38 protein-coding genes, 2 pseudogenes, 1 CRISPR repeat array and 1 riboswitch (1 of these 42 only partly in view) are annotated in these 42,500 nt (G+C 61.9%); of the genes and pseudogenes, 25 read left to right on the forward strand and 15 right to left on the reverse strand.

All coding sequences use genetic code 11. The features are described from left to right. The 5 genes from SYN65AY6A5_RS05905 to SYN65AY6A5_RS05930 form a co-directional block, all read right to left on the reverse strand. Positions 1–191: helix-turn-helix domain-containing protein (locus SYN65AY6A5_RS05905; RefSeq protein WP_143597141.1), on the reverse strand; the 191-nt coding region annotated here is incomplete at its 3' end. A 628-nt stretch (positions 192–819) separates the two neighbouring features. Then, the gene (locus tag SYN65AY6A5_RS05915) at positions 820–1,164 is read right to left on the reverse strand and encodes a metalloregulator ArsR/SmtB family transcription factor (RefSeq protein ID WP_011429997.1); all 345 of its coding nucleotides are present in this window, start codon (positions 1,162–1,164) and stop codon (positions 820–822) included. Between the two features lie 131 nt (positions 1,165–1,295). Beyond that, the gene (locus SYN65AY6A5_RS05920; protein WP_099812213.1) at positions 1,296–1,607 is read right to left on the reverse strand and encodes an antibiotic biosynthesis monooxygenase; all 312 of its coding nucleotides are present in this window, start codon (positions 1,605–1,607) and stop codon (positions 1,296–1,298) included. A 3-nt stretch (positions 1,608–1,610) separates the two neighbouring features. Next, positions 1,611–2,357, reverse strand: coding sequence for a phosphoadenylyl-sulfate reductase (locus SYN65AY6A5_RS05925; RefSeq protein WP_011429995.1), 747 nt, complete (start codon positions 2,355–2,357; stop codon positions 1,611–1,613). 75 nt (positions 2,358–2,432) lie between these two features. After that, a complete protein-coding gene (locus SYN65AY6A5_RS05930; RefSeq protein WP_011429994.1) occupies positions 2,433–3,356 on the reverse strand; it encodes a metallophosphoesterase in 924 nt (307 codons plus the stop codon). A 263-nt stretch (positions 3,357–3,619) separates the two neighbouring features. On the opposite strand from SYN65AY6A5_RS05930, the gene SYN65AY6A5_RS05935 reads away from it, so the two are divergent. Further along, positions 3,620–3,787 carry a hypothetical protein gene (locus SYN65AY6A5_RS05935; RefSeq protein ID WP_083759159.1) on the forward strand — a complete coding sequence of 56 codons (168 nt, stop codon included), beginning with the start codon at positions 3,620–3,622 and terminating at the stop codon, positions 3,785–3,787. A gap of 113 nt (positions 3,788–3,900) precedes the next feature. Continuing rightward, a complete protein-coding gene (recJ, locus tag SYN65AY6A5_RS05940) occupies positions 3,901–6,129 on the forward strand; it encodes a single-stranded-DNA-specific exonuclease RecJ (RefSeq protein ID WP_099812214.1) in 2,229 nt (742 codons plus the stop codon). Between the two features lie 22 nt (positions 6,130–6,151). Here the strand turns inward: recJ and SYN65AY6A5_RS05945 are convergent, their stop codons facing one another. Next, positions 6,152–6,466, reverse strand: a complete 315-nt coding sequence (locus tag SYN65AY6A5_RS05945) for a hypothetical protein (RefSeq protein WP_041438224.1) — start codon at positions 6,464–6,466, stop codon at positions 6,152–6,154. Between the two features lie 512 nt (positions 6,467–6,978). Between SYN65AY6A5_RS05945 and SYN65AY6A5_RS05950 the strand changes: the two genes are divergently transcribed. Together SYN65AY6A5_RS05950 and SYN65AY6A5_RS05955 are read left to right on the forward strand one after the other, a co-directional pair. Then, entirely contained in the window at positions 6,979–7,470 is a 492-nt protein-coding gene (locus SYN65AY6A5_RS05950) for a cytochrome c oxidase assembly factor Coa1 family protein (protein WP_011429990.1), read from the forward strand. An 80-nt stretch (positions 7,471–7,550) separates the two neighbouring features. After that, on the forward strand, positions 7,551–9,071 hold the full coding sequence (locus SYN65AY6A5_RS05955) for a GTP-binding protein (RefSeq protein ID WP_099812216.1): 1,521 nt from the start codon (positions 7,551–7,553) through the stop codon (positions 9,069–9,071). On the opposite strand, the gene SYN65AY6A5_RS05960 is transcribed toward SYN65AY6A5_RS05955, so the two are convergent. Continuing rightward, the gene (locus SYN65AY6A5_RS05960) at positions 9,068–9,391 is read right to left on the reverse strand and encodes a hypothetical protein (RefSeq protein ID WP_011429988.1); all 324 of its coding nucleotides are present in this window, start codon (positions 9,389–9,391) and stop codon (positions 9,068–9,070) included. The two genes, SYN65AY6A5_RS05955 and SYN65AY6A5_RS05960, sit on opposite strands and share 4 nt — an antisense overlap. Positions 9,392–9,535: 144 nt before the next feature. Between SYN65AY6A5_RS05960 and rpsN the strand changes: the two genes are divergently transcribed. The 4 genes from rpsN to SYN65AY6A5_RS05980 all read left to right on the forward strand — a co-directional run bounded on the left by rpsN (position 9,536) and on the right by SYN65AY6A5_RS05980 (position 12,492). After that, positions 9,536–9,841 carry a 30S ribosomal protein S14 gene (gene rpsN, locus SYN65AY6A5_RS05965; RefSeq protein WP_011432985.1) on the forward strand — a complete coding sequence of 102 codons (306 nt, stop codon included), beginning with the start codon at positions 9,536–9,538 and terminating at the stop codon, positions 9,839–9,841. 57 nt (positions 9,842–9,898) lie between these two features. Next, entirely contained in the window at positions 9,899–10,531 is a 633-nt protein-coding gene (locus tag SYN65AY6A5_RS05970) for a ribonuclease D (RefSeq protein WP_099812217.1), read from the forward strand. Positions 10,532–10,805: 274 nt separating this feature from the next. Further along, positions 10,806–11,642: an ABC transporter ATP-binding protein gene (locus tag SYN65AY6A5_RS05975; protein ID WP_240527685.1), complete on the forward strand. Its 837-nt coding sequence runs from the start codon at positions 10,806–10,808 to the stop codon at positions 11,640–11,642. A 76-nt stretch (positions 11,643–11,718) separates the two neighbouring features. Continuing rightward, the gene (locus SYN65AY6A5_RS05980; RefSeq protein ID WP_099812219.1) at positions 11,719–12,492 is read left to right on the forward strand and encodes an ABC transporter permease; all 774 of its coding nucleotides are present in this window, start codon (positions 11,719–11,721) and stop codon (positions 12,490–12,492) included. A gap of 33 nt (positions 12,493–12,525) precedes the next feature. On the opposite strand, the gene ald is transcribed toward SYN65AY6A5_RS05980, so the two are convergent. Then, entirely contained in the window at positions 12,526–13,614 is a 1,089-nt protein-coding gene (ald, locus tag SYN65AY6A5_RS05985) for an alanine dehydrogenase (protein WP_099884063.1), read from the reverse strand. A 336-nt stretch (positions 13,615–13,950) separates the two neighbouring features. Continuing rightward, positions 13,951–14,381: direct repeats of the CRISPR family, unit length 36 nt; unit sequence TTGATCCCTACCTTTTCCCCGCAAGGGGACGGAAAC. 424 nt (positions 14,382–14,805) lie between these two features. Here ald and SYN65AY6A5_RS14375 point away from each other — a divergent pair. Beyond that, entirely contained in the window at positions 14,806–15,525 is a 720-nt protein-coding gene (locus SYN65AY6A5_RS14375) for a hypothetical protein (protein ID WP_240530994.1), read from the forward strand. A 146-nt stretch (positions 15,526–15,671) separates the two neighbouring features. Here the strand turns inward: SYN65AY6A5_RS14375 and SYN65AY6A5_RS05995 are convergent, their stop codons facing one another. After that, complete coding sequence (locus SYN65AY6A5_RS05995) at positions 15,672–16,889, reverse strand: pentapeptide repeat-containing protein (protein ID WP_099812221.1); 1,218 nt, start codon at positions 16,887–16,889, stop codon at positions 15,672–15,674. Between the two features lie 163 nt (positions 16,890–17,052). Here SYN65AY6A5_RS05995 and SYN65AY6A5_RS06000 point away from each other — a divergent pair, with 163 nt between their 5' ends. The 7 genes from SYN65AY6A5_RS06000 to SYN65AY6A5_RS06030 all read left to right on the forward strand — a co-directional run bounded on the left by SYN65AY6A5_RS06000 (position 17,053) and on the right by SYN65AY6A5_RS06030 (position 25,725). After that, positions 17,053–18,843, forward strand: a complete 1,791-nt coding sequence (locus SYN65AY6A5_RS06000) for a DUF1565 domain-containing protein (protein ID WP_228375463.1) — start codon at positions 17,053–17,055, stop codon at positions 18,841–18,843. 91 nt (positions 18,844–18,934) lie between these two features. Further along, positions 18,935–19,076: riboswitch (cobalamin riboswitch) on the forward strand. A gap of 39 nt (positions 19,077–19,115) precedes the next feature. After that, a complete protein-coding gene (locus SYN65AY6A5_RS06005; RefSeq protein WP_099812223.1) occupies positions 19,116–21,059 on the forward strand; it encodes a TonB-dependent receptor in 1,944 nt (647 codons plus the stop codon). 97 nt (positions 21,060–21,156) lie between these two features. Then, positions 21,157–21,573 (forward strand): DUF1636 domain-containing protein, encoded by a 417-nt coding sequence (locus SYN65AY6A5_RS06010; RefSeq protein WP_011429979.1) that lies wholly within the window; start codon positions 21,157–21,159, stop codon positions 21,571–21,573. Between the two features lie 9 nt (positions 21,574–21,582). Continuing rightward, positions 21,583–22,452, forward strand: coding sequence for a (2Fe-2S) ferredoxin domain-containing protein (locus tag SYN65AY6A5_RS06015; protein ID WP_099812224.1), 870 nt, complete (start codon positions 21,583–21,585; stop codon positions 22,450–22,452). 3 nt (positions 22,453–22,455) lie between these two features. Then, positions 22,456–23,109: a hypothetical protein gene (locus SYN65AY6A5_RS06020; protein ID WP_011429977.1), complete on the forward strand. Its 654-nt coding sequence runs from the start codon at positions 22,456–22,458 to the stop codon at positions 23,107–23,109. A 48-nt stretch (positions 23,110–23,157) separates the two neighbouring features. Next, positions 23,158–25,200, forward strand: coding sequence for an ArsA family ATPase (locus SYN65AY6A5_RS06025; RefSeq protein WP_240530475.1), 2,043 nt, complete (start codon positions 23,158–23,160; stop codon positions 25,198–25,200). A 66-nt stretch (positions 25,201–25,266) separates the two neighbouring features. Next, entirely contained in the window at positions 25,267–25,725 is a 459-nt protein-coding gene (locus SYN65AY6A5_RS06030) for an MAPEG family protein (RefSeq protein ID WP_099812226.1), read from the forward strand. On the opposite strand, the gene SYN65AY6A5_RS06035 is transcribed toward SYN65AY6A5_RS06030, so the two are convergent. From SYN65AY6A5_RS06035 to SYN65AY6A5_RS06045, 3 genes are read right to left on the reverse strand one after another with little or no spacing between them, the layout of a single operon-like run. Then, positions 25,722–26,750 carry a DUF3326 domain-containing protein gene (locus SYN65AY6A5_RS06035; protein ID WP_168174240.1) on the reverse strand — a complete coding sequence of 343 codons (1,029 nt, stop codon included), beginning with the start codon at positions 26,748–26,750 and terminating at the stop codon, positions 25,722–25,724. The genes SYN65AY6A5_RS06030 and SYN65AY6A5_RS06035 overlap by 4 nt on opposite strands. A gap of 16 nt (positions 26,751–26,766) precedes the next feature. Further along, complete coding sequence (gene hemG, locus SYN65AY6A5_RS06040; RefSeq protein ID WP_099884523.1) at positions 26,767–28,224, reverse strand: protoporphyrinogen oxidase; 1,458 nt, start codon at positions 28,222–28,224, stop codon at positions 26,767–26,769. Between the two features lie 51 nt (positions 28,225–28,275). Next, positions 28,276–29,571: a homoserine dehydrogenase gene (locus SYN65AY6A5_RS06045; protein WP_240527688.1), complete on the reverse strand. Its 1,296-nt coding sequence runs from the start codon at positions 29,569–29,571 to the stop codon at positions 28,276–28,278. A gap of 202 nt (positions 29,572–29,773) precedes the next feature. Between SYN65AY6A5_RS06045 and SYN65AY6A5_RS06050 the strand changes: the two genes are divergently transcribed. The 4 genes from SYN65AY6A5_RS06050 (at position 29,774) to SYN65AY6A5_RS06065 (ending at position 36,103) form a co-directional block, all read left to right on the forward strand. Further along, on the forward strand, positions 29,774–30,727 hold the full coding sequence (locus SYN65AY6A5_RS06050; protein ID WP_099813206.1) for a 6-carboxytetrahydropterin synthase: 954 nt from the start codon (positions 29,774–29,776) through the stop codon (positions 30,725–30,727). Continuing rightward, on the forward strand, positions 30,711–32,024 hold the full coding sequence (locus tag SYN65AY6A5_RS06055) for a DNA double-strand break repair nuclease NurA (protein WP_011429970.1): 1,314 nt from the start codon (positions 30,711–30,713) through the stop codon (positions 32,022–32,024). Before SYN65AY6A5_RS06050 ends, SYN65AY6A5_RS06055 begins: the two co-directional genes overlap by 17 nt. Before the next feature lie 244 nt (positions 32,025–32,268). Further along, a complete protein-coding gene (gene treS, locus SYN65AY6A5_RS06060; RefSeq protein ID WP_228375459.1) occupies positions 32,269–35,673 on the forward strand; it encodes a maltose alpha-D-glucosyltransferase in 3,405 nt (1,134 codons plus the stop codon). A 10-nt stretch (positions 35,674–35,683) separates the two neighbouring features. Beyond that, positions 35,684–36,103, forward strand: coding sequence for an SOS response-associated peptidase (locus SYN65AY6A5_RS06065; protein WP_240527689.1), 420 nt, complete (start codon positions 35,684–35,686; stop codon positions 36,101–36,103). 400 nt (positions 36,104–36,503) lie between these two features. Here SYN65AY6A5_RS06065 and SYN65AY6A5_RS14765 read toward each other — a convergent pair whose 3' ends face one another. Beyond that, positions 36,504–36,782 carry a transposase gene (locus tag SYN65AY6A5_RS14765; protein ID WP_206336963.1) on the reverse strand — a complete coding sequence of 93 codons (279 nt, stop codon included), beginning with the start codon at positions 36,780–36,782 and terminating at the stop codon, positions 36,504–36,506. 286 nt (positions 36,783–37,068) lie between these two features. Here SYN65AY6A5_RS14765 and SYN65AY6A5_RS06075 point away from each other — a divergent pair. The 3 genes and pseudogenes from SYN65AY6A5_RS06075 to SYN65AY6A5_RS06085 form a co-directional block, all read left to right on the forward strand. Continuing rightward, positions 37,069–37,200 (forward strand): annotated as a pseudogene (locus SYN65AY6A5_RS06075) (IS200/IS605 family transposase); the annotation flags it as partial. A 136-nt stretch (positions 37,201–37,336) separates the two neighbouring features. Continuing rightward, entirely contained in the window at positions 37,337–38,683 is a 1,347-nt protein-coding gene (locus SYN65AY6A5_RS06080) for a 16S rRNA (cytosine(967)-C(5))-methyltransferase (protein ID WP_011429967.1), read from the forward strand. 33 nt (positions 38,684–38,716) lie between these two features. Then, positions 38,717–39,529 carry an RNA methyltransferase gene (locus tag SYN65AY6A5_RS06085; RefSeq protein WP_011429966.1) on the forward strand — a complete coding sequence of 271 codons (813 nt, stop codon included), beginning with the start codon at positions 38,717–38,719 and terminating at the stop codon, positions 39,527–39,529. 15 nt (positions 39,530–39,544) lie between these two features. Here the strand turns inward: SYN65AY6A5_RS06085 and recA are convergent, their stop codons facing one another. After that, complete coding sequence (recA, locus tag SYN65AY6A5_RS06090) at positions 39,545–40,669, reverse strand: recombinase RecA (protein WP_099812230.1); 1,125 nt, start codon at positions 40,667–40,669, stop codon at positions 39,545–39,547. Positions 40,670–40,922: 253 nt separating this feature from the next. On the opposite strand from recA, the gene lgt reads away from it, so the two are divergent. Then, positions 40,923–41,777, forward strand: a complete 855-nt coding sequence (lgt, locus tag SYN65AY6A5_RS06095; protein ID WP_011429964.1) for a prolipoprotein diacylglyceryl transferase — start codon at positions 40,923–40,925, stop codon at positions 41,775–41,777. 3 nt (positions 41,778–41,780) lie between these two features. Then, positions 41,781–42,401 carry a tRNA (adenosine(37)-N6)-threonylcarbamoyltransferase complex ATPase subunit type 1 TsaE gene (gene tsaE, locus SYN65AY6A5_RS06100; RefSeq protein WP_099812231.1) on the forward strand — a complete coding sequence of 207 codons (621 nt, stop codon included), beginning with the start codon at positions 41,781–41,783 and terminating at the stop codon, positions 42,399–42,401. Positions 42,402–42,476: 75 nt separating this feature from the next. Here tsaE and SYN65AY6A5_RS14665 read toward each other — a convergent pair. After that, positions 42,477–42,500, reverse strand: a pseudogene (locus SYN65AY6A5_RS14665) (hypothetical protein) (its annotated part continues 108 nt past the right edge of the window); the annotation flags it as partial.

The raw sequence follows: 42,500 nt of genomic DNA on the forward strand, positions 1-42,500 counted from the left end.
TCCAAAATGCCCACTCGCTTGGTGCCTGCTTTCTTAGGGGCTAAATCTTGAGTTTGTTGGTACTGACGCACCCAGCGGTGTACTGTTCTTTTGGTCACCATGAAGCGTTTAGCTACCTGGCGGATGGAGGTGTTACCTGCCTGGTAGGCTGCTACAACTCTTTGCCGCAAATCCAAAGAATGAGTCGGCATTCCTTTCTCTCCTTCCTCTTGAATACCTGTACCCTATTTTAAATTAAAAGGCTGTAACCAAAACTTTGTTTTCATTCCAACAGGTCGGTTCAAGGAGCGTATTGCGCAATTATGTCGGCATTATGGCATGGAGTTTATTGAGGTAGAGGAGGCGTACAGCTCGCAGGCAAGCTTCCTAGATGGAGATGAGCTACCTAATTCCTAATTATGGTGAAAAACCCGACGGGTGGAGACCCTCTGGGCTGAGGCGAATGCTGCCGCCAACCTGCTTAAGAAAGTCAGCAGAACCTTGGGGCTTTGCGTTAAGGAACTGTCTAGAGGCGCTTTGACAACGCCGTTGCGGGTTCTTTTGTGGACTGCGTAAGAATCCCCCGCCTTTAGGCGGTGGGAGTGTCAAGGTAGCTGTTCGCCGAGAGTGTCGGCAGACGGCTTCTCAGATGCGGAAACTTCTGGTCAGGTTTCACCAAGACAGGGTGGGGGGTGAATCTGAGGAGGAAGTATCTGCTGAGGCAGTTTGAGATTCCTTCACGTCAGCGGGCCGTAGGCCCTGTAGCGGGGGTTGTGGCGTCCCCCCCCCAGGGCTAGGGCGGCAGGGCAAGCAACCTGCGCCTCAATCGAGGATAAATACCTAGGGATCCTCCGCACAGGGAACGGCAACCTCAGAGGGCGCAGCTTGTCCTAGGCTATCCAAAAAATGCTGCAAGAGCTGAAAGCGAGGTGGGTTGAGGCTGTAGTAGATCCAGCGCCCCTGCTGGCGAGCGTTGACCAACTGCGCATCTCGCAAGGTCTTTAAGTGAAACGAGAGCTTGGATTGGCTTACCTGCAGCTTTTCGCAGAGATCGCAAACGCACAGCTCCCGCCCACGCAACAGTTGCAGCGCGCGCAGGCGAATCGGATCGGAGAGAGCGTGAAATCCCTCCCGTACCTGCTCACACAGCAAATCCTCCTCTACCTTGGCCAACCACGAAACCATCCTTCGACTAGGGTAGCAAGAGCTTTGCGCTCCCGTCGGCAAGCACTCCCCCCACCCCAGTTGCTCCTGGACTGGGAAGGCCGCCATTGCTTTGCAGCACCAGCGCAACCCTAGGCTCGCGCTGCCTCTGATCAGGTCAACCCCGGCAGCAGTTGGTAATGCAACACCTGCGGTGGCCGAGCAAAGTAGGGCTCGAGGAGGGCGCGCCAGCGGACAAAGTTTTCCGATTGGCGGAAGTTAACCAAATGGGCCTCCAGGGATCCCCAGTGTACCAGCAACAGGTATTGCTGAGGGTGCTCTAAACAGCGCTGCAGTTGGTGCTGCCGATAGCCATCGGTCTGTTGTAGGTAGACAAAGGCTTGCGCGATGGCAGCCTCAAAAGCGGCTTCAGAGCCGGGGCTGACTTCAAACTGAGCCACCTCTAGGACAGGCGAAGGGTTCATAGGCTAGGTGTGCAGGCCGCACTCGGTTTTGGCTGTGCCCTTCCAGCGGCCAGAGCGGGGATCCGCTCCCGGCTCCACCGGCGCCGTGCAGTGGATGCAGCCGATGCTGGGATAGTTGCGGTCGTGGAGGGGGTTGTAAGGGATCCCGTGGTCGAGGATGTACTTCCAGACTTGGCCGTTTGTCCAGTCGGCGAGCGGGTTGAGCTTGAGGCGGTTGCGCTTGCCATCCCACTGCACCTTGCCGATATCGGCGCGGGTGGGGGATTGCTCGCGGCGCATCCCCGTAATCCAGGTGGTGCAGTTGGCCAGGGCGCGATTCAGGGGCTCTACCTTGCGGAGGCTGCAGCAGAGGTCAGGGTTGGTGCGGTACAGCTCCGGCTCATATTGCGCCGCCTGCTCTTCGGGGGTGAGCAGCGGTTTGAAGATCTCCAGCTGCAAATGGGGGTAACGGGCCAACACCTGCTGCTGCAGTTGCAGGGTTTCCGGGAAGTGAAAATCGGTATCCAGGAAAAAGGCGCGCACCTGGGGGCGAATGGCCGTGAGCAGATCGATGAGAACCAGATCTTCCGGTCCAAAGCTGCAGGCCAGCACCAGCCCGTCCCCAAACTCCGCAACGGCCCAGGCCAGCAGGTCGCTCGCCGACAAAGGCTCAAATCGCTCGCTCAGAGAAGCTACCTGCGGCTGATACTGCTCTCGTAACGCCTGAGCCGCCAGCTCCCAGTGGCCGGAGGAAGAAAGGGTTGCAGTCATAGGGGGAAGACATCGAATCCAAGGCTCTTTGCCTTTTTAATCTACACTAATTCGGTCAAGGTTTAGGATTTTTGGCTACTGGGCAACGGCGGGCAGGGATCGAGATCCTTTGGCCCGCAGGGGGATTTGTCCCCAGCGATCCCGCCGAACTCCCATGACCAGGCCATGCCAGAGAGGTCTGGGATCCGGCTCCGGCAGGTGAACCCAGTGGTAGCGCAACACCCCTCGCCGTGGGTTGACGTCCAACTCAAACACGCGCAGAGCGGAGACCGGCCCCACCAGAGGCGGCGCTGTCAGGTAGGGGATTCCGTCCTGCACATAGACCTTCGGCACGTGCAGATGTCCACTCAACACTGCCACCACCCGCCCGTGGTCGGCCAAGAGGGTATGCAGAGCTACAGCTTGCTCGCTGCGAAGCCGGTACTTGCGGAACAAAACCGCATCCATTTGGGTGGGGGAGATAAAGGGAGGCTGATGGATGAGCAGGATCAGCCATTCCTCCGGCACCGCTTGTAGATGTTCGCCTAGCCAGCGCAGTTGCGCGGGGCGCAGCACGCCCTGGGGCAGAGGGAACTGGCCCAGGCTGGCATCGAGGGCAATCAAGCGGATCCCAGGCAGGGGGGAAAGGCTGTAATCGACATAGCCTGTGGGGGCAAGGGGCAACGGAAATTGACGTTGGCACCAGCGGATAAATTGCTCCCGGTTGAAGCGCCCCTCCCTCCCCAAGGTGTCGATATCGTGGTTGCCGAGGCTGAGGTAGTAGGGCACCCGCAGTTGGGCGAGGATCTCCTGGAACACCTCAAAGCTCTCCGGATCGGCTTGATCCACCAAATCGCCGGTGAACACCACAAAGTCCAGATCCGGCACTTGGTTGAGATGGGCAACGGCAGCTTCCAACTGGCGGCGGGGGGAATCGGACATCCACCAGCAGCGGCACCCTGTCTCCGGCATTAGGTGAACATCTGAGACTTGGGCAAAGCAAATCCTTTGGGTGGCCATCACCTAGGTACTTATTCACACCTCACGCCCGCATCATAGTCAATAACCGGCTAGAGGGCTATGGGCTTCTCTTAACCTCAGCCAGGATACCCTCACCCCCAGCCCCTCTCCCTTTGGGAGAGGGGAGTTGTGGTTGCTGCGATTTGGAATCGTCACAAATGAGTCTGATTCTTGTTCCGGCGCCGCTGCCGAGCAACTGCTAGGGTATAGCAACACGGATCTTCGACAAGAGGATCCCTCAGTTCAAGCAAGGAGAAAAAATCATGTCTGCTACCACCCTTGTTCGTTGCGCCTGTGACCACTGCAACTGCAGCTTCGAAAGCAGCCAAGGCTATCGCTACGAAGGCCAACTCTACTGCAGCCAAGCCTGTGCCACCCATGACCACGCCCACCCCTCCCCTTGCTGCGTGGCCTCTCACTGCTGTCAATAGCAGGTTGGCAGGGATCGCTCACCCCCGCTTTTGCTTTCCGGGATCCCAAGCTGCTTTTCTCCCTGAGCAGTTTTTGATAGGCTCCCAGGGAGTTTTATTCCTGTCGAGCTTGCATGGAATACCGCTGGGAGCTGCTGCCCACCCCGCCTCAATTTGATCCGGAGCTGAGCCGAGAGTACGGCAAGTATGCGGCCAAGGTGCTGGCTCTGCGGGGGTTGCACAGCCGAGAACAGGCGCGGGCTTTTGTCGATCCTAATCAGTATTCTCCCACGCCAGCGGGATCCCTGCCGGATCTGGAGCGGGCGGTGGCGCGGCTGTTGCAGGCAAGAAAAAGAGGAGAAACCCTCTGCATTTGGGGAGACTTCGACTGCGATGGCGTTACCGCCACCAGCCTCTTGCTCTCGGCGCTACAAACCTTGGGCTTCCGAGTCCAGTTCACTCTACCGCTGCGCAGCACCGAAGGGCATGGCTTGAACCCTCAGCGGCTGCAGCAGGTGCTGGATCAAGGCTGCCAGGTGCTCCTGACGGTGGATTGCGGCATAGGCAATGCTGCCGAGATTGCTCTGGCCCAAGCCCAAGGGGTGGACGTGATCGTGACGGATCACCACGCCCTGCCGGATCCCTTGCCCCCTGCCTATGCGGTGGTCAACCCGCTGCGCCTGCCAGAGGAACACCCGCTGCGCTTTCTGCCGGGGGTGGGGGTGGCCTACAAGCTGGCGGAGGCCCTCTACCAAGCGCTGGGGATCCCTGGTGTAGAAGAGTACCTGGATCTGGTGGCGGTGGGGATCGTGGCCGATGTGGCGGTGTTGCAGCGGGAGTGCCGCTACCTGGTGCAGCGGGGCCTGCCCGTGCTGGCCAACACCCAGCGTCCGGGGCTGCGGGCTCTTTTGGATTGGGTGAGCAACAGCCAATCCTCAGGAACGCCGACAGCCCAGGACATCGCCTTTCGCCTTGCCCCCAAGCTGAACGCCATTGGTCGCTGGGACGATGCCAGCCTAGCGGTGGAGCTGTTGACCACCTCGGATCCGCAGCGGGCCCAGACGCTGGTGGAGCATTTCGTTGCCCTCAATGAGGAGTGTCGGCAACTCACCCAACAGGTTCTGCAAGAGGCCAGCCAACAGGTGGAGAGCTTGGATCTGGCGCGGGAGCGGGCAATTGTTTTGGCCGGAAGCGGCTGGAATCCGGGGGTTTTGGGGATCGCCGCGGCGCGCTTGGCGGAGCAGTACGGTTGCCCGACGGTGTTGATTGCCAAAGACGAGAGGACGGGACGGGGCTATGGTTCGGGCCGCTCGATTCCGGGGGTGAACCTGGTGGAGGCCATCGAGGCTGTGCGTCCCCTCTTGCTGGGGGGAGGCGGCCACCCCATGGCCGCTGGGATCCAAGTGGATCTGTCCTGCCTGGCCGCCGTACAACTGGCTTTGCGGCGGGAGCTGGCCGCACGGGTCGGCCCGGATCGCCAAGCTCGCGCCTTGGCGGTGGAGATTGTTATCGATTGGGAGCGGTTGGCCTCTCAGGGCCGGGATGGGGTGGCAGAGCTGGACGAGGTGTATCGGCAGTTGCAGCTTCTGCAGCCCTTTGGCCACGGCAACCCCAACCCTGTCGTAGCCTTGATGAACGTTCGCCGCGGCAGCGTCAGGCTGAGGGCTTCCCAGAATGGCCGCCACCTGAAGTTTGAGCTGGGATCCCGTGCCCTCTGGTTTTGGGAAGCCGGCGAAGAGCTGGAGCGGTGGCAAGCATGCCAGGCCTTGGACATCGCCCTGCAGTTGGAAGCCGAGCAGCCCTGGCAGGGCAAAGTGCTGGCGGTGCGCCCCTCTGGCGACTGGCAGGCGCCCACCGTTTCCGCCCCCAGCCTTCGGATCCAGGATTACCGGCAACGCCCCCTGCCGGATTCCCTCCAAGAAGTCTTCCGCTACGATGGGCAGGCCCTTCCTCTCGAGCAAGACTTCCTCCCGTCGGCAAAAACAGCTCTGCTGCTGGCCCGCTGGCCCTGGCTGCCGGCAAATCTAGCCCAACTGCTGCAGCAGGTGCAGCCGCAAACGCTGATCCTGGCCGCTTCTGGTCATCACTGGAAGCGCCTCCCCCACCAAATCGCCCGACTCCAGGAATTGGGGCGGACGGGACAATGGGATCCCCATGTCCTGGCGGCGACAACCGGCTTGCCCTGGCAGTGGCTGGCGGAATTGGAGGGGCCGGAGCAGATCCCAACACGGCTGCTGGGCCGCATTCAAGAATCCCAAGCTTTTCACCGCTGGCTGGACGAAGCCAGCCCCACCCAGATCGCCCAGCTCTGTCAGCGGCTGCTGCGACCGGATCCCCTGCCGGCAGTTGTTTCTCCGAAGTAGAAGACGCCCCCCGGCACCACCATCAGCCAACTTTGGGATTGCGCACTACGCTTAGCCCTGCCGGCTGGAGTTGTGCCTCTTCGGCTCTGTCGGGCAGCGGGCGCAAGGGAGGGCCAAAGCGGCCAACGGCTATGGTGTTGTGCAAAGCCGGGATCCGGCGGATGGATCCCTGGCGTAGGCAGCGGTGCAGGCGGCGCAGCAGGAAGAGGTCAGCCTCGGAGCAATCCTCTTGGAAGACTTTGACGTTAAGTTCGTGTTCCTGAGCAGCGGTAAGCAGACCGGTCATCATGGCAGTTTGAATAATTTGCTGCACAATCGTGCTTTTGATCTCGCTCATGGTGGGGATGCTCTTGGATTGAGACTTTTCGCTGGTTTCATTCTCGGCAAGACCCTCTGAAATGGACTCCGCCGAATGGCGGATTGGATATACGCACTTTGCCGGCTTTTTCGCTGCCCAAGATCCCGGGCCTTTCACGGGTTTATAAGCTTCGACTTTGCTCAGATCCCATGCGGAGAGAAACCTAGGATCGGCGGTGCGTTAGACTTTCACGTCTAACTCGAAGCCGGAGCAGCAATTGGATACTTAGGGATCCCATTGATGGGGCAGTGCAAAATTAAACTTGCAAATGGCTTGTCTGAACTTGCTTAACTTGGCCGACATCCTATTTTTTCGAGCCACTGTCTGTAGTAATACGGAAACGAAGAGGCCTTGCAACTACCGACAAATGGCGTAGGCCTGTCCAGACTTTACTTTCTGCAATCCCTGCCAAGGGAGAGCTGGCTCCCCCCTCAGGGGGCAGCGCAGCCGTTCTGTGTTAGTTTGGGGGCGTCCTACTTCTGCGATTGGCTGTGTCGGAAAGCCCCCAAAAAGTCGGCTGTGCCGCCCCTTTGGGCTGCTGTGGATGCGGCTGTCTGGGCCTGCTGGCGGTGCTGGGCTTGGGGCTGGCGGGGGCAGGGATCCTGGTCTGGAATGGGATCCGGGCTTCAGGCGCCTATCGCACCTACCAGTTGGCGGTGGAGCGGCTCGAACAGACTGCGGTGGTGGTGGAGCGGCTGGGGGATCCCCTGCGTCCGGGCTGGCCCTCGCGGCTGCGCTTTCAAGAGGATGAGCAAGCCGGCTGGGCCTGTCTGTCCTTTTTGATCACGGGATCCCGGCGCACCGGCGAGGTGGCTGTGGAGTCGGAGCGGGGGGTGGCCGGCTCAGCCTGGCAGTTGCGCCATCTGCAGGTGAAAGTGGATGGGGATCCACAGGCCATACAGATCCTGAAAGGGGAGGGGGGATCCCGCTGTGAACAAGAGGAGCCGGCTGCAGGGGCAGTGCTGCCGACAGGCGAGATCTGAGTAGTTGGACATGCTTAGCCGCGGGTAAAGTCAAAAGGACTCCGTCCCGCTGACGCGAACGGTTGTGGCCCTGGATCCCTATGCGAACAGTTCCCTATCTGCGCTTGCTGCTGCTGTTGGCGCTGTTGGCCTCGTTCGCGGGCCTGATCGTCTGGCTGATCCAATCGTTTTTGGATCTGTACTACGCCACCCGCTACCACCCGATTTTGGGGGGGCTGTTGATCGGGGTGCTGGTGTTGCTGCTGCTGGTGTTTTTGGCCGCTTCCATCTACTACTTGTTTCTGTTCCGCCCCGCCCCTAAAACCGAGAGGCTTCCCAGGCCAGCTCCCCCGGCAACTCCTGCCGAGAAGTGGGAGGCAGCCCGGCGCAACCTGGCGCAACTAGAAGCTCAGATGGCGCAGATCCAGGATCAGGTGGCGCGGGCGGCGCTGGCGGAACGGTCGGCCCGGCTGGCCCAACAGTTGGCCCAGCCGCAACTGAAGGTGGTGGTTTTCGGCACCGGATCGGCGGGCAAAACCTCGCTGGTGAACGCGCTGCTGGGGCGGCGGGTGGGGGCGGTGGGGGCAACGCTGGGCACCACGCAGGCGGTGGCGGTTTACGATTGGGACCTGCCCGGGATCCCCCACCCGGTGCAGATCGTGGACTGTCCGGGCATTTTGGAGATCGGGCCGGCAGGGGCGATGCGGGAAGAGGAGGCGCAGGCCCAGGCCCAAGCTGCCGATCTGCTGCTGGTGGTGGTGGACGGGGATCTGCGCCGGTCGGAGGTGGATCCCTTGCGTCGGTTGATCGCCCTGGGCAAGCGGGCTCTGCTGGTGCTCAACAAAATCGACCGTTACACCCCCGAAGAACGGCGGCTCCTGCTGCAACGGCTGCGGGAACGGGTTTACCCCTTGATCCAACCGGAAGATGTGCTGCCGGCCGCCGCTGCTCCAGCCCCTGTACAGGTGGGATCCCAAACCTGGCAGCCGGAACCGGAGGTGGCGGTGGTGCGGGATCGCGTCCAGGCGGTGCTCTACGCCGAGGGGGGATCCCTGGCGTTGGACAATGCCCTGCTGCAATCCCAGCAACTGGGCGAAGAGGCCAAGCGGATCATCCAGGCGCAGTTGCGCCGCCAGGCGGAGGAGGTGATCGACCGCTTTCAGTGGATCGTGACCGGCGTGGTCTTTGCCAACCCCATCCCGGCGCTGGATCTGCTGGCCATTGCCGCCATCAACGCCCAGATGGTGGTGGAGCTGGGATCCCTCTACGGCTGCAAGATGAACCTGCAGCAGGGGCGGGAGCTGGCCCTGTCGCTGGCCAAGACCCTGGCCGGCCTGGGGCTGGTGGAGGGGGCGCTCCAACTGACCACCGGGCTCCTGGCCACCGTGGCTGAGGTGAGCGTGGTTGGCTTTTTGGCGACAGCCCCCATCCAGGCGGCCAGCGCCGGCTATCTCACCCGCATTGCCGGCAAAAGCTTCATCGAGTATTTCCAGCGCAACCAAAGCTGGGGGGAAGGGGGGATGCAGGCAGTGGTCAAGGCCCAGGTGGAGAGCGCCCAAAAATCGGGCTGGCTCAAGGAGTTTGTCCGCCAGGCCTCAGAACGGGTTTTTCGCCTGCGCTAGTCCTTGTTGGTGGCCTCGACAGCAATGTCCGTCGGCATGAAGGCCAGCTCCATCTGCGCCACGTAGTCGGCGTAGCTGAGGGCGGGCACATCGTCCCATTCCGCCAGGCCGTGCATCCGCTTCGACCACTCGATAAAGGGGGCAGGGTAGGCGTAGGTCAAGCTGGGATCCGCCAGCACCTCTTTGGGCAGCGGCGGAACCGACTTGAGCACGGCCAGCAACGCCGGCGGTCTGTAAATGACCACGCGGGCGGCTTCGATCTGCTCCGGGGAAACCTTGAACTTGGCAGCGATGAACGAAATTACTTTGGAAAGGGCCATCCCCCACCCTCAACTTGGCCTGTACAGCTAGATCGCCGCAAGGGCAAGCAGTCGACCACGGGAATCCCACCGGGGATCCCTTGCTGCAGATTGTTGTTGCCCGCTATCCTAGTAAAGCCGAAAAATTGGGGAAACAGGTGAGCCGTGGCTAAAAAAAGCATGATCGAGCGGGAGAAAAAGCGCCAACGCTTGGTCGAAAAATACCGGGAGAAGCGCCAACAACTCAAGGCGGCCATGGCCGATCCCAACATCGACCAGGCCACCCGCATGGAGCTGCACGCCCAACTGCAAAAACTCCCTCGGGCCAGCTCGCCCACCCGCCTGCGCAACCGCTGCTGGAAAACCGGGCGTCCCCGGGGTTACTTCCGCGATTTCGGCCTGTGCCGCAACAGCCTGCGGGAAATGGCCCACAGAGGCTTATTGCCAGGTGTGGTCAAGTCTAGCTGGTAGCTACCCGACCTTCGCCGCTTGGTTGAACGGCCAAAACATCCTTTTGAGAGATCGTGAGTGGGCCTGCAACCTTTCCAGCTCTGTGACGAAGATCTCACCCCTGCAGTGGCAAAAGCCCTGGCCGGGGAACCCCACTTGGCCGTGGATACGGAGACGATGGGGTTGATCCCGCAGCGGGACAGGCTCTGCGTGGTGCAAATCGCCAACCCTGCCGGCGAGGTGGTGTTGTTGCGGTTGAGCCGTGGAGTAAAGCAGGCTCCCCTTCTGGCGGGGCTGCTGACGGATCCCAACATTGAAAAGATTTTCCACTACGCCCGCTTTGACCTGGCGATGCTGCGCTATCACCTGGGGATCCGGGCGTGGCCCGTCTTTTGCACCAAAATTGCCAGCAAACTGGCCCGCACCTACACCAGCAAACACAGCCTCAAAGATGTGGTGAGCGAGCTGTGCGGGGTGGAGCTGAATAAAACTGCCCAGAGCTCCGACTGGGGAAACGTCCAGGCCCTCTCGCCGGAGCAGTTGGAGTACGCGGCCAACGATGTTCGTTACTTGATCCCGGTGCGCCACAAGTTGGCGGAGATGTTACGGCGGGAAGAACGCTGGGAGTTGGCGCAGCAGTGTTTCCAACATTTGCCTACTTTGGTAGAGCTGGATCTGTTGGGCTTCAGTAACGTCTTCGAACATCAGTAGGCGGGGCTTTACTTGATAGACAGTCACTGTCTTCGATGACCGGGCCCTCGGGGATCCCACATCTCCTGAAGCTGAACATGGGGGGACCTCACCGGCCCACAAAGTATCTGGCAACACAGCTGGCTGCCCCTCTCTCTGATGTAGTGGGGATGGGGTTGGCCATACCAATCGAGATAAACCGGCCTGCAACCCTCATTGCTCCCGCCATCATCTGTCTGGATCAGGGGGATCAGCCCTCACTTGGGCCACTATGAAAATCATTGGAGTTGAGTCAATGTTGGAGTCGCAGAGGGTAGTTCAAAGTGGGTTATCTTCCCCCGCTGTTTCGGGCAAGCCCGTTCTGGAGTTGCGCCACGTCTCGCTGCAGTACCCCACCAAGGGATCCCCAATCACGATCATCCGCGACGTCAGCTTTTCTGTTGCCCACTCGGAGTTTGTCTCCATTGTTGGGCCGAGCGGCTGTGGCAAGACTTCTCTTTTGAAGATGATGGCCGGCCTGAACACTGACCATGGCGGCACCCTCTACTTTCAGTTGCAGCCCATCGCCGGCCCCCTGAAGAGTGTGGGCATGGCCTTTCAAAACCCGGTGCTGCTGCCCTGGCGCACAACCCTGGAGAACGTGTTGCTGCCGTTGGAGGTGGTAGAGCCCTACAAGCGCACCTTCAAGCAAAACCTGGCCCAGCACGAGAAGTCGGCGCTGGAGCTGCTGGCCACCGTGGGCTTGGAGGGTTTTCAGAAAGCCTATCCTTGGCAGCTTTCTGGGGGAATGCGGCAGCGGGCTTCCCTGTGCCGCGCTTTGATCCATCAGCCGGAGCTGTTGTTGTTGGACGAACCTTTTGCCGCTTTGGATGCCTTTACCCGCGAGGATATGTGGGAAATGTTGCAGCGGCTGTGGCTGCGCACCGGCTGCACCGCCATTTTGATCACTCACGATTTGCGGGAGGCGGTTTTCCTCTCCGATACCATTTATGTGATGGGGCCACGACCGAGCGAGATCATCTTTTCCCTCAAAGTGGATCTGCCCCGTCCACGCCCGCTGGAGATCTGCCTGACGGACGAGTTTCACCGCTTGGTCTCGGAAGTGCGCCAGCACATTCGGCGCAGATATTAGGCCAAAGAGCCCTTGATCCAAAAAATCTGGAAAGGTTTGCTGGACAGGTTACCGCGCATTTCTGCCGAGGGATCCCATGAAAAAATCATTTGACCGATTTTTGCAGACCCAAACGGCTTCTGTGGTCTTGCCCGCTGTCACCATCGTTTTGACCCTTGTGCTCTGGCAGGTGGGGGTGGGGCTGTTCAACGTTCCTCGCTTCATTCTGCCGGCGCCCACCCAGATCCTCGCAGCCATGAACCAGTGGAGCCCGGTGATTCTGCGTCACTCCCTAACCACCCTCACTTCGACGCTGCTGGCCTTTGCGCTGGCTTTGGTGGGGGGGATATTGCTGGGATCGATCATCGGCAGCTCCCGCCTGGCCCATCTGTGTTTGTACCCGCTGCTGGTGGGGTTTAACACCATCCCAAAGGTGGCTTTGGTGCCACTGCTGGCGATTTGGTTTGGCTTGGGCACGATCCCGGCGGTGATCACGGCCTTTTTGCTGGCCTTTTTCCCCATTGCAGTCAATGTGGCGGTGGGGCTGGAGACGGTGGAAGCCGAGATGCGAGATGTGCTGCGCTCGCTGGGGGCCAGCTCTTGGGAGATCTTCACCAAGGTGGGGCTACCCCACAGCATGCCCTACCTGTTTGCCTCGTTGAAAGTGGCCATCTCCTTTGCTTTTGTCGGCTCGGTGATCTCGGAGACGGTGGCTTCCAACCAGGGGCTGGGCTACCTGATCGTGTCGGCCAGTTCTTCTTTTGATGTGCCTTTGGCCTTTGCGGGTTTGGTTGCCCTCGGCATTATGGGCATTTTGCTCTACACCTTTTTTGCGGCTCTGGAGCGCTATGTCCTGTCCTGGCGACAGTAGCATCTCTCCCCAGGGAGCCAACCCCTGCCTGAGCTAGCCCAGGTCTGGAAAGGTGGCTCGCACCGCCGGGTGGATGAGCTTGCCTGCCCTGACGTTTAGCCCTTTGGCCAAGGCTGGGTCTTGTTCCAAAGCAGCGGCCAGGCCAAGGTTGGCCAGCTTGAGGATGTAGGGGAGAGTGGCGTTGACCAGCGCTTGGGTCGAAGTCCAGGGGACAGCCCCCGGCATGTTGGGAACGCCGTAGTGCAACACCCCGTGGGCTTCGTAAACCGGCTGGGCATGGGTGGTGGCCTTGGTGGTGGCGATGCACCCCCCCTGATCCACCGCCACATCCACAATGAGGGAGCGAGGACGCATTTGGGCCACCAACTCTTCTCCCACCAAGACCGGCGCCCGCCTTCCCGGCACCAGCACTGCCCCCACCAGCAGGTCGGCCTCGCGAACACACTCTTCCACGCTTTGGGCCGTGCTGTAGAGCAGCTCTACCCGCGAGCCAAAAATCAGCTCCAGCTCGTTCAGCCGCTGCAGGTTAATGTCCAAAATCTGCACCCGTGCCCCCAAGCCTACGGCCATTTTGGCCGCCTCAGTGCCCACGGTTCCCCCGCCCAGGATCACCACCCGCCCCGGCGGCACGCCTGGGATCCCGCCCAGCAGCACGCCTCGCCCCCCCTGCTGGCGAGTCAGGTAGTGGGCGCCCAATTGCACCGACAGCCGCCCGGCAATCATGCTCATGGGCATCAAGAGGGGCAGGGATCCATCTGCCAATTCCACCGTTTCATAGGCAAGGCAGGTGGCCCCCGACTGCAACAGCGCCTGGGTCAGCTCGCGGCTGGCGGCCAAGTGCAAATAGGTGAACAGAATAAGGTCGGGATGGAGCAGAGAATACTCAGCCGGCAGGGGCTCCTTGACCTTCACCACCAACTGCTGCTGGTAGATCTCCTCAGGGGTGGCGGCCAGTTTGGCCCCCGCTTTTTGGTAGTCCTCGTCGCTAAATCCCGCCCCCTGGCCTGCTTGGGTTTCCACCCACACCTGGTGCCCCTGCTCCGTCAGAGCCCGCACCGCCGCCGGCGTCAGGCCAACGCGAAACTCCTGCTCCTTGATCTCTTTGGGCACACCAATGCGCATAGGGATCCCCATAGGGCTGTCTTCCAGTCTAGACAGACCAGCGCTGGGATGGGATCCCTGGCCGACGGGGGGCGGCAGGAATTGTAAAGTTTTGTGCGCAATCTGTCGGGGCGAGCCGTTGTTAGCTTTCCCCTGGCAACACCAGGCTTTAAGAGGAATCTAGAACTGCTTGCCCAAATTGACCCAAAAACGTGACATAATGCCCTCAAAACAGCGAATTTCCCGACTTGCGCTTATCCGGCGAAGCAGTGTTAATATCTGTTTCGGGAAGTCTCCGTACTCCCTCGCAAACGCACCTTGAAAACCTTATGGATTCAGCCTTTTCCGGGGGTAGGATTGATCCCTACCTTTTCCCCGCAAGGGGACGGAAACCAGTGGGCTTCACCCCAAATTCTTTGAGCTGCCGCCGCAACGCAGCGTTGATCCCTACCTTTTCCCCGCAAGGGGACGGAAACTCTCTCAACTCGTGTTCTACTGTCAGTAACTCAAGTAATGTTGATCCCTACCTTTTCCCCGCAAGGGGACGGAAACACCCAATCTGGGTGGGCCTCGATGAAGTGGTCAGAAGTTGATCCCTACCTTTTCCCCGCAAGGGGACGGAAACGACGCCATCCAAATGGACATGGCGTCGGATTTATCGGCAGTTGATCCCTACCTTTTCCCCGCAAGGGGACGGAAACTATAGGGATCCGGTGGATCCCTGGTTAGGTCGGGGGTTGCTCTGCCCAGAAGGGATCCCTAGCGCAGGAAGCGGGCCAACAGCAGCAGGCCGAGGCCGCCGAAGAGGATGTTGAAGCTCCAGGCTGCCGCCCAGGGGGGAAGGGCTCCTGCTTCGCCCAGGCTGCGAGACACACTCAGCACCACGTAGTAGGCAAACACCAACAGGATCCCGAAGACGACACCCCCATAGCGGCCCACCCGCCGCGCAGTGGTGGATCCCAGGGGAAGGGAGATCAAGACGGCAAAAAAGCTGGCCAAGGGCAGGGAAAAGCGCATGTGGAACTCGGTGCGCAGGGGCTGGGTATTGAGGTTGGAGCGGGCCAGGCGGGAGATGCGCTCCGCCAGCTCCGGCAGGCTCAGCTCGTTGGGCGGAACCGGCGGCTGCATCAGGGCGGCCAGATCTTGGGAGACCTCTAGCGGCTTGCGGTCGAAGGGCTCTTCGGCCAGGCTGAGGCCGTCAGGGCCGTAGCGGTGGGTCACCCCTTCGCTGAGGGTCCAGTCCAGGCCATTCCACACCGCCTGGGCCGCCAGGGTCACCTCTGCCAACTGGTACTTGCCCCCCGGCAAGGGATCCACCTGCAAGATGGTGACATCCTGCATGGTGTTCAGCCGCGGATCCACCTGGCGGATGAAAAACCAGAGGTTGTCTTCCGTCCCGCCAACCCGGGCGGTTCTGAAAAAGACGTCGTATTGCACCGGGGTGGTGGCCCGGGCCAGGAGCGCCTGCTGGTCGATCTGGCGGATTTCTCGTTTGCTGGCCGGCAGGAGCACGTTGCTGATCCAAAAAGCGCTCAGGCTCATGAGCAGCCCCACCAGCAACAGGGGACGAAAAATGCGCGTAAACGGGATCCCGGCTGCCCGCATGGCGGTAATCTCGCTGTTGCCGCTCAGCTTGCCCAAGGTGAGCATGGTGGCAAAAAAAGCGGCGATGGGCATGCCCAGCAGCACCATCTCCGGCAGATCCAAAATGAGAAGGCGCAACACCGTCAGGGGCGGCACGGATCCCTCGACCAGCCGCTCGGCCAAGGTAAAGAGCCGGCCTGCCAAAAGCAGCAGGGTTCCCCCAGCTATACCGGCCAGCACCGGCGTGAGCATCTGCCCAAACAGGTAGCGCTCCAGCAGCCAGAACTTGGTGAGCAAGCGGGCCATGTCCAACAATTGAGGGATTGGGGCTATTTCAGGCTAGCTTGAACGGTTCTCCGGCAGGCCCTCACCCCCAGCCCCTCTCCCAGAGGGAGAGGGGAGCTGGGATCAACTCACAAGCTGTTTCATGGCTGTTTGCCATGACCATGGCAGCGCTGGCGTTGAACCCAGGTTTGCCGGCCATTGGCTCTGGATCAAGGCCTCCGGGAGGCCGGCGGCTCGGCAGGAGGGGGTAAGGGCTCGGTTTCGCCGCCGGGATCCAAACGGCTGGCCGAGGAGTTGAGGGGAAGCGGGGGCTCAGGATCCAGCTTGGCTCCCCAGGCGGCCAGGTAGGCTCTTTGTTCGGGGGAAAGGCGACGCACCCGGCGAAAGTCCGCGCCGGCCACGATGGCGCCGGCGTAGGCCCCGCTTTTAAAATCGGGCTTTTTTCCTGGCTGAGCCGGAGAAGCCGTCTGCAGGGATCCCACAAACAAGAGGGCGCGGTAGAGATCGGCGCCGCGCAGGTCGGCATTGCGCAGGTTGGCCCCGCAGAGGTTGGTGTGGCTGAGGTCGCAATCCCGCAGGTTGGCTCTTTCCAGGCTGGCCTCGCTGAAGTCCACCCCCCGCAGCAGGGTGCCATGCAGGTCGGCCCCTTCCAGCATGGTGCCCAGATTCACCACCCGGATCCCGTTGAGGCGATCCCGCTGGTAGCCGCCTTTGCCGTCCAGGATGGGCCGGCCCAGGTGTTCGTCGCGGCGCAGGGGGCTAAGCAAGTTAGCGGTGGAGAGGAAGCGCAGGATCTTGGCTTTGCCAAAGCGATCCACGCCGTTGAGGAGCGCCGCCGTGCGCCCGGCCGCAATGGCCCGCTCCAGGGGCCAGTCGTCCAACTGCCCGTCAGGGGAGAGAACCAGGTTGGAGATGCCCTCGAAGTAGGCGTCGATGGTCTGCTGCTGGGTGATGATGTTCTGCTGGATGGTGAGGTCGCGGGAGATGACGTACTGCCGCCAGGCGATGTAGGCGGCCAGGAGGGCGATCAGGATCTGACCTGTAGCCCCGAACACCTCGCCCAAAGCCCCGATGGCCTCCCAGCTCAGGGATCCCAGGGCCGAGGAGGCTCCACTCCAGACCAATCCTCCCATCACCGCCAAGCCGAGAGCTGCTGCCGCCCACCCCAGGCTGGGCCAGGTGGTCAGCCACTGCCAGAGGTCGCGCCCGATCTGCACCCAGAGCGGCTGCCCCCACCAGCCGGCCAGGCCCAGCCAAGCCAGCACCGCCCCCCAGCCCAGGGCCGGCTGCCCTGCCCACTGGCCCAGCAGCAGCAGCAGGGCTGGGATCCCCAACAACAGCAGGTTGAGCAGGGGGCGCCCAGACGAGAGGGAAGCCAGCGGCAACTCTTGGGAGGAGCCTTCGCGGGCAAGGGCTTCGTCGGTCATGGCAAGGGTATACTCTAGGGGTAGCGTTGGATCTACAAAAAGAAGCCTGCATCAGTCCGTATTTGGAGTTGGGGAAGAGGGCAGGATCCTGCCTGTCAGGTTTGGTAGGATAGCCTCGACCCTCCTTCTTTCTCTGGCCCAGCCTGGTGTGGGGATGACTCCTATGATCTCTTCCTTATCGTTCATCCGTCTGCAGAAATCCGGCGAACACCAATTTACAGCAGTCCTGCCTGACTTGCGGTTGCAGCGTCACGGCTCCGCGACGCTGACGCGACTGGCCACCTCTTTGCTGTTGAGCACCAGCTTACTGCTGGCGGCAGGAAGGGATCCCAGTTGGGCGCAAACTTCCCTGGACACCGGCCTTTTGGAGAAGCAGGCCCTGCCCCAAGCGCCGCCGCTGCCGGACGACCGCCCCGCCATTTTTGTGGATGCCGCCAATGGCAGCGATACCCAAGGGGATGGATCCCGCAACAACCCCTTCAAGACCATCACCCATGCCATCAGCCGGGCGCCAGCCGGCAGCATCATCCAGCTTCTGCCGGGGGTGTACAGCGCAGAAAGCGGCGAAGTCTTCCCCATCCGCCTCAAGGCCGGCCTTATCTTGCGCGGGGACGAGTCCACCTTGGGAGAGGGCTACCTGATCGATGGCGGCGGCACCTACATGAGCCCGACCTTGGCCCGGCAAAACGTTGCCCTGCTGGCAGAGACCGGCTCAGAGGTGCGGGGGGTTACCCTGCGCAACCAGGGTCGGCGCGGCTACGCCCTCTGGGTAGAATCGGCTTCCCCGCGCATTCTCAACAACAGCTTTGTGGGCAGCATCCACGACGGCATTTTCATCGCCGGCGCCTCCAACCCCTGGATAGAAGGCAACCGCTTCTACAAAAACGGGGCCAACGGCATCTCCGTCTTGGGCACCTCCCAGCCCACCATTGTCAACAACCTCTTCCAAGAGACCGGCTTTGGCCTCACCATCGACCAGCGCTCGGCGCCGATTGTGCGCAACAACCGCATCCTGCAAAACCGCACCGGCATTGTGGTCGGCGGCAGCGCCCGTCCCATCCTGCGCAACAATCTCATTGCCCGCAACCTGGAGACTGGCCTGACAGCTATCACCACCGCCCAGCCAGATTTGGGCACGGCTTCGGATCCCGGCAACAACATCTTTGAGGGGAACGGCCAGTACGACATCCACAACGCCACCCGCGGCCTGCGCCTCAACGCCAATGGCAACCAACTGGCCGGCAAAACCAAAGGGGAGCTGGATCTGGCCGGCCAGACCACGGTGGCTGCGCTGCCCAGCAACGCCCCGCCACCCATTGCGGCAGGCGGCTTGACGCTGCCCACACCTCCGCAGGCCGAGCCTCCGGCTCCCAGCAGGGATCCCCAGCCGGCGGCGGCCTCTCCCACCTTGCCGGTGGTGACGGTGCCCCAATCGACTGCCCCCGTTCCCCCTCCTGCAGCGGGATCGGGAGGGCGCATTTTGCCCAGTGCCCCCCCTCAGCCGGCAGGCGCTCAACCCCAGGAGTTTGTTGCCGTCCCCTTCACCCCCGATGGCTCCACCACGCCTGCCCAACCGGTTGAGCCTGCTCCTGCCACTCCCGTCCGCCAGCAATCTGTGGCTCCTCTCACGGATATTACTACCCTCCTGCCACCCCCGGCTCGCCGACAAGCGGGCAGCAGCCCAACAACCCCCCCTGTTCCCGTTGCCGCGGCTCCAGAACCGGCGGTAGCCCCAGCAGAGTCGGCCACCCGCTTTCGTGTGCTGGTGACCCCCAAGGGCAGCGACGATTTGCAGCGGCTGCGGCAGCTCGTCCCCGAAGCGGTGGAGACCGTGTTCAACGGCAGGAGGGTGCTGCAGGCCGGCCTCTACGACAGCCGCAGCCAGGCCCAGTCAGTCTTGGATCGGCTGTTGGACGCCGGCTTTGACGCGGTGGCGGAGATGATCTTCCGTTGACCTCACTGCCCAGGGATCCCCCCCGGCAGGATAGGAACTCCCCAGCAGGGAATGTATGATGCCTAGCACGGCTTTTTCCAGAGCAATGGGGAGGAAAGCCGTGCCGTCAGGTTGTCCTGGGGATCAGCCAGGGCAAGCAATGGGGAAAGTCCGGTGCAAATCCGGCGCTGTGCCGCAACTGTGATGGGCTGAGGCCCTCAGTCAGGATGCCCGCCTGCGGCTTTGGCTCAAAGCTTAGCCCTTCCGCGTCGCACGGAAGCAGGAGCAACCGGATGAAAGTAACTGTATGTCTCAGCCTTGGGCTGGGGATCTTGAGTTTGGGGATCCCGGCCTGGGGGCAGGCAATCTTGGATACCGGCCTCAGCGCCGAGATTTTGAATCAACCCGTCACCACCCCGTTTCGCCGTCCCGGCCTGCTGCGAGAGTCTTCCCGCCCAGTCTACGTCATCACCCGCCAGCAGATGCGCCAGCAAGGGGCAAGGACGGTGCAGGAAGCCCTGCGCTACTTGCCCGGGATCCTCAGCAATGGCACAGCGGGAACTCAGTTGGGAGCTCTTAGCTCTCAATTCATGCGAGGGGCGCGAACGGCGCAGGTATTGGTGCTCTTGGATGGCCGCCCTCTCAACGATCTGGGTTTTTTCGGGGGGTTTGACCTCTCCCAAATCACCACCGATGTCGTCGAGCGAATTGAAGTCTCCCCCGGCGGCGGCTCTACCCTGTACGGCTCAGACGCCGTTGGCGGCGTGATCAACATCGTCACGGTGGAGCCGCAGCCAGAAACGGAGACGGTGCTGGAAGCGGCGGTCGGCAGCTACGGTCTCAATGAGCAAGGGATCCAAAGTCGCGGCCAAGCCCAGGATCTGGGCTGGGTGCTCAGCTATCGCCGTCTGCAAAGTAACAACGACTTTCCCTTTGCCATTGAGCGGCTGGGCAAGTCAGGCAGGCGGGAAAACTCGGCGGTGGAGTACCACAACTTGCAGGCCAAGCTCACCTGGCAACTGGCCGAAGATCAAGTCCTAACAGCCAACGCCCTCTACCTCAACAAAGCCTTTCGCGTGCCCGGCAGTGTAGAGTTTCCCTCTCCCGACGCAGAGCAAAACACCAACGATCTGCTGCTGGATCTCAGTTGGCTGTGGACTCAGGAAACAGGATCCCTGCAGGCAAGAGTCTTTTTGGACGATCTCAACTACCGCTTCAGCGCTCCGCAAAGCCAGGGATCCCGCGACGTCATCTTGCGCAATGGCTGGGGATCCCAGCTTCAATATGCTTGGCAGGCCGGCGAAAACCTAGAGGGAGTTTTGGGGGCAGATTATCGCTCTATCTCAGCCCGCAATACGACTTTTTCTTTTGCCAGGGGTTCTGCCAATATCAACTACGACGATACGGTTAACCAGGGGGCCCTGTTTGCCCGCCTGGACTACAGCCCGGATCCCCAGTTCCACCTCGACCTGGGCATCCGTCAGGACTTCAGCAGTTTGGCCAACGGCTCGGCCACCTCGCCGGCTGTGGGGATCCGGTGGGCAGTTGCCGAGGGAACTACCTTGAGGGCCAGCTACGCCGGCAGCTTTCGCACCCCCTTGATCTCGGAATTGTTCTTTCGGCTGCGCGGCTTTTTTGAAGTGGATGGCAACCCCAATCTCCGCCCAGAGCGAGGGGAGAGCTTGGACATCGGCCTGGATCAAACCTTGGGAGATTTTGGCCTGCTGCGCTTAACTTTTGCCCACAACCGCATCCGCGATGGCATCACCTTTGTCAGCCTTGGGCCGCGCCGGGGAACCTATGAAAATATCGGGCTGGTCGAATATACCGGCCTGGAAGCGGCTTTAGATTTGCGTTTGGGGGAAAACTGGACGCTTTTTGCCAACTATACCCTCAATGATCCCATCATCCGCGCTGCCCTTAACCCGGCCACAGTTGGCAAAGAGCTAGCCTTTGTAGGAGCCGATAGCTTCAATCTAGGCCTAAGCTACCGCCACGAGCAGGGCTGGTACGGCTCGATTTTGGTCCATCACATTGGGAGCTTTTTTACCAACAATGCCAATACGGAATCCCTGCCAGGCTACACCACCGTGGCTCTGCGCGGCGGGATCCCGTTGGCTGAGGCCCTGAGCCTAGAGTTGGGGATCGACAACCTGCTGGATGAGCAGTATGAAGTTTTCCCCGGCTATCCCGGAGTTGGCCGCACGCTGAGGGTGAACTTGCGGGGGCAATTTTAGCGATATCCCAGGCTGTTTTTAACTCTCCGGCTGACCACTTTTAGCGAGAACTTTCCAAGTTGATTGTCTGCTTTACGGTTTAGTTTGGATGCAACTTATGGCGATCTCAACCAACTCTCTATCTCCTAACTTTTCTCCATCGACAACTTCGGCTCAAGCTGAGGCCGAACATTACCTCTGGATCTGCACCACCTGCGGATCTCGCTGGGTGAACGGCCAAAAAGAAGGGACTAGCAAAGGAGAAATGCTCCTGGCCGCCTTGCAATCGCAAGTGCTCAATTCCCAATTGCACCTGAAGCCAGTTGCCTGTATGAGCGGCTGCAGCCATGCCTGCGTGATTGCCCTAGCAGCCCCGGGGAAGATGACCTATGTCTTTGGCGATCTCGATCCAAAAGATGTAGAGCCAATCTTACAAACGGCGGAGCTGTATTTGACAAAGCCCGATGGGATCCTGCCCTGGGCAGAGCGCCCCATCAAAAAGGGGGTGATTGCCCGCATTCCGCCAATCCAATAGGAGCAACCTATGGCCGCTTTCAGTCCCTGGATCACGCCCTTAAACCAGACTTGGCAAGAGGTTTTCCCCACCGGCTGGACAACCGTTTACGAAGGGATCCCGGCTCACATCGACTGTCTTGGGCCATTGCTCTATGAGCTCTTTCAGGAGCGCTGGGCCGAGATCCAAGTGGGCCAGGTGGTGGAGGGAGGAGTGCTGGAGGCGGCCTTCAAGGATCCCCCTGCTCTCTGTGTGCTCTACGACGGCTATTTGACCGTGGCCACCGAAACTTGGCATTTGCACCTGTGTCTAGAAGAGCACCAGGGCGGCCCCTACAGCAGAACTCCACCTGAGCTGCGCCGCAAAAGATTGGTCGGCCGCGCCGCCCTCTATCGCCGCCTCAATCCGCAGGGCCAGCCTCGCCAATGGGGGATCCAATTTTGGAACGGAGCAGAGGAATCGCTGCTGCAGATCTTTTTGCCCAGTCCCTTTTTGGGGCCAGGAGAAGACTACCTGCCCGAAGGCAAAGCCGACTATCAGAAGCTCTCCCTTTATGAACGCCTGCGGGCCATTTACGTCGAGGGAAAAGAGCGGATCCCGTATGAAGATAACCCCCTCAAGCGGCCCTATTTGGCGGTTTGCCGTTCCAGCCGCTGCTATCCTTCTCGCCACTATCAGCCCGTTGTGGAAGCTCTGCAATCGGCCCTGCGGGAAGCCAATTTGGATATTCAGGTCATTACTTCCGGATGCCTAGAAGTCTGTCAACAAGGGCCGGTGGTTTTTTACTCCGGAGATCGCACCTGGTACAAGCGGGTTACCCCCCAAGTAGCGCGGCAAATTGTCCAGGAGCATCTGCTAAAGAACTGCCCCTTGAAAGCTCACCTTTTTCCTGGAGATTAGCCTATGGTTAGCCTACAAGCTCTTGTCCAGTCCATCCCCAAGCCTCGCCGCGGGATCCCAGAAGTAATTTGGATCCAAGCCAGCCGAGATCTAGCCCAAGGTCGATTTTGGCCCAGCCTATTTACCACCATCGGCTGCCTGAGCAACATTGCCTATACCTGCACGCTTCCTTTTGTAACTGTTGGCATCATCGCGGGCACCACGTTAACTCGCCAAAGGGCAATTATTAGCGCTTCGATGATTTGGCTGGCCAACCAAATCTTTGGCTACACCTGGCACAACTATCCCCGTACACCTGATTCTTTTGCTTGGGGGTTGGTCTTGGGGATCGGCACGGTGGGGGTCGCTTTTGCTGCCGGCTACCGACCTCTGTTTTCTCAGTCCAAACCTATTAGGCCAAGGCAATTGCTGCTGAACTATCTTTGGATCCCAGCCATGCTGATCCTAGGGTTCCTTGCTTTTGAAGGGCTGATCTTGGCAGCCGGCCTGGTTCTGGGCGGAACGGAGGGCTTGACCCTGCCCATCTTGGCCAAGATCTGGCTGGACAACTGGCTGTGGACGGGATTTTGGCTTGGGATCCACGCGCTGCTGGCGTGGGACAGAGGACGCCGGTTGTGGTGGGAGAGGGGAAACTTCGCTGATCTGGAGCATCCCTAAGGGAGATCCAGGCCACAATGGGGGTGACCTGTGCCAGAAGGGATCCCTTTGCAGCCTGCTCAACTCGATTGTGGCGGGAGCGCTTTCCGCCTGTCTCTCCTTTCTCCTTGCCAGCGTCTGCTGCTGTTTAGCGGCAAGGGGGGCGTAGGCAAAACCACCCTCACCTGTGCCCTGGCCCGTCACCTGGCCCAGGCGCAACCAGAGCGCCGTCTGCTGCTCCTGTCCACCGATCCGGCCCACTCCCTGGGGGATGTGCTGGGGATCCCGGTGGCCGACGTTCCCCAGCCCCTGCCGGATTGGCCCAACTTGCAGGTGCGGGCTCTCCAGGCCGAGGTGTTGCTGCAGGATTTCAAGCAGACCTACGGCCCGGCTCTGGAGCTGATTGCCGAGCGGGGCAGTTGGCTGGCCAAGGAAGATCTCCTGCCCCTTTGGGATCTGGACTGGCCGGGGGTGGACGAGCTGATGGCCATCTTAGAGGTCAACCGGCTGCTGGCGGGCCAAGAGGTGGATACAGTTATCCTGGATACCGCCCCCACCGGCCACACCCTGCGGCTGTTGGAACTGCCCGACTTTCTCGACAATTTGCTGGCGGTGTTTGCCACCTTCCAGGCCAAGCACCGCGAGGTTGTCCAATCCCTCACGGGCGCCTATCGACCGGATGAAGCCGACGCCTTCCTGGCCCGCTTGCAGAGCGAGCTGGAGGGGGGCAAAGCCCGCCTCACCGACCCGGAGAGCACTGCCGCCTGGCTGGTGCTGATCCCGGAGCCGTTGAGCGTGGCGGAGACGCGCCGCTTTTGTCAACAACTGCAAAGCCGCCGGGTGCCCATTGGCGGCCTGTTGGTCAACCAGGTGTTGTTGGGAGCCAGCGGGAGAGCGTCGTCTGGGATCCCGCCGTCCCCCCTCTACCTGGCCCGCCAGCAGGAACAGCGGCGCTGGCTAAAAGCGCTCCAAGAGGAGCTGCCTGGCTATCCCATCTGGGTTTGTCCCTATCAACTGGAGGAGCCCATTGGGCCGGCGGCCCTGGACAAGCTGGTGCAGCAGCTTCGTCCCTTGCCAGAGGTGCTGCTGCAGTTGGAAGAGATTCCCGCTAGCCCAGGGGAGCCTGTCGGCGGGATCCCCTCCCCCCCAAGGGTGGCCCTGCCAGATTTTTTGGCCCAAGGGATCCGCCTGCTGCTGGTGGGAGGCAAAGGCGGGGTAGGCAAGACCACGGTGGCCGGGGCGCTGGCCTGGAACTTGGCCCAACGCCATCCCGACCGGCAGCTCTTGCTGGTCTCCATCGACCCGGCCCACTCGCTGGGGGATCTGTTCGGGGTGAAATTGGGGCAAGATCCGCTGCCGCTGCTGCCCAATTTGCTGGGGCAGGAGATCGAGGCGGCGGCAGTGCTGGAGCGCTTCCGGCAGGAGTACCTGGAAGAGGTGGCGGCCATCTTGGCCGGCGAAGGGACGGCGGGGGTGGAGGTTCAGTACGACCCGCAGGCCTGGCGGCAGCTTTTGCAGATGGCTCCACCGGGCCTGGACGAGGTGATGGCCCTGCTGACGGTGCTGGAGCAGGAGGCCAGCGGCCAGTTCAACCTGGTGGTGGTGGATACAGCCCCCACCGGCCATCTCCTGCGCTTTTTGCAGATGCCGCAGGCCCTGGAAGGTTGGGTCAGCCTGGCCCTGAAGCTGTGGCTAAAGTACCGCGACGTGGTGGGCCGGCCAGAATGGGCGCAGCGGCTGCGGGATCTCTTAGGCCAGGTGCGGCAGCTCCGGCAGCGGCTGCGGGATCCCCAGTTTGCTAGCTTTATCCCCGTCTTCAACCCGGAGCAGGCGGTTCTGGCGGAAACCGAGCGCCTTCTGGCGGAACTGGATGCCCTGGGGATCCCTCATCCCTACGCCGTTCTCAATCGGGTTTGGCTGGAGGAGGCCACCCCCTTTGGTGCAGCGCTGCGGCGCCGCCACCAGGCCATCTTGGCCCAGTTGCCCCAGCGATTCTCCCAGCAGGCCATTGTCACCGTCCCTTTTCTGCACCCGCCCAGCTTGCAGGCCGTTGGCGCCTACTTGCTGACTCCTGAGGACCCTGCCTTGCCGGTGCCAGAAGTCTCAACCTAGGGCCTGGGAGAGCCGCTAGTCTGGAAAAGGGGCTAGTGCAGCCCCTTCCTTCTGCTGCTTTTGCCTATGTTGTTCAACCTCCCCCTGCAAGCCATTCCCCTGTTCTCCATCGCAGCGGCCATCCTGTTGGTGTACCTGCCCATGGGCGTGGTGGGCTATGCCCGCGCCCGCGTCGGTTATGACCCGCATGCGCCGCGGGCGATGTTCGACCGGCTGCCTCCCTACGGCCAGCGGGCCACCTGGGCCCATGCCAACGGCTTTGAGGCCCTGGGCACCTTTGCGCCGTCAGCCCTGATAGCCTACGTCACCGGCCCCCACCCGGATCCCTGGCTGTTTGGGCTCAGCGGCGACGAAGGGGTGGCCCTGCTCTGCGGCGTTTTCTTGCTGGCGCGGCTGCTCTACAACTTCTTCTACATTGGCGACATTCCTATCGGGCGCTCCCTCTCCTTCTTGGTCGGGTCGCTGGCCACGCTGGGCCTGCTGCTCATTGGCCTGTTGCCGTTTCTGGGCCAGAACCTGGCCTAGCCGGGCAGTTGCAGGGAAGACAGGGCCACCCCAGCCCGGTGGGCCACCACCACGCCAATGGCCTCTAGGTAGGAGCTAACGGCCACATGGGGGATCCCCAACTGGCGAGGGTGGACCTGCATCACCGTGGCGTTCTCTTCGACGGCGATAAACAGGGGCGGGCGGGGGCGGCTAGCTAGGTAGAGCAGGCCGGGGCCGCCAAAGGCAGTGGCCGGGGCAATGACGCTGTCCACCTGCTCCGCGGTCAGGTCGCCCGGCTGGGGAGGATCCCCCCTCTTGACAAACTGGGGGGCATAGCTCAGCCCCGCCAAAACCGAGGGCAGGAAGGTAAACCCCACCTCTTCGGCGGCGGCGCGGGGGTGGACCGGCTTAGGGGCGGGATCGGGGTAGAAGGCGGGGGCGTGGGCACAGGGGATCCCCAGCTCTCGCACCACCAGGTGGCTGAGGATGGCCTCGGCCCCAGCCAGGGGATCGACCCCCTGCCCCTGCTCGTACCGGCTGAAGTCCAGATCGTCGGGGAAGCGGGCCACCACGGCAAGGGCCTCGGCTCCCAAGCGGACGAGCTCTTGGGCAGTTTCCAAAAGCGCATCCGGCTGGGCCAGGGATCCCTGGCTGGCCCCGGCAGGGGAAAAGCTGACGGAAACGCCTAAGGGTCGAGGGGTCAAGCGCCAGGGGCCAATGTCCAGCCCCAGGGTGGCCTGGGCGGCCTGCAAAACCTGCAGGTGGCGTTGGCGCAAGTCTTCTGGGATCCCGGCATCCAGCACCACCCCGACGCGGTTTTGCCGCACCGGCCTGAGGAACCACTCCCCGGCGCAGAAGCGATCCAGGCCGTACCCTTCCACGTAGAGGACGTTCTTCAGGGGCCAAAACAGGGTGGCGCCGTTAAGCACATTGGGATGGGTGACGAGGCAGTCGACAGCAGCCGCCAAAGCGCGGGCCACCGGCAGGGCATCGCCGGCAAAGCCACCCACGCGGGCCCCAATGCCCGTGGGAACCAAAAGCAGCGCCGTGTAGGGGCGACCCATTGGCCACTTGGGAGGACTAGACCTGGGACAACAGCTGCTGCGCCAGCGCCTCGGCCCGCCGCACGCAATCGCCCAGGGCCACGCCATCCAGGTAGTTGGCACACACCCAGATCCCCGGCGTCTGGGAGGCCAGGTGGGCCTGCACCTGGGCTATGCGTTGCCGGTGGCCAAGGGTGTACTGGGGGATGGCGCGGGGCCAGAGACGTTCGCCCAGGTAGACGGGCTCGGCGCGGCGGGTGAGCAGAACCTGGCTAAGCTCGGCGTGGGCAATTTGCGCTCGCTCCTCAGGAGACAGCGCAGGGATGGGTGGGATCCCTTGCTGGCGGGCCAAGGCCGCATCGGTGGCGCCGCCCAGGAAGCTGAGGAAGCTGTGGTAGCCCTGGGGAGCCCGCTCTGGAAAAAGGCAGGAGGCCCAGATCGTGCCCAGGGTGCGCAGGCCCTGGGAACGGGGGATGAGGTGGCCAAAGCCCCGCAGCGGCTGGGGCAGGGCCTCTTGGGGATAGGCCAGAGCCACCACCGCCACCGGCGGATAGAGGATCTCGGCCAAGAGCTGGCTGGCCGGGGGGTTGAGCTCCTGTAGCAGCGCGGCAGCCTCGTAGGCGGGGAGGGCCAGCACCACCTGGCGAGCAGCCACCCAGCGGGATCCCTCTGGCGTCTCAAAGCCCACCCAATAGAGCTCTCCCGCCCGCTTCAGCTGCAGCGCTCGCCAGCCCAGCCGCAGGCTGTCGCCCAGCTTTTGGGCTAGGGCCTCTGGCAACTGCTGCAGCCCCTGCCTCAGATTGCCCAGTTGGCCCCGTTTGGGCGGGGGTTGGATGGCCGCAGGAGAAGGCTGGGGTCTTTGGCGCAGAGCCTGCAGGGCGCCGGCAAAGAGGCTGCCATAGCGCTCCTCCAGGCCCGCCACGCGAGGGAAAGCCGCCACGGCGCTGAGTTGATCTGGGTCGCCGGCATAGACTCCTGAGGTGAAGGGCTCCACCAGGCGCTCGGCCACTTCGGATCCCAGTTGTCGCCGGAAAAACTGCCGCACCGTTTCCTCGCGTCCTGGCGGCGGCGGGACAAACCCCAGCAGGCCCTGCAGAGCCCGCAGCTTGCCGCCCACGCTGAGCAGCCGTGATCCCAGGGCTGCCGCGGGGCTCAGAGGCACCGGCAACAGCGCTCCTTCCCAGTAGATGTAGCGGGGCAGCTTGGCATCGGCCAGCACCAGTTGGTCGGTCAGGCCCACCTCAGCAATGAGGTTGAGCAGGGCAGGGGTGGGGGTAAAGCTATTGGGGCCTTCCTCCCAGCGGTAGCCGTCTTTGGACTGGGTGGAAATGCAGCCGCCGACGCGGGAGCTGGCCTCCGCCAGGAGCACCGCTTGAGGGGATCCCCCCCTAGCCGATAAACCCTGCTGCAGGCGCCAGGCCAGCGTCAGGCCGCTGATGCCCGCCCCAATGACCACCACCTCCGCGTTAAGGGGTTCAGGGGTTGCAGGATTCACTGCCGCTTCCAAGGTGTTTTTCCTCCATCACGTCCGGGGGGCCAATCTTCGTTAGCGCAGTACGCGAAATAGGCTGGGGATCTCGGCCACCTGGGGAAGCTGCTGGATCTCGGCCAGCGCCTGGCGGCAGTCGGCCTCGCGCACGCTGTGGGTGAGGATCACAATCTCCGCCAACTCCTGGTGGCACTCCTTTTGGGTGATGCTCTCCAGGCTCACCCCGTGCCGGCCAAAGCAGGTGCCGATGGCCCCCATCACCCCCGGCCGATCCTGGGCCAGCACTCGCACGTAAAACTCCGACTGCGCCTCTGCCAGCGGCAGCAAGGAGGCAACAGGAGGGGAGGCGGCAAAGCCCCACAGGGGATTGGGCAACTGAGCCCCCGTCTGCAGGTGGGCAAGTAGGATAAGCAGATCCCCGACCACCGCGCTGGCGGTTGGCCCCCGGCCCGCCCCTGGCCCTGAGAGCACCACTTGCCCCAAGGGATCCCCTTGCACCCAGACGGCGTTGTCCACCCCGTGGATGTTGGCCAGCGGGTGGGTAACCGGCAGCAGGGCGGGGTGGACGCGAATATCCAGGGTTGGTTCACCTCCCTGCCCCTCGGCCCTTTGGGCGATGGCCAAAAGCTTAAAAGTATAGCCCCACTCGCGGGCGTAGCGGATGTCGGTGGAGCTGATGCTGCCGATCCCTTCGCAGGGGATGGCCTGTCGCGGTACCGACACCCCAAAAGCCAGGCTGGCCAGAATGGCGATCTTGTCCGCCGCATCCCATCCTTCCACATCGGCGCTGGGATCCGCCTCGGCGTAGCCGCGGGCCTGGGCCTGGGCCAGCGCTTCGGCAAAGGAGCTGCCCTCCTGGGTCATCTGGCTGAGGATGAAATTGGTGGTGCCGTTGACGATGCCCCAGACCGCCTGGATGTGGCTAGCCCGCAGCGACTGTTGCAAAGCCTGGATGATGGGGATCCCACCCCCCACCGCTGCCTCCAGCAACACCGCCACCCTGGCCTGGGCGGCAGCCTGGAAAATCTCCTCGCCATAGCGGGCAATGACCGCCTTGTTGGCTGTGATCACCGGCTTGCCGTGGTCGATGGCCTTTAGGATCAGGCTGCGGGCCGGCTCCAAGCCGCCCATGAGCTCAATCACCGCGTCAATTTCGGGATCCGACACAATCCCCTCTAGGTTCGTGGTCAGGCGCTCGGGCGGGATCGCCACCTGCCGCGGCTTGTCCAGGGAGCGCACCCCCACCGCCGCAATCTCAACTGCCTGCAAGAGGGGGTGAGGAGGGCGCTGTAGAATCTCGACCACGCCCGTGCCGACCGTACCCAGCCCCAATAGCCCAACCCGATAGACCACAGCCGCTCCCTCGGGCCCAAAGACTTTCTTACCTTTACCAGGTTGACACACTCTTGGCCCCCTAGGGCGAGATTTTGGCCATCCATCCCCAAGGGCTTCAGGAGGAAGGCGCGCCGAGCCAGGCGCAGGGATCCCTCGCCGCAGGGGCAGTGCTGGTTTGGAGTTTATGCTGAAGGAGGGATCCCTTTCTCTCATAGCCCTCATGTCCAGAACCTGTACCATCTACCGCCGCGCCCACTTTGCCGCCAGCCACCGCTACTGGCTGCCGGAGCTCTCCGAAGCTGAGAACCTGGCCCGCTTCGGCTCCCACGCCCGCTTTCCCGGCCACGGCCACAACTACGGGCTGGAGGTGGGCTTGACGGGGGAGGTGGATGAGTACGGCATGGTGCTCAACCTCTCCCAGGTCAAGCAGGTAATTCGGGAGCGGGTGATTCAAGAACTGAACTTCGCCTACCTCAACCAAGTCTGGCCAGAGTTTGCCCAAACCCTGCCCACCACCGAGTTCATTGCCTACACCATCTGGCAGCGCCTAGCCGACGCGCTGCCGCTCAGCAGTGTGCGCCTCTACGAAGATCCCCAGCTTTGGGCCGAATACCGAGGAGAAGCCATGCAAGCCTATTTGACCGTTGCCACCCACTTTAGCGCCGCCCACCGCTTGGCCCTCGATCACCTCAGCCTGGAAGAGAACACTGCCATCTACGGCCTCTGCGCTCGCCCCCACGGCCACGGCCACAACTACGGCCTGGAGATTACCGTCAAGGGATCCATCGACCCGCGCACAGGGATGATCGTGGATTTGGCAGCTCTGCAGCGGGTGATTGAGGAGCAGGTGGTGAAGCCCCTGGATCACACTTTCTTGAACAAAGACGTCCCCTACTTTGCCCAGGTGGTGCCCACCGCCGAAAACATCGCCCTCTACGTCCAGCGGCTGCTGACTTTGCCCCTGCGCGAGCTGGGGGTGCAACTGCATCGGGTTCGCCTGCAAGAGAGCCCCAACAACAGCAGCGAAGTCTACGGGGAGTTTCCGCTAGAGGAGCTGGGCGCAGCTACCGCTGCCACCACATACCCCGCGAGCGAGGGCAAGAGGGATCCCTCCGAAGTGGAGCCCCTGGCCGCCGGCAGGGCTGAGCCAGCCGCCTATGCTGGATCTGGTTAAGCTGAGCGGGCAGATTCCCGCCTTTGCCCGCCACCTGCAGCAGGAGTCGAAGGCCAACCAAGAGCGTCTGCGCCTGGCCTTGCAGGAGTTTGCCCGCCTGCAGCGAGAACCCCAAACCTGGCAGTCGCGCTGGGCGGAGTGGAGCTCCCATCTCGCCTTTACCTGCGCCAGCCCCGCCGAGCCGCCGGAAACCTGGGGATCCCTGCCCAAAGTCGAGCCCTTGCAGGGGCCGCACACGGTGGTGGCCACCGACGGCTCCCAGATCCTGCCCAGCCACCACGAGATTGCCTACTGCTCGCTCATCAACATCGGGCGGGTGGCTCTCCACTACGGCACGCAAGAGTGGCCGCTGCTGGACAGCCAGCCCCTGCTGATCTACGGGCAGGAGCCCTTTGCTCAACCTGAGCGATCCAACTCTCTTCCAGGAACAGCCCTCCACCCTCTTCGCCACCGACCCAGCCGATCGCGTAGGCAGGCCGTAGGCCTTGGGGAAGAAGATCGCGGGGAGGGGGGGGAGATTGCGTTGGATGCCGAAGCGGTGCTGGCTTTGCGGCGGGCTCAGGCAGAGCTGGAGGAGCTGGCCCAATTGGCCCTGCCGCTGCCTAGGAGTCGCCCCGTGCTAGCGCTGCTGGATGGATCCCTCATCCCCTGGGGGCTGGAGCCGCTGCCCAAGCCAGCCCAGCGTCCCTGGCTGGATCCCATCCTGGCAACTCTGGAGCAGTTGCGGGCAGCTCGCATCCCCCTGGTGGGCTACATCAGCGCTTCCCGCAGCAGCGAAACCCTCAACTATCTGCGCCTGGGGTTGTGTCCCTACCTGGGCTGCGACTGCTATCGCTACTGCGCCGGCGAGAAAACTCCCCCCTGCCAGCCCTTTGCCCCCCTAGCAGATCGCGTTTTTTGGGGATCCCTGCTGCAGCCGGGAGAGCGCAGCCCCCTCTGGCGCAGTGGCGCCAGCGTCTTGGAGACTTTTGGGGAACACCACATCCACTGCTGTTACTTGAATGTCGGCGCAAACCCTGGGGAGGGATCCCTGCCGGAGATCGCCCGGCTAGAGTTTCCCGCCTGGGTGGCTCAAGACGCCGAGTTGCTGCAGCGGGCCCTGGCCGGAGTGCTAAGCCAGGTGCAAAAGGGCTTTGGCTACCCCATCGCCCTGGCGGAAGCCCACCATCTGGCCGTGGTGCGCAGCGGGGATCGGCAGCGCTTCTTCGCCTTGATCGAGCAGGAGCTGATCCGCGCCGGCCTGCGCCATGTAGCCGTCTCCCGTAAGGAAGCCCAGAAGCGAACCGGCATCGCCTAATTGGTGCCAGTGCTGCAAAACCCTTCCTCCCTACCTCCCCTCTCCCTCAGGGAGAGGGGCTGGGGGTGAGGGCTCCCCCTGGGAGAGGGGCTGGCGGTGAGGGGTTAAAATCACCCTGTCAGACCCAAAACCGCATCGCCTACCGGGATCCCTGGCACCCCAGAAAAGGCTGCAGCCTATTGAGGGGATCCCTGTTCAACGGTTAGGGTTGCCAAGGTGTCCAAATCCTGTCTCTGTTGCCGATATGATGAGCCAAGCCCCTCTGCGCAGCCTCGTCTCTCCCTTAACCTACAACCCCCTCTGGTACAAAGACGCGATCATCTACGAGCTACCGGTGCGCGCCTTTTTCGACAGTGATGGCGATGGCGTGGGCGACTTCCAGGGTTTGACCGAAAAGCTGGACTATTTGCAGGATCTGGGCATCACGGCCATCTGGCTGCTGCCCTTTTTCCCTTCCCCGCTGCGGGATGATGGCTATGATGTTTCTGATTTTACCAACGTTAACCCCGCGCTGGGCACCCTAGAGGACTTTAAAATCTTTCTAGATGCCGCCCACCAACGCGGGATCCGCGTCATCATCGAGCTGATCCTCAACCACACCTCCGATCAGCATCCCTGGTTTCAGCGGGCTCGGCGCGCCGCCCCCGGCACCCCTGAGCGGGACTTCTACGTCTGGAGCGACACCCCGGAAAAGTACAAAGAGGCCCGCATCATCTTTCAAGACTTTGAAACCTCCAACTGGGCCTGGGATCCGGTGGCCAAGGCCTACTACTGGCATCGCTTCTACTCCCACCAGCCGGATCTCAACTACGACAACCCCGCCGTGCAGAAGGCCATCTTCGAGGTGGTGGACTTTTGGTTGAGCATGGGGGTGGACGGCCTGCGGCTGGACGCCGTGCCCTACCTATACGAGCGGGAGGGAACCAACTGCGAGAACCTGCCGGAAACCCACGCCTTCCTCAAGGCCCTACGCAAATACATTGACGAAAGATATCCCAACCGCATGCTGCTGGCAGAAGCCAACCAGTGGCCGGAAGATGCTGTGGCCTACTTCGGCGACGGGGACGAGTGCCACATGGACTTTCACTTCCCCCTGATGCCGCGGCTGTTCATGGCCATCCAGATGGAGGATCGCTTCCCCATCATCGACATCCTGCAGCAGACTCCCCCCATTCCCGAAACCTGCCAGTGGGCCATCTTCCTGCGCAACCACGACGAGCTCACCCTGGAGATGGTCACTGACGAGGAGCGCGACTACATGTACCAGGTGTACGCCAAGGATCCCAACGCGCGGGTCAATCTGGGCATCCGCCGCCGCTTGGCGCCCCTGCTGGGCAACAGCCGCCGCCGCATCGAGCTGATGAACAGCCTGCTGTTTTCTCTGCCCGGCACGCCGGTCATCTACTACGGCGACGAGATCGGCATGGGGGACAACATCTACTTAGGGGATCGCAACAGCGTGCGCACGCCGATGCAGTGGAGCGCCGACCGCAACGCCGGCTTCTCTCGGGCTAACCCGCAGAAGCTCTACCTGCCCATCGTCATCGACGCCGAGTACCACTACGAAACCGTCAACGTGGAAGCGCAGCGGAACAACCCCTATTCCCTGTGGTGGACGATGAAACGGATGATCGCGGTGCGCAAGCGCTTCCAAGCCTTTGGCCGGGGCTCTTTTGAGCTGCTGCACCCGGAAAACCGCAAGGTGCTGGCCTTTATGCGGGCCTACGGCGACGAGCGCATCCTGGTGGTGGCCAACCTCTCCCGCTACGCGCAGTTTGTGGAGCTGGACTTGGCCCACTGGGAGGGGCTGATCCCGGTGGAGATCTTCGGGCGCACGCCGTTTCCTCCCATCGGCCAACTGCCCTATTTCCTGACCCTGGGCCCCCACTCCTTCTACTGGTTTTCCCTCGAGCCGCAGCGACAAACGGAGCGGATCCACCCCAGCCACAGCAAGCCAGAAGAGTTGGATCGCCTGCCCACCCTGCTGGTTCAAAACGGCAGTTGGGAAAGCCTCTTCCAGGGGGAAAGCCAAAAGCAGGTGGAGGCGGTGCTGGGCGACTACCTCTACCGCTGCCGTTGGTTCGGCTCCAAAGCCCGCCAGATCCAGTCGGCCCAGATCTTGGATGCCATTCCCTGTAACCGGGAAGGGGATCCCCCCTTTCGGGGCCAGATTTTGCTTTTGCAGGTCGAGTTTACCGAGGGGGAGGCAGAACTCTACTCTTTACCCGTGGGCTATGCCATCCAGGAGGCGGCCATGCACCTGCGCGTAGAGGCGCCCCAGGCGGCGATTGTCCCTGTGCAAGTGGCTGGGGAGCCGCCGGGCGTGCTGTTCGACGCCCTGGCCGATAAAAGCTTTTTGTCGTTGCCGCTGCAGATCATCGCCCAGCAGGGCCGTCTGCGCCACTCCTCAGGGGAGCTGTGGGCCACCACCTTTGCCCCTTTTGAGTACCACCTCGGCCTGGAACCCCGCATCCTCAAGGCGGAGCAGAGCAACACCTCGGTGGTCTACGGCAGCCAGTACATCCTCAAGTTCTACCGCAAGGTGGCCGAGGGGGTAAATCCAGAGCTGGAGATCGGCCGCTATCTGCTGGAGCACCATCCCCAGGTGCGGGTGCCGCGGCTGTTGGGATCCCTGGAGTATCGCCGCCGCCGTGGGGCGCGGGGCTTTGATCCCGGCGATCAGCCCATCACGTTGGCCATCTTGCAGGAGTACATCCCCAACGAGGGGGATGCCTGGCACTACACGCTGGACAGCCTGGGGCAGTTTTTCGAGACGGTGCTGGTTCATCACGCAGAGGCGGAAGCGGTGCCCGTGCCGCGGGGATCCTTTCTGGAACTCTCGCACCTTCCCTTGCCGGAGCTGGCCTACGCCACCATCGGCAGCTACCTGGAGTCGGTGCGGATCTTGGCCAAGCGCACCGCCGAGCTGCACTTTGCCTTGGCCGCCGACACCGAGAACAAGGACTTTGCCCCCGAGCCCTTCTCCAGTCTCTACCAGCGCTCCATCTATCAATCGATGCGCAATTTGGTGGGGCAGGTGTTTCCGCTGCTCAACAAGCAGATCCCCAAGCTGCCCGAACTGGAGGCTAAGTTGGCCCGCACCGTTCGCGACCAAGAAGGGGGGATCATGAGCCGCTTCCGCCTCATCCTGGAGCGGAAGATCACGGCTTTGCGCACCCGCTGCCATGGGGATTACCACCTGGGCCAGGTGCTGTTTACCGGCAAGGACTTTGTCATCATCGACTTTGAAGGGGAGCCGGCCCGGTCGCTAGGAGAGCGCCGCCTCAAACGCTGCCCCCTGCGGGATGTGGCGGGAATGCTGCGCTCTTTCCACTACGCCGTCCACACCGGCTTGCGCCAGCAATTGGAAAGCGGGCTGGTTTGCGGGGACAAGTGCCCTGACATGATGCGCTGGGCCCAGTTTTGGCACCGCTGGGTCTGCGCCGCCTTCTTGGCCGAATATCTGCAGGTGGCTTCTCAAGGGGCTTTTCTGCCCCGCAGCCCGCAGGAGCTGGAAGTGCTGCTCGAGGCCTACCTGCTGGAGAAGGCCATCTACGAGCTGGGCTACGAGCTCAACCACCGCCCCGAGTGGGTGGAGATCCCGCTGCGGGGGATCCTGCAGTTGCTGGGCATTTCCACCAAGGTCTGAGGGATCCCAGATGTGCGGACGGTTTAGCCTGGCAGTTGCCCCCGAACGGCTGCAGCAGCATTTTCCAATCGAGAGGGGGGCAGTTGGGGCGCTCCAGCCCCGCGACAACATCGCCCCTTCTCAGCCGGTGCTGGCGGTGGTGGCGGGATCCCTGCAGCGTCAGGCAGTCCATTTCCGCTGGGGCTTGATCCCTAGGTGGAGCCAAGCTCCCCAGGCTGGGTGGATCAATGCCCGCGCCGAGACGGTGGCCGAAAAACCCTCTTTCCGCCAGGCCTTTTGCCGCCGCCGCCTCCTGATCCCGGCAGATGGCTTCTATGAGTGGGTCGGCCGGGGCAAGCAGGGGAGGCAACCCTACTGGTTTTACCTAGTGGAGCGACTGTTGACACTCCCACCCAGGGGATTCTTACGCAGCCCACAAAAGAACCCGTAACGGCGTTGTCAAAGCGCCTCTAGACAGTTCCTTCACGCAAAGCCCCAAGGTTCTGCTGACTTTCTTAAGCAGATTGGCGGCAGCATTTGCCTCAGCCTTGACCAACCACCCCTTTGCCGTTTGGTACAGGCCCCGCTTGACACGCTTTCCAGAGGGTCTCCACCCGTCGGGTTTTTCACCATAATTAGGTAGCTCATCTCCATCTAGGAAGCTTGCCTGCGAGCTGTACGCCTCCTCTACCTCAATAAACTCAACGCCATAATGCCGACATAATTGCGCAATACGCTCCTTGAACCGACCTGTTGGGACGAAAACAAAGTTTTGGTTAAAACCGCATTCTTGTTTTTGTTCTTTGTTCCAACCGAAGAGGATTCTCCCAATTGAGTGGTGCAAACAGAAGTCAATGACCTTGCCCACAGCTTTGTGGACCGCATTCTCCGGTTTCCGTAATTCGACCAAGCTTTTGCAACCAAAACCCCCGCAGCTTGTGAGTCTTGAGCCTAGCCAGCTCCTTGTTGTACCACTGGTTAAAGGACTTGACTTTGCGGCCATCAATGATGAAGCTATGCCCTAAGTTGCTAACGCACGTAAGCCAGTTGTTGACTCCGTGGTCAATTGCTAGAGCTTTTCTCGGATCCAGTGATTTGGGCTGGGCAGGCTTGGCATAGACCCACTCCAGCTACAGACTTACACGTCTGTTGTGCGGCGGAGACATACATTGCGATAAAGTGCTTGCTTTGGGTTCTCACCATCTCAGCGCAAAGCGCACCATAGCTTGCCCATCGCTTCGTTTTGAAATAGACTTGTCTCGCATAGTACAGAGCACAGTTGCTTATTAGACTGTTGACACAAGTACTCTAGTAGGGGGACTAGCTTCCTGTTCCTGACTCGAACCTGCTGACAGCCGCACTCCATCATTGTTGGCAAGCGGCATGACAACCGCAGTCTGACATGGGCAAGCGATAATGCGAGAGGAAAGTCAACGGTACAATCACTACAACCATGGTGTGGGGCTAGCGGTTGTTCATCTCATTTTTTGGCCAAAGAGAAGGAAAAAGGTGTTGGTGGGAGAAGTCAGGAACAGGTTGTTTGAGCTATGAAACTATATCAACGACCCCCATCATGGGTAAGCGACTAAAGTGGCTAGCGGGCTTTTCCGGCGCGCACTCAAGTGCGGGGCTACCAAGCTATCCTTTTGTGTCGGGAAGCAACCTGATCTTTTTTGGAGCGGCCATGAACGCGCGTCAACTGGCCCTCTTGGCTCTGCAGAAGATCGAGCGGCACAACGCCTATGCCGACGTGGTGCTAGAACACTTGTTGGCCCATAGCCGCCTGATCCCTGCCGACTGCCACCTGGTCAGCGAGTTGGTGTATGGGATTACCCGCCGTCGCCGCACCCTTGATGCCCTGATCGACTGCTTTGCCCGGCGCCCCGCCCACCAGCAACCGCTCGATTTGCGGCTGATTCTCTACCTTGGCTTCTACCAACTGGCTTTTCTGGATCACATCCCGCCCAGGGCCGCCATTCACACCAGCGTGGAGCTGGCCCGCCAGGTGGGCCTGGGATCCCTGACGGGGGTAGTCAACGGCATCTTGCGCGCCTACCAGCGGCAAGCGTTGGATGGGGCGGAAAAGGATCCCCTCAAGCCCTTGCAGGACACTCTGCCCACTGACCCGATTCAGGCCTTGGGGATCCGGCATAGCTTTCCCGATTGGCTGGTGCGCCTCTGGTGGGAGCGCCTGGGACCAGCCGAGACCGAGCAGTTGTGCGCCTGGTTCAACCAGCCGCCCCACCTGGATCTGCGGGTCAACCCGCTGCGGGCGGATGTGGACAAAGTCATCCAAGCCTTGGCAGAAGCGGGGATCCCTGCCTCACCCATCCCTGAGGTGCCGGGCGCCCTGCGCCTGGGACAACATGCCGGCGACATCACGGCCCTGCCCGGCTTTGCCCAAGGCTGGTGGAGCGTTCAGGATGCCAGCGCCCAGCAGGTGGTGCACTATCTGGATCCCCAGCCGGGAGAGCGAGTCATCGACTGCTGCGCCGCTCCGGGCGGCAAGACCACGCATATGGCCGAGCAGATGCAGGATCGCGGCGAGATCTGGGCCCTGGACCGCCATCCCCACCGCCTGCGCCGCCTAGAGGAAAATGTGCAGCGCTTGGGCTTGAGCTCGATCCGTCCCCTGGCCATCGACCTGCTCTCCCTGGACGCCGCTGCCGAACCTCCTGCACCCCTGCCCCCGTGGCAGAGCGCCGACCGAGTGTTGTTGGATGCCCCCTGCTCCGGCTTGGGCACCCTGCACCGCCACGCCGACGCCCGCTGGCGGCAAACCCCCGCCCAGATTCAAGAGCTGGCCCATCTGCAAGCTCAGCTTCTGCAGGTGGCAGCCCGGTGGCTCAAGCCGGGCGGACTGTTGGTGTACGCCACCTGCACCCTGCATCCTGCCGAAAACGAGGCAGTCATCCAGTCTTTTCTGAACCGGCATCCCCACTGGGCTGCCGAAGGGGATCCCCTGCTCATCTGGCCTCATCGCCAGGATCGGGATGGATTTTTTATCCAACGGTTGCGTCGCCGCGATTAAGCCTTCCCCGCCCCATCTCTCCTCTTCCTCCGCATGGCTTCTGAGCTGCTCACCAGCCCCAAAAACCCTTGGATCCGACAGTTGCGGCAGTTGCACCGCAGCAAAGGCCGGCGAGAACAGGGCGCCTTCCTGGTCGAGGGATCCCACCTCCTCGAAGAGGCGCTGGGGGTCGGCTGGCCTCTGCGAGCTGTCTGCTACACCTTCGACTGGGCTGAGCGTCACCCCCGCTTGTTGGCCAGCCTGCCCAAGCATCTGCGGCGGCAGGCCGTCAGCTTGGAAGTGATGGCGGCCCTCTCTACGACCGAGTCTCCGGAAGGGGTTGTAGCTGTGGCCGTTAGCCGGCAAATCGCCTCCCCTCCCCCAGAGGCGCTGCGCCTGGGCTTGGTGGTCGAAACGCTGCAAGATCCAGGTAATTTGGGATCCCTGATCCGCGTCGTGGCGGCCACCGGAGCCGATGGCCTCTGGCTAAGCGCAGACAGCGTCGATCCGGAAAACCCCAAAGTCCTGCGGGCCTCCGCCGGCCAGTGGTTTCGCCGCCCGCCTCAGGTTCTCTCTGACTTGCCCGCCTGGATCCAGTCCTGTCGTCGCCAAGGGATCCAAGTTTTGGCCGCCACCCTCGCCCCTCTGGCCACCTGTTACTGGGATCACGACCTCACTCGGCCAACCCTTTTTCTCTTGGGCAACGAAGGGGCTGGCCTGCAGGAATCGACGATCCAACTGGCCGATGCCCAGGTGCGGATCCCGATGGCTGCTGGCGTCGAGTCCCTCAACGTGGCCATGACCGGGGGATTGCTGCTCTACGAAGCTTTGCGCCAGCAGCGAGCCCAGTTGAGAGGCACAGCTTGAAGAGCCGCCCTCGTTTCAAAACTCCTCATCTGCAAAGATGGGGGCCTCAACCTCTTCCTGCTCTCCCTCCTCTATCCCCCCCGGTCGGCTGGCAGAAACCGTTACCCCTGCAGAAAGTTTTTCCCGCACAGCCGCTTCCACCTCCGCCAGGATCTCCGGCTTTTCTTTCAGGTAAACGACCAGATTGTCTCTCCCTTGGGCCACATTTTCCTCTTTGTAGCTGTACCAGGAACCGCGTCGTTTGAGAATGCCCATCTCCTCGGCCAGATCGACAATGCAGCCGATGTTGGAGATGCCCTGGCCGAAGATGATGTCGAATTCTGCCCGCCGGAATGGGGGAGCAACTTTGTTTTTCACCACCTTGACCCGCGCCCGGATCCCGTATTCTTCAGCACCTTTCTTCAGAGTTTGCACGCGGCGAATATCCAGCCGCACCGACGCATAGAACTTGAGGGCATTGCCGCCAGTGGTGGTTTCCTGGGGGCCGTAGCCGATGCCGCCGATTTTGGAGCGCAACTGGTTGAGGAACAGAACAATTGACCCGGTTTTGCTGACGTTGCCGGCAATCTTGCGCAGCGCTTGGCTCATCAGGCGGGCCTGTAACCCCACATGGGCGTCTCCCATATCCCCCTCGATCTCGGCGCGGGGAACCAACGCTGCCACCGAGTCCACCACCACAATGTCCACAGCAGCAGAGCGCACCAGTTGATCGACAATCTCCAGGGCGGCCTCCCCCGTGTCCGGCTGGGAGATGAGCAGATTCTGGATATCTACCCCCAAAGCCGCCGCGTAGGCGGGATCCAGCGCGTGCTCGGCATCCACAAAAGCAGCCGTTCCCCCTCGTTTTTGCACCTCAGCGATGGCGTGCAGAGCAACCGAGGTTTTCCCAGAAGATTCCGGCCCGAAGACTTCGATGATTCGCCCCTTGGGGTAGCCACCGCCCATGGCCAAGTCGAGGGTGATAGCGCCGCTGGGTATGGTCTCCACCCGCATCTGGGCCGCATCTCCCAGGCGCATGATCGCCCCTTTGCCAAAATTGCGCTCGATCTGGCCCAACACCTGATCCAGAGCTTTGCGTTTCTCCGACTTCAACTTGTCCAAGTCGTCGCCGTTGTTCACGTCGGCAGCTTTGCGGGCCATAACCAGCACCCTCCCCCAGGAGTCGCGGTGGAAAATCAAGCCTGCATTCTAACATTGTCGCCTTGTTGCCCCCAGCGGATCCCTTGATCTCCCTCCAATTGCAGTCAGCTCGTACCTTGCCTCGGTTCCAAGCTCCCCTCTCCCTGAGGGAGAGGGGCTGGGGGTGAGGGCCGCTCCCTGAGGGAGAGGGGTTGGGGGTGAGGGTCGCAGAACAGGTAGAGTGAGCTAGAAAGACCGGTTTAGGAATACTGCCGTGTTCACGACCCTGGTGTTGCGATCCCCCGGTCCAATTGTGTTTAGCTGGGGGCCATTCAGCCTACGCTGGTATGGCCTGCTGATCGGCTTAGCAACCGTTTTGGGCCTGTTTCTAGCTCGCCACCTGGCGGCACGGCGCGGTCTTCCCCCCAATTCCATGTCCGATCTGCTGCCGTGGCTGGTGGTGGGATCCCTGCCCCTTGCCCGTTTTTACTACGTGGCTTTTGAGTGGGAGCGATATCGAGATGGCCCTTGGTGGAAAGTCCTGGCCCTCTGGCAGGGGGGAATGGCCATCCATGGCGCTTTGCTCGGGGGCACTGCAGCGCTTTACCTGTTTGCCCACCGGCATCGGCTCAACTTCTGGCTGCTGGCCGATTGCATCGTTCCTTCCCTCAGCCTTGGCCAGAGCATCGGTCGCTGGGGCAACTTCTTCAACAACGAGGCCTATGGAAAGGCTTTGTCTCCGGCTAGTTCTCTGTGGATCCAACTGCAGCTCCCCGACGGATCCCGCGTGCATCCCACTTTTTTGTACGAATCCCTCTGGAACCTCGGCCTCTTCGGGATCCTGCTCTTTTTGAACTATCGGCGCCAGCCTCCGCCCGGTAGCCTCCTGGGCCTCTACCTGCTGGGGTATAGTCTTGGACGCTTCTGGATCGAGGGGCTGCGCGCCGACAGCCTCATGCTGGGGCCCCTGCGGGTGGCCCAGGGGGTGAGCCTACTGCTCATCGGAGCTGGCCTGGCCCTGATGCTGACCGCTCAAAGACGTGCTTCTGCTCACCTGAGCCCAGTGAGGCCCTCACCCGCTCTCTCGACAGGGATCCCTGCCCCTGAGCACCCCCCGAAGGAGCCGTAAGCCATGGCGAGCGCACGAGATGAAGAGCTTTGGCAACAAGCTTCCCCTCTGGTGTTGTCCTCTGCCGCTGCCACCCAATCGCTGGCGGCCCTGGTGGCTCAGGCCGCCGTTCGCCTCCTCAGAGGCCCGCAACACAGCCCCCAGCGCAGGAGCAAGACAGACTCCCCTCCCGGCCTGGTGATCCTTCTAGAGGGCAATCTGGGCAGCGGCAAAACCACCTTTGTGCAGGGGCTGGGGCAAGGGCTGGGGATCCCGGAGCCCATCGACAGCCCCACCTTCGTGCTGGTGCAGGAATACCACACGGGACGGATCCCTCTTTTTCATTGCGATCTCTACCGTCTAGAGTCCGCCTCTGGCGGAGCCGAGTCCTCAGCTCTGGACGATCTGGGGCTGGAAGAACTTTGGAGCCAAGCTGGGATCACCGCCATCGAGTGGCCTCAGTACCTGCCCTACTGGCCAGCAACCTACCTCTGGCTGTGCCTAGAAGCCCATCCCCAGGCAGAGGGATCCCGCCTGCTGTATGCCAAGGGCAAAGGATCCCAGCTCGCCCACCTTTGGCAACAAGTTCTCTCTCAATTCACCCAGCAAGACCCTCAAGAGAACGGGATTCTCTTCTCCTCCTGAAAGGGGATCCCGAATTCGTATGGACTTACCCTCAACCCAAGAGCCAAAACTCGCGCAACTGAAAAGACGGAGCTCACTTTCCTCGGCAATAGCCACGCC

This window comes from Synechococcus sp. 65AY6A5 (assembly GCF_002760415.1).
Taxonomy (GTDB): Bacteria; Cyanobacteriota; Cyanobacteriia; order Thermostichales; family Thermostichaceae; genus Thermostichus.

Coding starts and splice junctions, on each gene's coding strand:
- SYN65AY6A5_RS05915 (WP_011429997.1), bottom strand. CDS start 1,164: ATGGTTTCGTGGTTGGCCAAGGTAGAGGAGGATTTGCTGTGTGAGCAG.
- SYN65AY6A5_RS06065 (WP_240527689.1), top strand. CDS start 35,684: ATGTGCGGACGGTTTAGCCTGGCAGTTGCCCCCGAACGGCTGCAGCAG.
- SYN65AY6A5_RS05995 (WP_099812221.1), bottom strand. CDS start 16,889: ATGACCGACGAAGCCCTTGCCCGCGAAGGCTCCTCCCAAGAGTTGCCG.
- SYN65AY6A5_RS06050 (WP_099813206.1), top strand. CDS start 29,774: ATGTCCAGAACCTGTACCATCTACCGCCGCGCCCACTTTGCCGCCAGC.
- SYN65AY6A5_RS05935 (WP_083759159.1), top strand. CDS start 3,620: ATGTCTGCTACCACCCTTGTTCGTTGCGCCTGTGACCACTGCAACTGC.
- SYN65AY6A5_RS06035 (WP_168174240.1), bottom strand. CDS start 26,750: ATGGGTCGCCCCTACACGGCGCTGCTTTTGGTTCCCACGGGCATTGGG.
- SYN65AY6A5_RS05975 (WP_240527685.1), top strand. CDS start 10,806: ATGTTGGAGTCGCAGAGGGTAGTTCAAAGTGGGTTATCTTCCCCCGCT.
- SYN65AY6A5_RS05925 (WP_011429995.1), bottom strand. CDS start 2,357: ATGACTGCAACCCTTTCTTCCTCCGGCCACTGGGAGCTGGCGGCTCAG.
- SYN65AY6A5_RS05955 (WP_099812216.1), top strand. CDS start 7,551: ATGCGAACAGTTCCCTATCTGCGCTTGCTGCTGCTGTTGGCGCTGTTG.
- SYN65AY6A5_RS05930 (WP_011429994.1), bottom strand. CDS start 3,356: ATGGCCACCCAAAGGATTTGCTTTGCCCAAGTCTCAGATGTTCACCTA.
- SYN65AY6A5_RS06010 (WP_011429979.1), top strand. CDS start 21,157: ATGGCGATCTCAACCAACTCTCTATCTCCTAACTTTTCTCCATCGACA.
- SYN65AY6A5_RS06020 (WP_011429977.1), top strand. CDS start 22,456: ATGGTTAGCCTACAAGCTCTTGTCCAGTCCATCCCCAAGCCTCGCCGC.
- SYN65AY6A5_RS06005 (WP_099812223.1), top strand. CDS start 19,116: ATGAAAGTAACTGTATGTCTCAGCCTTGGGCTGGGGATCTTGAGTTTG.
- SYN65AY6A5_RS06080 (WP_011429967.1), top strand. CDS start 37,337: ATGAACGCGCGTCAACTGGCCCTCTTGGCTCTGCAGAAGATCGAGCGG.
- SYN65AY6A5_RS05920 (WP_099812213.1), bottom strand. CDS start 1,607: ATGAACCCTTCGCCTGTCCTAGAGGTGGCTCAGTTTGAAGTCAGCCCC.
- SYN65AY6A5_RS06015 (WP_099812224.1), top strand. CDS start 21,583: ATGGCCGCTTTCAGTCCCTGGATCACGCCCTTAAACCAGACTTGGCAA.
- SYN65AY6A5_RS05980 (WP_099812219.1), top strand. CDS start 11,719: ATGAAAAAATCATTTGACCGATTTTTGCAGACCCAAACGGCTTCTGTG.
- SYN65AY6A5_RS06030 (WP_099812226.1), top strand. CDS start 25,267: ATGTTGTTCAACCTCCCCCTGCAAGCCATTCCCCTGTTCTCCATCGCA.
- SYN65AY6A5_RS05960 (WP_011429988.1), bottom strand. CDS start 9,391: ATGGCCCTTTCCAAAGTAATTTCGTTCATCGCTGCCAAGTTCAAGGTT.
- tsaE (WP_099812231.1), top strand. CDS start 41,781: ATGGCGAGCGCACGAGATGAAGAGCTTTGGCAACAAGCTTCCCCTCTG.
- treS (WP_228375459.1), top strand. CDS start 32,269: ATGATGAGCCAAGCCCCTCTGCGCAGCCTCGTCTCTCCCTTAACCTAC.
- SYN65AY6A5_RS06055 (WP_011429970.1), top strand. CDS start 30,711: ATGCTGGATCTGGTTAAGCTGAGCGGGCAGATTCCCGCCTTTGCCCGC.
- ald (WP_099884063.1), bottom strand. CDS start 13,614: ATGCGCATTGGTGTGCCCAAAGAGATCAAGGAGCAGGAGTTTCGCGTT.
- recA (WP_099812230.1), bottom strand. CDS start 40,669: ATGGCCCGCAAAGCTGCCGACGTGAACAACGGCGACGACTTGGACAAG.
- recJ (WP_099812214.1), top strand. CDS start 3,901: ATGGAATACCGCTGGGAGCTGCTGCCCACCCCGCCTCAATTTGATCCG.
- SYN65AY6A5_RS06000 (WP_228375463.1), top strand. CDS start 17,053: ATGATCTCTTCCTTATCGTTCATCCGTCTGCAGAAATCCGGCGAACAC.
- SYN65AY6A5_RS06085 (WP_011429966.1), top strand. CDS start 38,717: ATGGCTTCTGAGCTGCTCACCAGCCCCAAAAACCCTTGGATCCGACAG.
- SYN65AY6A5_RS05945 (WP_041438224.1), bottom strand. CDS start 6,466: ATGAGCGAGATCAAAAGCACGATTGTGCAGCAAATTATTCAAACTGCC.